The organism is Kitasatospora sp. NPDC001261, assembly GCF_042896795.1.
GTDB lineage: Bacteria > Actinomycetota > Actinomycetes > Streptomycetales > Streptomycetaceae > Kitasatospora.
The window spans coordinates 1-57,671 of sequence record NZ_JBIAXP010000005.1; the positions used below are offsets into that span (position 1 = coordinate 1).

Genomic DNA, 57,671 nt, shown 5'->3' on the forward strand with positions numbered 1-57,671 from the left:
TCGATGCAGTTGCGCCCAAGAACGCCGCCCCAGCGCAGTAAGGCAGTCACGAGGCGTCACCGCCCTGGCTTGACAACATCATTGGGAATCTCCCTTCCTCGCCGCGCCGCGCGGGGTCCCGCCGGGCGGCCCTTCGTGGTCTGTCACCCGTGCAGGGCCCGGGCGATCTCCCGCAGGTCCTGTGCCGCGAGGACCGAGCGGATCGGCACGCGCACCCCGAGCTCCTCGCGCAGCGCGCCGATCAGCCGCCCCGCCAGCAGTGAATTGCCGCCCAGGTCGAAGAAGTTGGCCTCCGGCTCGACCCGCGGCAGGTCGAGCAGCCGGGCGATCGTGCGGTACAGCCGCTCCTCCCGGGAACCGGGGTCCGCGCCGCCGTCGGATCCGGTCGCACGGTCCAGGGCAGGACGGTCCGAGGCAGGACGGTCCGAGGCAGGACGGTCCGGCGCGGTGCGGTCCAGGGCGGCGCGGTCGATCTTCCCGTTCGGGGTGGTGGGGAAGGCGTCGAGCACCTCGATCCGGGCCGGCACCATGAACTCCGGCAGCACGTCGGCGAGTCGGGCGCGCAGCGCCGCGGGGTCGAGGGCGGCGCCGGGGCTCGGGGTGACGTAGCCGACCAGGCGCGCGTCGGCCTGTCCGCCCCGCACCAGCACCGCGGCCAGGTCCACGTCGGGCTGCCGGGTGAGCCGGTCCTCGATCTCGCCCAACTCGACCCGGAAGCCCCGTAGTTTGACCTGTCCGTCGGCCCGGCCGGCGAAGTGGAACCGGCCGTCGGCGGCGCGCCGGCCGCGGTCGCCCGAGCGGTACATCCGGGCGCCGGGGGGACCGAACGGGTCGGGCAGGAAGCGGGTCGCGGTCAGCCCGGGGCGGCCGACGTAGCCGCGGGCCAGCCCGGAGCCGCCCAGGTAGAGCTCGCCCTCCGCGCCGTCGGCCACCGGCCGCAGCCGCTCGTCCAGCACGTACACCCGCGCCCCGGTCCAGGGGACGCCGATGTCGACCCCGTCCGCCGCGTCGATCGGCCCGGCGAGGGTGCAGCCGACGGTCACCTCGGTGGGGCCGTAGCCGTTGAACATCCGGCGCCCGGGCGCCCAGGCGCCCAGCAGTGCGGGGGTGCAGGCGTCGCCGGTGGAGGTCACCGTGCCGCCCTGGAGCACGTTCTGACTGTCCGTCACGCTCAGCGCGGCGGGCGGCAGGGTGGCGTGGTCGATCGCGTGCCTGGCCAGTGTCCCGTGCAGGGCGTCGCCCGGCAGCAGGTCCTCGTCGTCGGCGACCACCAGGGCGGCGCCGTGCAGCAGGGCCAGCGAGAGGTCCCAGAACCCGGCGTCGAAGCTGACCGAGGCCCAGGAGAGCACCCGCTCGCCGGGGGCCGGGCGTAGGTGCTCCGCCTGGGTGGCGACCAGGTCGGCGACGCCCTCCTGGGGGACGGCGACGCCCTTCGGCGTGCCGGTGGAGCCGGAGGTGTAGATCACGTACAGCAGGTGGTGCGGCGACAGCGGAGCCAGGCGCTCGTCCTGCCGGACGTTCCCGTCGCCGTACCGGGCACAGGCCGCCGCGCACTCCGCGGAGTCGAGCACGACCTCGTCCAGTTCCACGCCCTCGGGCCGGGCGGCCGCGGTGCGCAGCAGCAGCCGCGGTGCCGCGTCCCGCACCATGAAGGCCTTGCGGGACGCGGGGTAGCGGGGATCGAGCGGCAGGTAGGCGCCGCCCGCCTTGAGCACGGCCAGCTGGGCCACCACCAGCTCGGGCGAGCGCGGCACGGCCAGCGCCACCAGGTGGTCCGGGCCGACGCCGCGGTCGATCAGCAGCCGGGCCAGCCGGTTGGCCCGGGCGTTGAGCCGGCCGTAGTCGAGCGCGGTGTCCCGGTACAGCACGGCCGTCGCCCCGGGGCGGAGCGCCGCCTGCTCCTCGAACAGTTCGGCGACCGTACGGGCTCGCGCGGCCGCGGGTGCGGCCACCGTACGGACGGGCGCGGTCACGGCGCCTCGCCCAGCCGCGGGCGGACCTCGGTGGCGAACAGCTTCAGGCTGCGCGACATGCTCTCCAGCGACTGCTGGCCGTAGTCGAGCTGGAACAGCACCACGTCCGTCCCCAACTCGGCCTCGATGCGCCGCAGTTGCTCGACCGCGCTGCGCGGGGAGCCGATCACCGCCAGGCCCGCCGCCTCGCTGGGGCCGGCCTGGTGCTTGTCGACCATGGCCTCGCGGTAGCCCTGGTAGGAGGTCGAGCTGCGCTCGCGCCAGGACTCCGCGGCCGCGCCGAAGGTGTCCCAGTGCCGGCGCAGCGCGGCGTTGCCCTCCGCCACGGCCTCCTCGTCGGAATCGGCCAGGTACAGCGCGACGCTGATCGCGACCTGGGGCCGGCGGCCGGCGTTCTTCGGCGCCGCGGCGAAGCGCTGCCGGTACAGGTCGATCATCTCCCTTACCTGGCCGACCTGTTCGCGGCTGGGGGCGGAGGCGATCAGCAGGTTGTAGCCGGAGTCGCCGATCCACTCGAAGCTGGAGCGGGTGATCAGCGCGGCGGCCCACACCGGGGGGTGGGGGTCCTGGGTGGGCAGCGGGAGGGAGTCGGCGTCCCGGTAGCGGAAGAAGGGGGTGTCCTCGCTCACCCGGGACTCGGTCCACAGCCGCACCACCGCGTCCACCACCGCCCGGAACCGGTCCTTGCTGCTGTCCAGGTCGATGCCGAAGGCGTCGAACTCGTACGGCAGGAAGGCGCGGGCGAAGCCGACGTCCAGCCGGCCGCCGCTGAGCGCGTCGAGCTGCGCGGTGCGGGCCGCGAGCTGGATCGGGTGGTGGAAGGAGGCCTGGATGCCGCCGGTCATCAGCCGCACCCGGCTGGTGCGCGCGGCGACGGCGGAGAGGAAGGCGAGCGGGTCGGGGCAGTAGCCGCCGTAGGCGTGCAGGTAGTGCTCGGTCATCTTGACGTACTCGAGGCCGAGGTCGTCGGCCAGTTCGGACACCGCCAGCAGGTTGCCGTAGTACTCCTCGGCGCTGCGCACCAGCGGCGGGGTGTCGGGCAGCAGGGATATTCCGTAGGTCGTCATCTCTGGGCCTCCGTGGTCGGGTCCGGTGGTGCGTCGGGCAGGGCGCCGCGGCCGCCGAGGGACCAGTACGCGCGCAGTCCGTGGACCAGCGGCCGCGGCCGTCCGTCGTCCGCCGCGGCGGCCCGGTAGACCTCGCCGAAGAGCACCACGTGGTCGGCGACGGTCACCGAGCCGGTGATCCGGCAGTCGGCGACGGAGTGCGCGGCCCGGTCGAGGTGCGGGCCGGCCCAGTCCGGGCGGGCGGTCCACCCGACGTGCTCGAAGCGGTCGGGCCCCCGGGCGGCGAAGAGTTCGGCGACGGCGCGGGCCCGGTCGTCGAGCAGGTTCACCGCGAAGCCGCCGCTCCGTTCGAGGACGGCGAGGGTACGGCTGGAGCGCTGCATGCACACCAGCAGGGTGGGCGGGTCGGCCGACACGCTGGAGATCGCCGTGCAGGTCGTGCCGTACGGCCGGCCGGCCTCGTCTGCGGCGGTGATGACGGCGACGCCGGCGGGGAAGCCCGCCATCAGGGTTCTGAACGCGGTCGCGGAGACCGGTCCGGCCGTCGTGCGGCCGCCGGCCCCCGTCATGGGCGTGGGGGGCATGGGGAGGAACCTCCTGGCGTCCCGTCGGGAACCGACGGTCGCGCTGTCCTCGGTCACGGTGTACGTCCTGGTCACGGCGTACGTCCTGGTGCGCGGCCTGGTCCTCGGCCGCCGCACACCGACTCTGGCACGGGCCCCGGCCGGGCCGTTCGGCGGAAAAAGATTTGCGAAAGAGGCGCTCCGCCCGCGCTGGTCGGGGCGGCCGGGCGGGGGCCGGAGTCGGGGCCGGGGCGGCCCGCACCACGTCGGGCGCCAGGGCGGCGGCGATCAGCCCGGTGTCCCCGGTGGCGGCCGCGAGCCGGAAGGCCGCCACCGCCTCGCGGTGGCGCTCCGGCTCCACCGGGTGCCGCTCCAGCGGGGACCGCACCTTCTGCCGGGCCCGGCTGGCCAGCTTCTTGGCGGTGGTCCGGCTGCGGTCGAGGAGCGCGCCGATCTCGTCGAAGGGCACCCCGAAGACGTCGTGCAGCACGAACGCGACCCGCTCGGCCGGGCTCAGCGCGTGCAGGACCACCCGCAGCGCGAGGCCCACCGACTCGGCCGCCAGCGCCTCCTGTTCCGGGTCCGCCTCCGCGCCGGGGCCGCAGGTGTGCGTCAACTCCTCGCCCCCACAGCGCTGTTGGCCCCCCGACCGGCTGCGCAGCGCGTCCAGGCAGACCCGGGAGGCGACGGTGCGGATCCAGCCGGGCAGGTTGCGCACCGCCGTGGTGTCGGCGCGGTCCAGCCTCAGCCAGGTCTCCTGCACCGCGTCCTCGGCCTCCTCCCGGGAGCCGAGGATGCGGTACGCGAGCCCCAGCAGCGCCGTTCGGCTCTCCTCGAAGAATTCCGCCAGCAGTTGGCGCTGATCCATCGGTCACCTTCCGGGTTCACGGTCCGTCGTACTGATGACCCGCGCACCGCGGGGCTTGTGACTCACGACCGTTCGAAGGAGAGTTTCCGATGACGGAGGCCGTCGCCGAGATCCCCGCCTACACCGCGGGAACCTGGAGCATCGACAAGGCCGACCCGCACATCACCCTGGACGTCCAGGCCTCGCTCGACGCCTGAGCCCGGCCCGGCGGGACGCCCTCTGCCCGTGTGAGGTACGGGCAGAGGGCACCGGCCGCACGCCGGGGTGGCGGCGTGCCGGCTGTACGGCGTACGGGCTTCGCGGTGTGCCGCCCGCGCGGGGTGTCAGCCGCGGTCGGCGCCGCCGGTCACAGGCCGTCCGCCTCCAGGATGTAGCCGCGGCCCCACACCGTCCGGATGCAGAGGCCGACCTCGGAGATCCGCCTCCGCAGCCGCATGATCTGCAGGTCCAGGGCGTTCCTGGAGATCGCTCCGGTGGCCCGGACCACCTGCTGCTCCAGCTCGGCCCGGTACACCACCTCGCCGTAGTGGGCGACGAGTTCCTCCATGATCCCCACCTGGGTGGTGGAGATGGCGACCGAGTTGCCGCCGAAGCAGAGCACCCCGGTGGAATCGACGGTCGGGACCCTGCGCCCGTACACGCGTTGGGACAGCGCCTGGATGCGCGCCTCGACGTCCCCGCGCGGGGCCGGCGACCTGATCCAGTCCTCCCCGGGGTCGACGCACACGGGAGCGTCATTGCCGGCCTCCACGACGAGCAGGCAGGGAATTCCCGCCTTTCGGCAGTGATTCCGTTTGTCCGCCTCGATGGGCCATCGTATTAACGTGACACCTTTACTCAAGGGTGTCTCCCTCGTCAGAGAAAAAGGCAGTCTCGGCTTTCCTTGCTTTCTCGTACGAACCGCCCCGAAGGCAGTGGGAATCGACGCCCGGCGCGGCTCACGGCCGGGCCCGCGGCCTCCCGCCGGGGCGGGGCTCCGCAAGGCCCGGTTGCACACGTTCACCGACTGGTAAGCACACGTTTGCTGCTGGGCACTCGGCCCTCGGCAGCGCCGTGCCCGCCCCCCTGGAATCCGGGAGCGGGCGCGACGTACCGGTGGTTCGGACCACCTCCTACCTTGCCCGAGCTCTATCCGCGCACCCGCGTGACATGGGTCACGGACGGGGGCGCAGACCCTTTCCGGCCACCGTCACCTCGTCGGCGGACGAACCGCCCGCCGGTCGGGGTCCGGCCGGCTCCGGAGTACTCGACTCCGGGGTGGTCGGCTCCGGGGCCGTCGGCAGCTGTCCGGCGCGCTGCCGGAACCCGGCCCAGGCCAGCACCGCCGCCACCGCCGTGGCCGCGGCGGCGATCCCGATCGACAGCTGGTAGCCGTGCAGGAAGGAGTCGACGGCCGGCTGCCGGAACGGCTCGCCGAGCGCCTCCACCACCGTGTGCAGCCGGCCGCCGCCGACCTCCCGCGACCGCTCCAGCACCTCGGCCCGCTGGGCCCCGTCCAGCCCGGCCGTCTTCTCCTGCCAGGCGGAGACCGCCGAGTTGACGCCGACGGCGCCCAGCACCGCGAGGCACACCGAACTGCCGATCTGCCGCGAGGCGTTCAGCACGCCCGAGGCGGCGCCGGAGGCCCCCGGGGGCACGTCCCGCATGGCCACGTGGGTCACGGCGGGCACGAAGGTGCCGAACCCGCCGCCGTACAGCACGTACCCGAGCGCGCTGACCGCGAAGGGCGTGGTCCCGGCCCGGCTGAGCAGGAACACCCCGACCGCGGCCAGCAGGATCCCCGAGACGGCCACCGTCACCGAGCGGAACCGCGAGTCCAGGCGGCCGCCGAACTGCGCCATGGTGAGGAACGGGATGTTCATGAACAGCCACGACAGCCCGGTGCGCAGCACCGACCAGCCCGCCACGTCCTGGAAGTACAGCGTCACCCAGAACAGCGCGCCGCTCATGCCGCCGTAGCACAGCAGGTAGATCCCCGAGGCGCTCGCGAAGCTGCGCGCGCGCAGCAGGGCGGGCGGCATCATCGGGTGCGGGGCACGGCGCTCCCACCCGAGGAAGGCCAGCAGCAGGACCACCCCGGCCGCCAGCGGGAACGCCACCACGGCCGAGCCCCACGGGTGGTCGGCGGACTCGACGAAGCCGAGCGTGAGGCAGACCAGCCCGAGCGCGCTGAGCACGATCCCCGGCACGTCGAGCCGGCGGGCCTGCGGGTTGCGCGACTCCCGCACCGCCAGGAAGGTGCAGGCGATGCCCAGGGCGGCGAACGGCAGGTTGATCCAGAAGACCGACTGCCAGCCGAAGAAGGTCAGCAGGATGCCCCCGCCGACCGGGCCCGCGCCGAAGCCGGTGCCGCCGATCGCCGCCCAGGCGCCGATCGCGGAGGCCCGCTGCTCCTTCGGGTAGGTCTCCGTGATGATGGACAGCCCCAGCGCGAGCATCGCGGCCCCGCCCAGGCCCTGCACCGCCCGGAAGGCGATCAGCGAGAGCGCGTTCCAGGCCACGGCGCAGGCGACGACGCCGATCGAGAAGACGACCATCCCGGTCAGGAAGATCCGCTTGCGGCCGTACCGGTCGCCGAGCGCCCCGCTGGCCGGGATGACCGCGGCCAGGCTCAGCGAGTACGCGCTGATCACCCACTCCAGCTCGGCGGCGCCCATGTGCAGTTCGCTCTGCATCGACGGGAGGGCCACGTTCACGATGGTCAGGTCGAGCGAGGTCATGAACGTGGCCATGCACATCGCGAACAGGGTCAGCCGCCGGCGTCGCGACTCCGTGAGGGAGAGGGTCATGGCCTCTCGCCCCTCCGGAGTCGTGTGATATGTGTGATACCCAGTGTGATCATCCCGCGCTCCAAGTAAGGTCCACGAACGACGGGGGCGGCTCGCCGCCCCCGTAGTGATGACCCCTCCCGACCGAGGAATGTGACCGTGCCCGACCACGATCGGCTGGCAGAGCAGTTCGAGCGGCACCGGCCGCACATGCGGGCCGTGGCGTACCGCATGCTCGGCTCGCACGCGGAGTCCGAGGACGCCGTCCAGGAGACCTGGATCAGACTCAGCCGCAGCGACGCCGACGAGGTGGCGAACCTCGCCGGCTGGCTCACCACGGTGATCGGCCGGATCTGTCTGAACATCCTCCGCTCCCGCGCCGCCCGGCCCGAGGACCCGGTCGGGGTGCACCTGCCGGACGTCGTCGTCGGGCAGGAGCCGTCCAACGGCCCGGAGGACGAGGCGCTGCTGAGCGACTCGGTCAGCCTCGCCCTGCTGATCGTGCTGGACACCCTCGCCCCGGCCGAGCGGGTCTCCTTCGTCCTGCACGACATGTTCCACCTGCCCTTCGACGAGATCGCGGCCGTCGTCGGGAAGACCCCGGCGGCGGCCCGCAAGCTCGCCAGCCGGGGGCGCCGCCGGGTGCAGGAGGAGCGCGAGGCGGACTCCGGCGGCGACTTCGCGACCCGCCGCACGCTGGTGAACGCCTTCTTCGCGGCGGCCCGGGACGGCGACCTGGACGGGCTGGTGGCCGTCCTCGACCCGGACGTCGAGCTGCGCGCGGACGGCGGGCCCGCCCTCGCCGCCGCCACCGCCTCGATCCGCGGCGCCCGGCCGGTGGCGGGGCGCGCCTCGCTGTTCCGCCAGGGCGGGGTCGCGGTCATCCCGGTGCTGGTCAACGGCGTCCCCGGCGCCCTGGTCACCCGGGACGGCGCGCCGACCTCGGTCATGGGCTTCTCGGTGCGCGGCGGGCGGATCACCCGGATCCAGATCCTGCTGGACCCGGAGCGGGTCGGCGCGGTCGACTTCGCCGCCTTCACCGCGTAGCGGGGGCGGTCCGGGAAGGGTCCGGGAACGCCGGTGGGGCGCCTCCCTCGGGGGGCGCCCCGGCTCGCTGCGCGCGCTACCGCTCCACCTCCGGCCCGACGCCGACGGTGATCGCCCGCGAGGGGCAGAGGTGGGCGGCCTGCCGTACCCGGTCCCCGAGTTCGTCCGCCACCTCCGCCCCGAGCAGCCGGACGGTGCCGTCCTCGTCCCGCTGGGCGAAGACCTCGTCCGCGGTGATCACGCACATCCCCGAGCCGATACAGCGCTGTCGGTCGACCGTCACCCGCATGGTTGTCCCTCTTCTCCGTTCGTTTCCGGTTCCCGGGCCCCGCCCGGGATGCTCAGCGCGGGAGCAGCCGCACCGGCAGGGAGCTGTAGCCGTTGAGGAAGGCGGACCGGATCCGGGTGGCCGGCCCGGTCACCTCCACGCCGCGCACCGTCCCGGCCAACACGCCCAGCAGCGCCCGCAGTTCGACCCGGCCGAGGAAGGCGCCCAGGCAGAAGTGGGCGCCGTGGCCCAGCGCGACGTGCTTGTTCGGGGAGCGGGAGAGGTCGAAGGAGCGCGGCTCGGCGAACGCCCGCTCGTCGTTGTTGGCCGAGATGTTCCACAGCGACACGATGTCCCCCGCCCGCACCTCCTGACCACCGATCAGCTGGTCGCGGGTGGCGGTGCGGGCGAAGTGGAACGCGGGGGTGGCCCAGCGCAGGGCCTCCTCCACGGCGGAGTCGAGGTCCACCCGGCCGTCCCGGAGCGCCCGCCACTGCGCGGGGTTCTCGGCCAGCGCCTTGACCGTGCTGACGGCGGAGACCCGGGAGGACTCGTCGCCGCCGATGATCAGGCTGTAGCAGTTGAGCGCGATGTCGTCCAGGCTCAGCGGCTCGCCGTCGACCAGGCCGGTGGCGAGCGTGCTGATCACGTCCTCGCCCGGGGACTCGCGCCGCTGCTGCGCCAAGTCCATGAAGTACAGCACCAGTTCGTTGCGGGACTCGAGCGAGTCGAGCTCGTCCGCCCCGGTCAGCGCGCCCTTGCTCCAGTGCAGCAGGTCCGGCCGGTCCGCCTCCGGGACGGACAGCAGGTCGCAGATGGTGTTCATCGGCACGTGCTCGGCGACGTCGGTCGCGAAGTCCACGGTGCCGGCGTCGAGCGCGGCGCCGACCAGTCCGGCGGTGCGCCGCTCGACCTTGCGGGCCACGGTGTCGAGGACCTTCGGCGACAGCGCCCGCCACAGCAGCGCGCGCAGCCCGCGGTGGCGGGGGCGGTCGGTGACGGCGAGCATCCGGCCGCCGGCCGAGTCGTCGCCGCGCAGGAGCACGTCGAGCACGGTGCCGCGGCCCGAGGCGAGCGCGCCGGCGGCGCCGTAGCAGGCGACCACGTCGGCGTACCCGGCCACCACCCAGAAGCCCGGCCGGTCGGCCGCGGCGGCGTGCCAGTACACCGGCTCGTTCGCCCGGACCCCGGCGAAGAACTCGAAGGGATCGTGCGCCAGGAAGGTGCGTGAGTCGGTCAGGTCGAGCGAGGCGGTCACGGTTCGGCTCATCGTCCACAAACCCCACGGAAGACGGGAAACGCACTGCGTGCAGTGCTCGGCACGGGCCCGGTGACCGGATCCTCACAGAGGCCCGAACCGGCCCGCGCCAGTTGTGTCGGATCTCTTTCAGTTGTGTCAGAACTCTTTCGTGGCCGGTCCGGTCAGGGAGGAAGAGCCGAAAGATTGCGGACACCTGCCGAAGCACCCGTACTCCGAAGCGGAGGAGTTCCGTCATGCTTCGTACCCGCCGCGACCACTGCCTACGGACACTGGTCCGAGCGCCCGCGGCCACGGCACGGCTGGTCTGCCTCCCGCACTCCGGCGGCAGCGCGGCCGGCTACGGCCCGTGGTCCACCGCCCTCCCCCCGACCGTCGAGCTGCTGGCGGTGCAGTACCCGGGGCACGGCGACCGCTTCGGCGAACCGCCGTCCACCGACGTGCGCGCGCTGAGCGCGGAGCTGGCCTCCGAACTCCTGCGCCTGCCGCCGCTGCCCACCGTGCTGTTCGGGCACAGCCTCGGGGCCCTCGTCGGCTACGAGACCGCCGTCACCCTCGGCACCCTGGGGCGCCCGCCGGCCGGCCTGCTGGCCTCCAGCTGCCCGCCGCCCGGCCGGGGCGGACGGATCCGGGCCGGCGGACTGTCCGACGAGGTCCTGTGGTCCCTGATCCGCTCCCTGGGCGGCATCGACCCGGACCTCCCCGAGGAGCCGGAGGTCGCGGAGGCCGTCCTGCCCGTCCTGCGCGCGGACCTCACCGCGCACGAGCAGTACCGGGTGGAGCCGCGGACCGCGCCGCTGGCCTGTCCGGTCCGCTGCCACCACGGCACCCTGGACCCGCTGGTCGACCGCGCCCTGGTCGCCGAGTGGGCGGCCGTCACCACCGGGCCGTTCAGCCTCCTCGAACGCGAGGGCCACCACTTCCACCTGTTCCAGCACCCCGAGGGCGTCCTCGCCGACCTCACCGCCTTCCTCGACGCGGTGACCGTCGACGCGGTGACCGTCGACGCGGTGACCGTCGACGCGGCGGCCACCGGCGCGACGGCCGCCCCGGCACCGCGCCTCCCCGCCCCGAGCACCGCCGTCCCGAGCACCGACGTCCCGAGCACCGCCGACCCGGGCGACTCCACCCCGGGCGACTCCACCCCGCGCCCGGCGCGGGCCCTCTGATGCGGAGCTGACCATGACCGAAGCCGTCACCGAGACGATCACCGACCTGACCTACTCCACCTACCTCCAGATGGACACCCTGCTCTCGCTCCAGCAGACCCGCTTCCCCGAGTCCACCGACCGGAGCGTCGCCCTGGCCGAGCACTTCTTCATCGTCGCCCACCAGTCCTGCGAGCTGTGGCTCAAACAGATCGTGGCCGACCTGCGACTGGCCCGGGACCTCCTGAACGCCCCCGGCGACCCGGCCGGCGGAGCCGAGGACGGGGTCGAACTCCTCCAGCGGGCCGCCGAGTTGCTCCGCGTCCTGCACGAGCAGGTGATCGTCCTGGAACGCCTCCCGCTGCGGCACTTCGTCCGGTTCCGGCCCTACCTCGGCACCGCCAGCGGCGCCCAGTCGCAGCAGTTCCGGGTGCTCGGCCGGCTGCTGGAGGACGGCACCGAGACGAGCGAGCTGTACCGGGCCTTCCTGGCCGACGCCGACCGGCAGGGCCTGAGCGCCGCCGACGTCTGCCGCCTCGGCGTCGCCTGCGGCGGCCCGCACCGGGTCGCCGAGGCGCTGCTCGACGTGGGCAACGGCTACTGGCGCTGGAAGGTGGCCCACCTGGGCCTGGTGACCAAGATGGTCGGCGGGCAGCAGGGCACCGGCGGCACCTCCGGGGAGGACTACCTGCTGCGCCGGATCACCCTCCCGTTCCGCGACCTGCGGCAGCTGCGCGGCAACCCGCACACCGAGGTGCTCGCCACCAGCCCGGTGTAGGGCCCCTGCCTCCCCGTCGTCCGAAGCCCGAAGCCCGAAGTCCGTAGGAGCGACCGAGCCATGCTGCACGTCGACGTGGCATCCATGACCGCCCGCCAGCGCCAGCGCCTGCTGCTGTGGAGCGTGGTCCCCCGGCCGATCGCCATGGTGAGCACGGTCTCCCCCGGCGGGGCCGTCAACCTGGCGCCCTTCTCGTACTACACGGCCGTGGGCTACTCCCCGATGGCGCTGCTCTTCTGCGCCAGCCGGCGGGCCGACGGCACCGAGAAGGACTCCTGCCGCAACGCCCGCCTCCCCGCCGAGGGCGGCACCGGGGAGTTCACCGTCAACGTCCTGATCGAGAAGCACGCCGAGGCCGCCACCACCACGGCGAAGCCGCTCCCGTACGGCGAGTCGGAGTACGAGCTGGCCGGGCTGCGCGCCCTGCCCGGGCACGCCGTCCGCTCGCCGCGCATCGACGGCTCGCCGCTCGCCTTCGAGTGCCGCACCTCCTCGGTGGTGCCGGTCGGCGACCACTCCGTGGTCATCGGCGAGGTCGTCCACGTCGTCGCGGAGGAGGGACTGGTCGACGAGGCCGGCTTCCACCTCGACCTGGACCGGCTGGGGTCGGTCGGCCGGATGGGCGCCGCCGAGTACGTCCGCACCCTGGACCGCTACGCCGTCGGCGGCTGACACCCGTCCGGCGGGACCTCGGCCCCCGGCCGTCACCTCCTCCGCGCCCGAACCGTTGCAGCAACGGGACGCCCGGCAGTGCCGGACGCGGCCCCGGAACGGTCGGGCGAGGTGTGAGGACACGGCTGGTGGACGTCTACGAGGCTGTCGAGACCCGTCGGGCGGTGCGGGGGTTCACCGACCAACCGGTGCCGAGGGAGGTGCTCGAACGGGTGCTCGCGGCCGCGTCCCGCGCCCCCTCCGGCGCCAACCTCCAGCCCTGGCACACCTACCTGGTCACCGGGGAGCGGCTGGAACGGCTCAAGCGGCTCGCCGTCGCCCGCGCCTCCTCCGGCGACCAGGGCGACGACCCCGAGTTCGAGATGTACCCGCCCGAACTCAAGTCCCCCTACCAGGAACGGCGCCGGGAGGCCGCCGAACAGCGCTACCGCGCCTTCGGCATCCCCCGCGAGGACCGGGACGCCCGGCAGCGGGCCGTCGTCCGGAACTGGGACTGCTTCGGCGCGCCCACCGCGCTGTTCAGCTACATCGACCGGTCGATGGGCCCGGCCCAGTGGGCCGACCTCGGGATGTACCTGCAGACCGTCATGCTGCTGCTGCGCGCCGAAGGGCTGCACAGCTGCCCGCAGATGGCCTGGTCCGTCTACCACCGCACCGTCGCGGACGTCCTGTCGCCGCCCGCCTCCCTCGTGCTCTTCTGCGGCCTCTCCGTGGGCCACCCCGACCCGGCCGCCCCCCGCTACCGGGTGGGCCGGGCTCCGCTCGACCAGACGGTCACCATCCTCGACTGACCGCTCCCGACACCGCCTTGCCCCTTCACCGTCCGACGGCTCCACGTCCGACGGCTCCACCGACGTACCGCGGAGGCGACCTCCCGTGCCCGAGAGCCCGGCCCCGACGCTCATACCCGGCCGCGCCCCCGTCCCCGTCTACCGGGGCATGGACCGCGCGGCCCTCGACCGCCAGTACACCCCCAGCCACCGCGTCCCCGACCTCCGGGCCTACCTGGACCGCTACGCACGGGACAGCGCGAACGCCCGCCGCCGCCACCCCGTCCTCACCGGCCTCCCGTACGGCCCGCACCCGGCCGAGACCCTCGACTACTTCCCCGCCCCCGACGGCCTCGACGGCCCCGCCGGCCCTGACGGCCCGCCCCCGCTCCTGGTCTTCGTCCACGGCGGCAACTGGCAGGAACTGTCCAAGGACGACTCCGCCTTCCCCGCCCCGCCACTGCTCCGGGCCGGCGCCGCCGTCGCGGTCGTCGGCTACGGCCTGGCCCCCGCCACCCGGCTGGACGACATGGTCGCCATGGTCCGGCGCGCCGTCCACTGGCTCCACCGCCACGCCGACGCCCTCGGCTTCGCCCCCGACCGCCTCCACCTGGCCGGCCACTCCGCCGGCGCCCACCTCGCCGCCATGGCCCTCCTCCCCCGCGTCCCCGGCACCCCCCACCACGGGCCCGACGTCTCCGCCGCGATCGCCGGCGCCACCCTGCTGAGCGGCATGTACGACCTGGAACCGGTCCGCCTCTGCTACGTCAACGACGCGCTCGCCCTCGACCCGGCCGCCGCCCACCGCAACAGCCCGCTGCACCACCTCCCGCCGCGCCTGCCCCCGGTCGTCCTCGCCCGCGGCGCCGACGAGACCGCCGAGTACGCCCGCCAACACGCCCTGATGGCCGCCGCCCTACGCCCCCGCACCGCCCTCACCGACCTCGTCGCCCCCGCCCACAACCACTTCTCCCTCCCCTACGCACTCGCCGCCCCCGGCTCCCCCCTCGGCACCGCCGTCCTGACCGCACTCGCCCGCGGCGGGCCCCGGAGCGTTCCGGCCGGCCGTTCCAGTCGGGAGTGAAACCGCAGGCCGGAGGGGGTGGAACCGGTGTCCTTCGCGGTGGACCTCGACGACGACCGGCCGTTCCGCACCGTGGGCGTGCACGACGCGCCGAACTACTTCCCCAACGGCACCTCCTGGGCCCCGGCCCACGCCGGGCAGTAGCCGGGGAGGGCCGGGCGGAGGGACCGGGGCGACTCCGGGTACGGGCGGCGGAGCGGACCGCCCGGCCCCGCCCGCCTCGTGCACCCCGGTGCCCGATGCCGCACCTTCAGGCCAGTCGGCCCGCCGAACGCAGGGCGGCCAGCGCGGTGTTGACCGCCTTCGCGGAGTGGTCCTCGCCGGTCAACCGCTGGTGGTAGCCCAGCCCGCCCGGGTTCTCCAGGTTGACCTCGATCACATACGGGTAGGCGAGGTCCAGCCCGGCCCAGAAGATGCCGTGGTCCATCAGCCGCTTGCCCAGCTTCCGGACGAACTCGTCCTCCTCCGGCGTCAGCCGCAGCGGTTCGTAGCGGGCGCCGACCGTGGCGTTGGCCCGGTTGTCGTTCTCCCGGGGGAAGCGCAGGAAGCCGGACACCGGGGTGTCGCCGGCCACGATGACCCGCTTCTCGTTGCTGCGCACGTTCGGGATGTAGGACTGGAGCACCGCGTGCCGCTTCGTCATTCCGATCACGTCACGGCCGTAACTGACCTGACGGGACTGGGCGTTGCCGGTGGCCGAGGAGAGCAGCGCGGTGCGGTTGCGGTCTCGTTCGTTGACCACGAAGACATCCGCCCCGCACCCCTGGTTGGTCGGCTTGACCACCCAGGAGCGCTCCGGGTCCGCCTCGACCAGCCCGTTGAACACCTCCAGGTCGTTGGAGACGTAGGTGACGGGCAGGTGCTCGCGCGGCACCAGCACGCCCAGGTTGCTCTTCGCGTTGAGGTAGAACAGCGCGGTGGCGTCGTTGACGAACGGCACCCGCTGGTTGAGCTGCCAGAGCAGTTGGACGCAGTCGGTGAGCGCCTCCGGGTGCGTTCCGGCCAGCACCCAGACCAGATCGTACTCCTCGGCCGAGGAGTACGACCGGCGGTGCGCCGGGAAGTCGCCGTCGGCGGCGAACTCCTCACTCAGCCGCACCTGGTCGCACACCACCACCGAATCGTGCACGCCGAGCGAGTCGATGTCCCCCACGTGGACCTCGTGGCCCTCCCGGTACAGCGCGGTCGGGATGATCGACTGGTTGTCGAACATCTTGAACCGGTGCACTTCGGAGATCAGGACCAGGATCTTGTACGGCATCAGCACTCCTCCAGGTTCGCCATCAGCCAGGCCTCGGCCCGCAACAACCGTTCCTCGACCTGCTCCGCGTCGGCACCGGCGACGATCACGAAGCACAGGTGCGAGGCGCTGTAGAGGGTGACCGCCCCGGGCTCCAGTTCCTCGTTCACCTGGTAGTGCCGCACCCACGGGAACGGCGGCCGCCCCGGCGCACGTACCGGCCGCCCCTGCGGCAGGACGGACACCGAGCCGTGCACCTCGGTCGGCGGCGCGGCCGGCGGCGGCTGGACGGGCAGCCCGGCGGACTGGCGCAGCACCGAGGTGTGCAGGTCCACCCCGTAGGTGGCCCGGGTGAGCCACGGAATGCGGTCGCCGCCGACCCGCGAGGCGATCTCGCACATCACCAGCTCGTCGTCCGGTGTGTGGAACACCTCCAGGTGGTAGGCGCTGACCGGCGGGACGTCGAAGGCGGACAGCGTCCGGTCGAGGAACTCCTCCAGCCGCCGGGCCATCCCGCTCTCCGGGTGCAGCTGGACCGAGCCGTTGTTCTGCCCGGTGAAGACCCCGAGGCAGCTGCGCAGGTAGCGGGAGGAGGCGACGAAGCGGTAGCCGTCGCCGAGCACCGCGTCGACGTGGTACATCGGGCCGTCGACGAACTCCTCGGCCATCAGGTCCTCGCGCCAGCGCCGCCGGGCGAAGGCGAGCAGTTCCTCGTCCCCGTGCAGCACCGCGATGTCCCGCGAGCCGCCCTGGCTGACCGGTTTGACGACCACGGGGTAGCCGACCGCCTCGATGAAGCCGGTGAGGTCGACGACCGTGTCGAGCCGGGCCCAGCGGGCGGTCGGCACGGCCCGGCCGGCGACCTCCTTCATCACCGCCTTGTCGCGGAACGACCGGGCGCTGTCCGGGGTCTGGCCGCCCAGGCCGAAGTCCGCGCGCATCCGGGCGGCCCGTTCCAGGTCGTACTCGTTGTCGGTGATGATGTGGGTGAACGGCCGTTGCCGGTGCAGCCGGCGGATCGCCAGCTCCGCGTAGGGGACGGCGTCGGAGTCCGGGACGTACTCGTAACGGGCCAGCCGCTCGGTGTTCTTGAGCTCGTTCTGGCTGAACACCTGCAGCTTGTCGGCGAGTTCGGGGAACATCCCGGGGTAGTCGTGGCCCTGGCCGTAGTTGAGCACGGCGACGTTGGTCATGATGGTCGGCCTCACAGTGGACGTACGGTGCGGGAGGGGTGTCGGTCGGTGCGCCGGTGGGGGGCGGCGCGGGCGGCGCGCGGGGCCACCGGAGCGAACACCGGTGCGGCGACTGCGCCGACGACATCGAGGACCTGATCGCCGACCAGAGGGAGACGGCCCACCGGGCGGCGGCCGGAGCCTGAGGAGGGCGCGGACCGGCCGGGTCGAGCGCCCGGCCCTCCCGCCGTTCAGCGGTGGACACGGTTCGCCAGGAGGGTGCCGGCCGAGGCGAGGACCAGCCCGGCCAGGGTCAGCACGCCGAGCGGCTGGTCGAGCAGCACCGCGGCGAAGGCGGCGGTACACATCGGGACCAGGTAGAACAGGCTGCTGACCTGGCTCGTGCCGTGCCGCCGCAGCAGGTGGTAGAGCAGGCCCACGCCGACGATCGAGTTGATCAGCGCCGTCCACAGCAGAACCGGCCAGTACGAGGCGGTGAACTCCACGGACCAGCCCTCGACCAGCAGCGCGGGAACCAGCGCCGCCGCCGCGGCGGCCAGCAGCTGCACCGCGTTGCCGCCCACCGGCTCCATCCGCGCGCAGTGGCGCTTCTGGTGGACGGTGCCGTACGAGATGCCGAGCAGGCCCAGCAGCAGGAAGCCGAGGCCCAGCAGGTAGCCGCCGGACAGGTCGATCCGGTCGGCGACGGCCAGCGCGACGCCGCCCAGCCCGAGCACCAGGCCCAGGCACTGGCCGCGGGTGACCCGCTCACCGAGCAGCGGCACCGCCAGCAGCGATGTGGTCAGCGGGTAGAGCGCGATGACCAGCGCGGCGAGCCCGGAGGACACCCCGAGCTTCATGCCCATGTAGATGCTGGAGAACTGCACGCCCTGGACGAGCACACCCGCCACCGCCAGGTGCAGCAGCAGGCGCCCGCGGGGCAGGCGCTCCCGGCGGATTCCGGCGATCGCCAGCAGTACCAGCCCGGCGATCGCGAACCGCAAGGTCGCGAAGGTGTACGGCGCGGCGTGCCGCAGGCCGAGCTTGCCGGAGATGAATCCGGAGCTCCAGACCACCACGAGCGCCACACGCGGGGCCGCGCCGATTCCCCGGCCCCGCCACTCGTCGGTCCCCACGGGCGGGCCTGCGTCCGGGACGGCTTCGCGCGCGGCGCCCTCGAGCGGCGGGGTCGGCATCGTCATCTCCGAGCTCCTCTGGATCTCCTCGATTGTTCGATATAGAGCACCGTAGAGCAGAATATCGCTCACGTCGAGACGGGCAGACCCCGCGGCGACATCCCGGGACCGAAACGCCGACTGCCCCACGGACCGCTGTCCGTGGGGCAGTTGGCGAGCAGGCGGCGACGCCCGGAAGTCAGTAGAGGCTGGAGAAGAGGACTCCCACCAGCTGGGCCGGCTCGTCCGTCTCGTTGCGGAAGCTGTGCGGATGGCCGGCCGAGAACTGGATGCTGTCGCCGGCTCCCAGCACGTGGTCCACCCCGTTGTAACGGACCACCAGCTCACCCCGGGTGACGGTGATCAGATCGGACCCCTCGTGCTGGAGCTCCTCGCCGAGACCGCTGTGCGGCGCGAAGTCACCGGTGACCACCTGGTAGCCGAGCTCCGGGGAGCGCACCACCCGGTAGACCACCCCCGGGGCCCGCTGGAGCTCCTCCTGCCCCTCCCGGGGGAACAGCGCGGGGGTCGCCCGCCCCCGGGAGAAGCCCAGGAACGAACCGACGTCGTGGCCGAACACCCGGGCGAGCCGGCCGAGCCGCTCCAGCGCGATGTCGGTCTCCCCGCGCTCCAGCGAAGCCAGGAAGGAGACCGACAGCCCGCACCCGGCGGCCACCTGCCGCAGCGACATACCGCGCTGGGTGCGCAGCCGCTGCAGCACATCGCCGGGGCGCGGGAAGCCCAGCTCCGGATCGCGGGGTCCGGGAGCGCCGGTGGAGGGTGCCGAATCAGCCATGATCGCATCCTAGGCGCTGCGGACCCGCCCACCAATGCCCGTGCGCGCCGCTCCCGGCCCTCGTCCGACGCGGCCCCGGAACCCGCCTCCCACGCCTCCCGCGCCTCCCCCGCCGTCCGCGGCTTCGGCGCCCGGGCGGCCGCGTGCCGCACCGTCTCCTGCTGAGGCCGGGCTTCCGCTCCCGACCCCTGGTTTGTGTCAGCATCCTTGACATAACCTCGGGCGCATGACCGACCGCGTAGTCCCCGAGCCGCAACGGCGGCGGCGGCGACCCACCAAGCAGGGTGTGGTGCTGTCCGCTGAGCTGATCGTCGACACCGCGATCCGGCTGATCGGCCGGCACGGCGCCGAGGCGCTCACGGTGCGGCGGCTGGGCGCCGCGCTCGGGGCCGATCCGAGCGCGGTCTACCGCTACTTCCACAGCACCGACGACCTGCTGCTCGCCGTCGCCGACGAGCTGATCGGCCGCGCCCAGCACGACTGGCGGCCCACCGGCGACTGGCGCGCCGACCTGCGTGCCATCGGCCTGCGCATCCACGCCAGCTACCTGGCCCACCCGCAGGCCGCCATCCTCGCCGCCCACCGCACCACCGGCCGCGCCCACGAGATCGCCGCCGTCGAGGCGATCCTCGGCGTCCTGCGCACGGCGGGCTTCCCGGACCCGGAGGCCGTCCGGATCTACCACGCCTTCGTCGACCAGAGCCTCGGCTTCGCCGCCCTGGACGCCGCCACACTCGCCCTGCCGTCCGCCGCCCAGAACGCCGACCTCGAGGTCTGGCAGGCCTCCTACGCCCGGCTCGACGCCGCCGAGCACCCCCACATCGCGGCCACCGCCCACCTGCTCACCGCCGACATGCGCCGCAGCGGCTACCCGTACGCCCTGGACCTGCTGCTGGACGCCGCCGAGGCCCGGCTGCGGGCGACCGGGGGCTGAACCCCCGTCCGCCGAACCCCTGCCGGGGAACGCGAGGGCCGCCGGTGGTGGGCCCCGTGCGCCCACCACCGGCGGCCTTCGTCCGGCCCCCTGCCGCGGTCAGTCCGCCGCGTGCACCAGCTCCCCGCCGACGTAGGTGCGCTCCACCCGGGCCTGCGCGATCTCCTCCGGCGGCCCGGTGAGGATGTCCCGGTCGAGCACCACCAGGTCCGCGAGCCGCCCAACGGCCAGCACCCCGACGTCGTCGTGCCCGTTGAGGTACGCGCTGCCGGCCGTGTACGCGGCGATGGCCGAGCCCAGGTCGAGCCGCTGCTCGGGCAGGAAGACCCGCCCGTCGGTGGCCTCCGGCTCCATCCGGTTGACCGCCACGTGCAGCCCCGCCAGTGGGTCCGGGCTGCTCACCGGCCAGTCGCTGCCCGCCGCGAGGGTGGCGCCGGCCCGCTGGAGGGAGCCGAACGGGTACTGCCAGGCGGCCCGCTCCGGCCCGAGGAACGGGATGGTCAGCTCGTCCATCTGCGGCTCGTGCGCGGCCCAGAGCGGCTGGATGTTGGCGACGGCGCCGAGCCGGGCGAAGCGCGGGAGGTCGTCCGGGTGGACCACCTGGAGGTGGGCGAGGTGGTGCCGGGCGCCGCGCCGCCCGTTGGCGGTGCGGGCGGCTTCGATCGCGTCCAGCGCCTCGCGCACGGCCCGGTCGCCGAGCGCGTGGAAGTGCACCTGGAAGTCGAGCGCGTCCAGTGCGGTGACGTACCCGCGCAGGGCCTCCGGGTCGACGAAGCTGAGGCCGGAGTTGGCGGTGGCGCAGCCGCAGCCGTCCAGGTACGGGCTGGTCATCGCGGCGGTGAAGTTCTCCGCGATGCCGTCCTGCATGATCTTCACCGAGCCGGCCCGGAACCGTCCGTGGGCCAGTTCCGCGCGCCGCCGCACGAGGTCGGGGATCTGGTCGGCGCCGCGGTCCCGGTCCCACCAGAGCGCGCCGGTCACCCGGGCGGTCAGCGCGCCGGAGCGGGCGGCGGCCAGGTAGGCGTCGGACGGGTCCGGCTGGCCGTTGAACTCGCCGAGCAGCGCGTCCTGCCAGCCGGTGATGCCGAGCGAGTGCAGCAGCCGCTGGGCGCGGAGCAGTCCGGCCAGCCGGTCGGCGGCGGTGGCGGGCGGCAGCAGCCGGGCGACCAGGGCGGTGGCGCCCTCCTGGAGGGTGCCGCCGGGGGTGCCGTCGGCCTCGCGCTCGATCCGCCCGTCGGCCGGGTCGGGGGTGTCGGCGGTGAGCCCGGCGAGTTCCAGCGCCCGGGTGTTGGCCCAGGCGCCGTGGTGGTCCCGGTTGGTGAGGTACACCGGCCGGTCGGGGACGACGGAGTCGAGCAGCTGCCGGGTGGGCAGGCCGCCTTCGAAGCTCTCCATCGACCACCCGCTGCCGGTGATCCACTCCTGGTCCGGGTGGGCCTCGGCGTACGCCCGGATCCGCTCCAGGTAGTCGGCGACGCCGACCGTCCCGGTGAGGTCGCAGGAGGCCAGCTCGGCGCCGCCGAACACGGCGTGGATGTGCGCGTCCTGGAAGCCGGGCAGCAGCAGCTTGCCGGTGAGGTCGACGACCTCGGTCCTCGGCCCGATCAGCTCCCGGACCTCGTCGTGCCCGACGGCGGCGATCCGCTCGCCGACGACCGCCAGCCCGCTCGCCCGGGTGCGGGCCGCGTCGCCGGTGTGGACGGGGCCGTGGGTGAAGACCAGATCGGCCTGGGTCATGGGTGGTGCTCCGTTCTCGCGTGGTCGTGCCTGGTCGTGCGTCGTACGGGCGGCTACCCGGCCGCCGCGTCCTCCCGCAGGAAGTACGGCGAGCGCCGCCGCCAGCGGGCCCAGGCCGCCGCCGGCAGCCCGCTGACGATCATCATGATCACCACGGACAGCTCGAACCAACCGTTGTCGGCGGCGAGTTCGAAGTGGTCCGTGGAGTCGTAGAAGGTCCAGGCGAGGTAGCCGCCGACGGCGAGCAGCGCCGCCGCGCCCAGCAACGGCCCGACCACCGCGCGCAGCCCCTCCAGCGGGGCGGTGCGCAGCAGGTGGCGGAACCGGACGGCGGCCGCGACGGCGGTCAGCGCGTAGTAGAGGGCGACGACGATGCCGATCGCGTTGACCGCGGCCGAGATCAGGTCGTTGACGGTCGGGATGGCGATGGAGGCCAGCGCCAGGGCGACGGCGACGCCGGTGATCAGCAGGGTGCCGACGGCGGGCGTGGCGTGCCGGGGGTGCAGGCGGGTCCAGACCGGGCCGAGCACCCGGTCGCGCCCCATCGCGTACATCCCGCGCGCGGTCGGGATCACCGAGGACTGCAGCGAGGCCACCGCGGAGAACATCAGCGCGATCAACGGCAGTGCGGCCAGCGGCTGTTCGGCCAGCTTCGTGCCGAAGTAGGTCAGCCCGTGGGCGCCGTTGTCGGCCAGCTCGTCGATCGGCAGGACCCGCTGGAAGGCGGTGCCGGCGAGCAGGAACAGCGCCAGCATCACCACCAGGGCCAGCAGGCCGCCCCGGGAGGCGTCCCGCGGGTCGCGCACCTCCTCGCCGACGCTGAACACTGACTCGAAGCCCCAGTAGCAGAACACCGCCAGCACCATGCCCTGGGCGACGGCGTCGAAGGAGGGGATGTCGAAGGGGTTGAACCACTGGAGCGAGAACGGCTGGTCGCCGGCGAACAGCCCGTAGCCGCAGAAGCCGAGCAGGACGGCGTACTCGAAGACCAGCAGCGCCTTCTGCAGCCGGGCCGCCAGGTCCAGTCCGCGCACCGCGACCAGCGCGGCGCCCACCAGCACCACCAGGCCGATCAGGGTGCACTGGACGGTGGAGTCGGCGTCGAGCCGCAGCCCGGCCACGCTGCGGACGTGGGCCTGGTCGAGCAGCTGGACGATCGAGGAGCCGGTGACGGTCGTGGTGTACGCCATGAAGACGACGGTCCCCACGGTGTTCACCCACCCGGTGAGGAAGCCCAGCCACGGGCTGAGGGTGCGCCCGACCCACCGGTAGCTGCTGCCCGCGTCCGGCTCGACGGCGTTCAGCCGCCCGTACCCGCCGGCGATGGCGAGCACCGGCAGGAAGGCCAGCAGCATGATCGCCGGAAGGTGCAGGCCGACCACCCCGGCCATCAGGCCCAGGCCGATCCCGATGCTGCTGGTGGCGGCCGTGCTGGAGGCGGCGATCGCCGCCCCGTCCAGCAGACCGAGCGACTTGTGCATCGCGACGTGCGTTCCTGCCGCGTCCGCTCTCGGACCGCCGCCCGTGTCCTTCACCGTCGATGCCAACGGATCACCGCCTTGGTCGTGGGGTGCGCGTGTGGGGGAAGCTCCCGTACCGGTCGTGGGGGGTGACGCGGGCCGGAAGTGCGAGCCATGAAACCGGCGGCGCCGCCACACGTCAATGCCGTTGTCATAAGGCCGCGCGCACCGCCGAAAGCGCCACCGGGCGGGTCCGGCGGTGGTCATGCTCCGCTCGACGCGTTGTCGGTGTCCGGAGCCAGAATGGGATCATGCCCTCCCTGGAGACCACTCCGAAGATCCGCGCCCGGATGAGCAAGCAGCGCAGTCACGACACCGGTATCGAGGTCACCCTCCGCAGGACCCTGCACGCCGCGGGGCTCCGCTACCGCGTCCACCGCAAACCGCTCAAGGGCGTACGCCGTGAGGCCGATGTCCTCTTCGGCCCCGCGCGCGTCGCGGTCTTCGTCGACGGCTGCTTCTGGCATGGTTGCCCCGAGCACGCGACATGGCCGAAGAACAACGCCGACTTCTGGCGCGAGAAGATCGAGAAGAACCGCGCTCGGGATGTCGACACGGACGCCCGCCTCGCCGACGCCGGCTGGCTGTCCGTCCGCGTCTGGGAACACGAGAACGCCGCCGAGGCCGCCGAGCGGATCGTCGCCTTGGTGCGCGAGCGGCGGGCGAGCCATGGACCGCAGCCCGCATCCGAACCGACCGAGTACGTCAGACCCTCCATCGCCGGCTAGACTCTGGCCACATGACCAGCTCGGACGCAGCCCGTTCCATCCCCGCGAAGCCGCACATTCTCGACCTTTTCGCCGGTCCGGGCGGTCTTGACGTGGCCGCAAAGATGCTCGGCGTCGAATCGCTCGGGATCGAGTGGGACAAAGATGCCTGTGACACGCGTTACGCGGCCGGGCTCAGGACGTGGCACGCGGACGTCAGCACGGTCCGACGCAAGCGGTTCGAGGAACTCGACGCAGACCTGAATGTGCTGGCGGGCGGTCCGCCCTGCCAAACGTACTCCGTGGCCGGGAACGGCGCGGGGCGCAAGGCCCTGGAGAAGGTCGAGAAACTCATCCACCAACTGGTGGACGGGGCCGGCGAGGACGAGATCGACGAGCAGTTGGAGAGGATGGGTGGCGATCCCCGAACCGCCCTGGTCTTGGAGCCGCTCCGATACGCGATCAAGGCCCTCGACAGCGAGAAGCGGGACCGGCGACCGTTCGACGTGATCGTTCTGGAGCAGGTTCCCGCGGTCAAGGCGCTCTGGGAGGTCTACAAGGTCGCTCTGGACAAAGGCCTGCCTCGGGAGAACGGGACGCGAGTCCGGTACAATGTCGCCGAGGTCAAGACCTTGCACACCGAGGCATACGGCGTTCCCCAGACCCGTCGCCGCACGATCCTGATCGCCCGGCTCGCCGAGTACGACGCTCCACGGCTCCCGGCGCCCACCCACCACATCTTCAACCTACGCAAGCCCGAACAGGGCAGCCCCCAGGACATCCGAACCGCACTGCCGGTGGACGGGGTCGCGGCGCCGCTACTGCCCTGGGTCCCGATGGAGGACGTCCTCACCGACCGACAGCCTCCCTTCGAGATCGTGTCGAACTACGGCAGCGGCGGCGACCCCAAGAAGCGTGGCATCCGTACGTACCGGCAGCCGTCGTTCACCGTCACCGGGAAGGTGTCCCGTAACGCCGTCCGACGACACCCGAACGGCGAACCGCTCACCCCGGATCGCCTGACCATCGACGAGGCCGGTGTCCTCCAGTCCTTCCCGCCCAACTACCCCTGGGACGGTGGCGACCGGTCCCAGCAGGTGGGCAACGCGGTGCCTCCACTGTTCGGCATGCACGTGCTGGCAGCGGCGCTGAACATCCCACTTCCCTCGGAGAAGGTCCTACGGAAGCGCTGGGCCCGGCTCGACACGGAGTCGCCAAAGTACAAGAAGCTCCGCCTGGAAGGCTGCGATACCGAGAAGGGCTGCGGCACCAACTGCCCGAGGCCCGAAGATCAGGCATCCGCATCGACCTCCGCCGCTGCCACGTCCCGCCCCCGGACCGGTGCGTCCGCGAAGAGGTCGGCGAAGTAGTCCACCAACACGCTCACGGACAGCTCCGGCGCGGGTTCCTCAGCGGGGCCCGCCGGGAGCGCGTTCCGTGACACCTGGCGGGCGGTCTCGGCCTCGTCGATCCAGTCCAGCAACGGGCGAGGGTCGCGATCGGGGTGGTCGGGTGCGATCACGTCGTACATCAGGGTCGCCGCGGAGGCGTTGACGGCCCCGGCCAGGGCGTTCGCCTCGCGCCCACCGGTGACCGTTCCCTTCGCGACCAGCCGCGCGATCGCCTGCGCGGTCGGCCGGTGATTGATCACGGACATCCGTAGCGCCGTGTTCAGGATGTCCTGGTTGCCGCAGGCCGCGACCACGGGGGCGTAGTCCGCCCCGTCGCGGAAGAGTTCGGCCGCCCACCACAGCCGGGAGAAGGCCTGCTTGTGGTACGTCCCGCGAAAGCGGTCGGACGCCACCTTGGCCGGCTTGCCGTCCTTGGGTTCCGCCAGGTGCCGCCAGACCACGTAGTCCGGGGCGACGCCGAGGGCGAGGTAGTTCCAGAAGCCGGGGTCGGCCGCCTCGCGGCGGGTGAGTCGGAGCACGGCGTGGAGGCGGGGAGCCAGCCAGGCGTCGGCCTGGGTGACCTTGAGCCCGCCGGCCCGGCAGTAGGCCATGGCGTCATCGACCAGGTCGCGGACGGGTTGCAGTTCGCCGCGTCGGTCGGCGTGCGGGAGCGGTTCGGTGACCTGGTTGAGCTTGATGCTCGGCACGCTCTCACGACCGGTGAGCAGGCCCTCGGTGACGAACTCCGTCGCCTCGGCGCCGGGCAGCAGGGCGAGCCGCCCCGGGAGGTGGTCGGGCCGGTCGGTCATGCGTCGTCCCCCTGCGTGAGGCGTTCCAGGTCGTGGATGGTGGCGGAGAGCGTCCGGGGGACGCCTGCCCGCCGGGAGGCGGCGTAGTGGATCCGGGATTGGAGTTCCCCCCAACCGGCGGCGGTCGCCCCGGTGCGAGCCCTGTGGACCGCCCGCAGGGCGGCCTCCGGCTCACGGTCGGCGTACACGTCCGGGAGCATCTCCCGGAGCACCTCGCCCTGCCAGCCGTGCGGGAAGACCGGGGTGCCGTCCTCCTCGACCTCCAGGTCGCCGACGGCGGAGTGGAAGACCGCCGTCCAGACCTCGGAGCACATCTGGGCGAGCAGGAGCTCCCGGACGGTCTTCTCCGGGCCGCTTCCGCCGTCGGCGCCGATCAGGTCGCCGAGCCCGTCGAAGTCGGAGTTGACGCGCACGAGCGGGATGCGGCCGGTGGTGTCGACCAGCCACGGCGAGTCCTTGAACTGCTGGAGCCGACTCGCTCCGGACCCGAACTTGAGCATCTTGACGTCGAGTTCACGGGCGAGCGACGGAACGGCCTCGATCACGTCGACGAACCACTCCACGTCGGAGGTGGCGATCACCCGGCCGGGCACGCCGTCCACGGTGGCCACCACGTGCACAGTGAGCGAGGAACGATCGAGGAGGTCGCACCGGTACAGGTAGAGCTCGGCCGTCCGCGCGCGACCGTCCTCGGAGACCGGGGAGAACTCCGTCGTCGTACGGGTGTTGGTGGCACGCTCGGCGAGAACCGCGACGACCTTGACGTTCTGCCAGGGCCCGGACGGGTCCACGGCCTTCGCCGGGAGTTCGACGGACAGGCGGAGCCGGGCCTGGGTCCAGTCGGGGCGGTCCTCGTCCGGCCCGAGGGCGACGACGCGTTCGATGGTGGAGAGGTACTTGCTCTCCAGATCCTCCCAGGGCTCGCCCTCGGCCTTGAGCTGGGCGCTGTCGACGCGCCAGGACACGGTTCCGGTGAATCGTCGGTAGGGGTAGACCTTCACGCCTGCTCCTCCTTTCCGCTGCGGAGTTCGACGACGAGTCCGGTGAGTTGGGCCCGGACCGGGTGGCGGGAGACGTCGGTGACGCCTCGGAAAACGGCCTTGCGGCTGCCCGGTGACAGGTGCAGGGATCCGTCGACCACCTCGCAGCCGGTGACGGCGACGAGCTCCTTCCACGGCGCGGCCGGCCGCGGGCCGGAGCGCACGTCGAACTTGGCGACCGGCGTGACCGGACGGCCCGAATCCGCTCCGGACGGGATCCGGAGGTCCACGGTGACCGACCAGGCCCCCGTCTCGTCGATCACCGCATCCACGTTGTCCAGTTCGGGCAGGGCCGCGGCGGCCGCCTGACGCGGCCGCTTCTTCGTCGCGCCGCCGACCTTGAGCCGACCGGCGATCTTGGCTTCTCCCCCGTTGCGGCGCTTGGCCTTGGGAATGGCGACGAGGTCACGCACGGCGGCGTTCACCTCGGTGGTCAGGTTGTTGATGCGCCGGTAGGCGGAGGGGGAGTAGGAGAGCCGCAGCTCCTCCGTCTGCCCCCACTTGTTGTGCTCCGGCGGCTCGGAGGCCCGGAGGAACTCCTCGGCAGCCTCGGCGCCGAGCGCGTCCGGGCCCGCCGCGCGGCCGGTGAGGAGGACGGCCTGAAAAGGGTTGGTGCCGATCGGCATATTGGGAACGGCACTGTCCTTGACCGTCATACGGTTGCCCCGCATGGAGACCACGCGGTTGGAGCGACCGTCGGCGTCCTCGGCGTCGGTGACCAGGACCACGGCCTCGTGCGGCACGAAACCATGTGCCGGGCCGCCGCCGTGGAGCGGAACCTTGAGCGTCACGGTGGCCCGGGCGACCTGACCGCGTCCGGTGAGACGGTCGACGGTGGCGCCCTCCAGGAAGGCCCGCAGCGCACGGGTCCGGGCGGGCTGGGCCGCGGCCGGGTCCACGTGCTCCTCTCGAATGAGTTCTTCGCCGTTGCGATAGGTACGGACGGACGCCTCCAGGTGCGGCCTGTGCTCACCGCCGCCGGTCATCGCGGCCCAGAAGTTGCGACCGAGCGCGTCGACCAGTCGGGCGTGCATGCGGTGGATGGAGTCGTCGTCCTCGGTGGTCTCCTCCTCGTCCACGGCACCGTTGACGGCCGAAAGGCTGGCCACGTCGTGGGCGCCGACGATGAGGAACGACGTGCCGGGGGCCCCGCTCTCACGGGTGAGATGGAGATTCTCCACGGTCTCTTCGTCCGCCCACCAGGAACGGACCACTTCCGCGGCCCCGTTGACCGGGTCGGCACGTCCGAACCAGGCCGGGCCGGCGCACGCCCGACCGTCGACCTCGCGCCAGGGCAGGTCGAGTCGGCCGATGAGCCGTCGCTCGGTGCGCCCCTCGTGTGGTTCGGAGAGGGTCGAGTTGATCAGCACCAGGCCGAGTCGGCTGGTCGCCCACAGTGTGGCCTTGCCCAGACCGTAGGAACCACCTGCGCCGAGATCCCGTTTGTGGCTGTCGAGTTGACGACGGACCACGGCGGCGAAGAGCCCGTCCGCGTAGTCATCACCGGTCAGGCCGGTGGCGTTGTAGTCGTCGACCCGGAGCAGCACCAGGCGGTCGTTCTGGTACATGTCGCGCAGCCCGGCCGCGATCGTGCGCGACACCTTGCTCTGCTTCCCGCCGTCGGCGGTGAGCGCCTCGTAGTGCGGAGACAGGCGATCCCATCGGATGGCCTCGCGGAACCGGGCGAGAGTCTCCCCGGTGAGCTCGTGCAGGGTGTAGCGTACGCGGACCGGCTCGGCCGGATCGAGGCGGGCGTCGAGACTGTTCTGGGTGGCTTCGCGGGCGAGTACCGATACATCCGCCTCGAAGGCGAAGGCGGCGGCGTTGCCGTACTCCCGGCCGCCGTCGGGGTGGGCCGGCCGGTGGTACCAGTCGACGGGCAGGCCGAGTTGGGCGTCGGCGCTGCGGGTGTGGATGGTCTCCAGGTCGGTGTTGAGCACTTCGGCGATGCGCCGGACGGTGTCGTCCCGGGGCACGGAGCGTCCCACGATCCAAGCCGAGACGGCGGCCCGGGTCACTTCCAGGTCGATCGCCAGATCGGTCTGGCTCTTCCCTGCATTCCTGAGCTGGCGCGCCAGCCAGGGGCCGAACTCCTCAGCCGCCTTCACGTCCCACCTGCTTCCGCATGGCCTGTTTCACGAGGTGAGAGCCACGATAGCACGCACGGTTGACAGGGTCACCATCTTGTCAACAAACCCTTGACAGGCGCCGGCTTCAATGCGGGAAGGCATTGGACGCAATCGAGAAAAAGGAATCGAGAGCCCTCGCCCTCTTGTCCGAATTAACCCGATGGCCCCTTATGACCACAGTTGCAGGACGCCGGAGCCGCGGGTAAGGTCGTTGCCAATTCCACGGCAGGAGCCGCGGAAGGAAGCCCTGGCACGGGGTGTGGTACATCTTTTTCCTGGGGGGGAATACTCTACGGCTGCCTCCGGAATTCCTTCGCGGATTCCGTGGATCCTCGCGCGGCCCGTTCTCCTCCTGCACCAGTTCGCACCATCCCGTCGTGCAATCCCACGAATGCGAAAGCGCAGGTACCGCGGTGTCCCCGAAGCACTCCCCGAACCACCACATGCGTTCCATCGTCTCCACCTGCGACGCGCTCGCCGACGACCCGCAGGCCCTGGGCGTGTACCTCTACCTGCACGACCTGACCCCCGACATGGTCGCCATCTACCGGAACGCCATCCGTGACACCGAGGCCCAGGCTCGCCGCCCGCGCCGGAACCCCGGCCAGTGTCAGCGCATCACCGGCCGCACTCGCAGCTACATCGTCACGGTCACCGTTCACCGCACCCACTGACGGAACGTCCGACAGTCCTCGCGCCCACCTTTCCTCCGCACCCGAAGTGGAACCATTCGTGGCCGACCCGCAGTCCCCCGTGATCCGCACCGTCGTCGAGCAGTCCCTCCGTGTCCTGGAGACCTATGCCGTCGACCCGGGCCTGATCCCCGAACACGCCAACGGCGAACGCCGCATCACCCAGGGCGGGTACGGCGACCGGCAGCTCTTCGAACTCGTCCAGAACGCGGCCGACGAGCTGCGCGACGAGCCCGGCGGCCGGATCCACGTCGTCCTCACCGGCACCCATCTGTACTGCGCCAACCAGGGCGACCCGGTGACGCCCGACGGCGCGGAGACCATCCTGCGCATGAGCACGTCCCGCAAGCGCGGCGGGCAGATCGGCCGGTTCGGTGTGGGGGTGAAGTCGGTCCTGGTGGTGACCGACGCGCCCGAATTCTTCAGCCGCGAGGGCAGCTTCGGCTTCGACCGGGCCTGGTCGTTCGAGCTGATCCGCAACGTGCCCGGGGTGCGCGAGCGGTTCGGCGCGGAGTTCGAGGCACCCGTACTGCGCATGGCCCGCGAGCTGGACATGGCGGCCGAGCGCCTCAAGGACCAGGTGCTGGACGAACTGCTGGCGTGGGCCACCACGGTGGTCCGTCTCCCGCTGCTGCCCGGCGCCGCCGATCGGCTGGGCAAGGACATGCACGGCCACCAGGGCACCGCCGGTCACGACACCCGCGAGGAATTCCCGTCCGGCTTCCACCTGTTCTCCCCGCACGTGGGCCAGGTGGTCCTGGAGGACCGCCGGCCCCGCCCGATCGCGCGCCGGGCCCTCCAGGCCGAGCGGGTCGGCAACCTGCACACGATCCAGGAGGAACGGGTCGGCAAGCCGCCGGCGACCTCGCAGTGGCGGGTCTTCACCCGCACCCACGAACCGACCGAGGTCGCCCGACGCGACGCGGGCGAGCTGCACGACCGGCTGACCGTCGACCTGGCCTGGGCGGTCCCGGCCTACAACACGGACGAGCGGACCGGCCTGCTCGGCTACGCCGACGCCAAGGGGCGGGGCCGGTTCTGGTCGTTCTTCCCGACCAAGTACGAGATGACCCTCAGCGGCATCCTGAACGGGGCGTGGAAGACCAACGAGGACCGGCAGAACCTGCTGGACTCCTCGCCGTTCAACGTCGAGATGATCCGGACCGCCGCCGGCCTGGTGGTCGACTCGCTGCCCGAACTCGCGCCGGCGGAGGACCCCGGCGCGTACCTCCCGCTGCTGCCGGGCCGTTCCAAGGGCGTGGAGACGATCAGTTGGGCCGACCGGCTGCTCACCGAGCAGATCTGGGCCACCACCGCGGTGCGGCCGTCGCTGCCCGACCAGGACGGTGTCCTGCGCGTCCCCGGCAGCCTGAACATCCACCCGGACCTGGGGAAGGACGGCACCGCGGTCAACCGCTGGCTTCGGTCCTGGCACGCGTACCCCGGGCGCCCTCGCGACTGGGTGCACCCCTCGGCCGAGGCCACCGACCTGCGCACGGGCAAGGTCCAGCACATCCTGGCCGCCGCCCGCCGGCAGCGGGCCTCGATCGTCGAGTGGCTCGAGGCGCTGGTCTCCGACGGCACGGCCGAGGCTTCGGCGACGGCCGTCCGGATCGTCGCCGACATGATCGCTTCGAACGCCGGCTGCGCCGCGGAGGCCCGCACGGCCAGGATCGTGCTCACCGAGGAGAACGGCCTGGTCGCCCCTCGGGGAAGCGTGGTGTACCGCCGCACCGAGGAGGACGGCCTGCGGGAGTCGCTGGTCTACGTGGACCGCGCCCTGTCCGACGACCCGTCGCTGCACTCCGCCCTCACCGCCCTCGGCATCCAGGAAGCCGACGTCCGGGGGCGCTTCGTGAGCGTCCTCGACCAGGGCTTCGGCTCGTACGGCCCGCAGGAGTGGAACCGGTTCTGGGAGCTCTTCCACCGGGCGGGTGCCTCCGTGGTGGGCCATGAGGTGACCACTCGGGTGGACGCGCCCCTGGAGACGCTGATGGTGCGGACGGCGGACGGCCGCTTCCACACCATGCGCGACTGCATGCTGCCCGGTGTCGTCGTCACCGCGGAGAGCGACCCCGAGATCGCGGTGGACATGCGCTTCCACTCCGACGACGCGGGATTCTTCCGCGAGTTGGGCCTGCGGGACCGCCCGACCGGCAAGCACAGGCCCGAGGAGGAGCCCTGGTTCGAGGAGTACCGGGCCGCCGCGCACGCGGCGTACTGCCGCACGCTCGACGACCGGGCGAGTCGGCCGACCCTGGCCAGGATCAGGATCGACGGTTCGCCCGTCGGTGGGCCCCTGCACCTGCTGCCCCGGCTCTCGGAGCCGGCCCGCGCGGCCTTCGTCCGGGCGCTGCCGGAGGACGCGCTGGTCGAGCACTGGACCCTGCAGATCGGGGCCCAGGTCGACTCCCGTCGATCGGTGCAGTCCCCCATCCGGTGGATGATCTCCCGGCACGGTCTGATCGAGACGTCCCAGGGCCTCAGGCCCCTCAAGGAAGCCGTGGGACCGCAGCTCGGCGGCTACCGTGATGTGCTCCCGGTGGCGTCGATCAGCGAGGAGAAGTCCCGGAAGCTCGGGCTCGCGGACAGCGTCGAGAAGGTCCGTACGAAGCAGTGGGAGCAGCTCCTGGAGAAGCTCCAGGAGAGCGAGGACGACACCTTCGTCGGTTCCACCTACGCCCTGCTGACCCGGTTGGAGATCCCCTTCCCCGAGGACTCGCTGACCCGCTGCCGGATCGGCGACGCCTGGGACACCCGGGCGGACGGCGAGATCGCCGTCGCCGCGGACCCGGAGGAGTACCGCTCCTTGCAGGCCGAGCGGGTGCCCGCGCTGCTGATGCCGGACCAGGAGTCCGCCGACCTCATGGTCGAGCAGTGGGGCATGCTGCGCCACGACGACGTCGTCAGCCGGGAGACCCGGCACGAGTCGAGCGTGGAGCCGGTTCCGCTGGACGAGGAGTTCCCGACGCTGCGGCAGAAGATGGGCGGCTCGGTCGGCACCTACTCGCTGCTGCGCTGCTCCACGCTGGAGGAGGTCGTCCGTACCCCGCACGGTGCCCGGGCGAAGTCCCTGGCGAGCGCCCGCCAGGGCAACGTGATCAAGGTCGTGGACTCGCTGGACCGGCTGGGCACGCTCCGGGCCGTGGACCGCGAGTTGGGTCTGCGGATGGGAGAGGCCGGCTGCCGGGCGCTCCTGGAGGCGCAGGTCCGTCAGGAGCAGGACGAGAAGGTGCGTTCCTCGCTCAAGGCGATCCGCGAGGCCGAGGACGTGACGGCCAAGCTGGAACTGCTGATCGGTGCAGAGGCCCTGCGCGACCGGCTCCCCTCAGGACTCATGGACGCCGAGCGCCAGGATCCGGACGGGCCGGAGCCCACCGGTCGCCGGATCGCGCAGATGGCGTTCAACGCGCACGGCGACAGCGTGCTCAAGACCCATGCGCGCGACATCCAGGAACGCTTCCCGAGCGCCCCGTCCTCCTACACCGGGGGCCCGGCGGCGGTCTCCTTCGTCGCCGATCTCGGCCTGCCCGCGCCCTTTGCCGGATACCGGGCCCCGGCCCTCGAACAGAGCCTGACCGTGGACGGCCCCCGGGACTTCCCCCGCCTGCACGAGTACCAGGAACGTCTCGCCCTCAACATCTTCGAGATGCTGGACCGACTCGCCCCGCAGCGCGCCATGCTCTCCCTGCCCACCGGCGCCGGCAAGACGCGGGTCACCGCCGAAGCCGTCATCCGTTGGGTCAAGCAGGCCGGTGAGCTGAACGGTCCGATCCTGTGGATCGCCCAGACCGAGGAACTGTGCGAACAGGCCGTACAGAGCTGGCAGTTCGTCTGGAGCAAGGCCGGCGCGCAGGAGCGGCTGACGATCAACCGGCTGTGGACCTCGAACGAGGCCGCCCCGGTCACCGACGGGCCGCAGCTCGTGGTGGCCACCGACGCCAAGCTGCGGGTGTGCCTCGACACCGACCGCTACGCCTGGCTGCGGGCCGCCGCCCTGGTGGTGGTGGACGAGGCGCACGTGGCCACCAGCCCGAGCTACACCGAGATCCTGAGCCTGCTCGGCCTGACCCAGCACCGGACGGATCGGCACCTCCTCGGTCTCACCGCCACCCCGTTCCGCGGCCACAACGAGGAGGAGACCCGCCGGCTGGTCAACAGGTTCGGCACCCGTCGGCTGGACGAGGGCGTCTTCCCCTCCGACGACGCCTACGGCCACCTCCAGGAGATCGGTGTACTGGCACACGTCGAGCACAAGGAGCTGACCGGCGGCACCATCGAGCTGTCGCGCCAGGAGCGGGAGAGCGCCGAGCAGTTCAGTCTGCTGTCCAAGGCCGCCGAGCAGCGTCTGGCCGACGACCACGACCGCAGCCGCCGCATCGTCGACGAGGTCGCGGACATGGACGCGAACTGGCCGGTGCTGGTCTTCGCCACCTCCGTGGAGCACGCCAAGTACCTGGCGGCCATGCTGATGGACCGCGGGATCTCGGCTTCCTCGGTGGACGCCACCACCTCCGACAGCGACCGTCGTTCCAGGATCCGGGACTTCCGTGACGGCCGAGTACGCGTGCTCACCAACTACGGGGTGCTCACCCAGGGCTTCGACGCCCCCGCCACCCGCGCGGTCGTCGTCGCCCGGCCCGTCTACAGCCCCAACGTGTACCAGCAGATGATCGGCCGCGGTCTGCGCGGCCCCCGCAACGGCGGCAAGGACACCTGCCTCATCCTCAACGTCCGCGACAACATCCGGAACTTCGACACCGCCCTCGCCTTCACGCAGTTCGAGCACCTGTGGAGCAACCGATGACCACCCACCCCGAGGACGGCCCCGTCCTCACCGCCGAACAGCAGGCCGTCGTGGACCGGCCGTGGGACACCCGGCTGCTGGTCACCGCGGGAGCGGGGACGGGCAAGACCCACACCCTGGTGCGCCGCATGGACGCGCTCGTCGGACACACCGACCCGGACGAGGCGCTGGAGGCGTCCGAGCTGCTGGTCCTCAGCTTCTCCCGCGCCGCCGTCCGGGAACTGCGGGACCGGATCGCCCGACACGGGGAACACGCGCGACGGGTACGGGTACAGACCTTCGACTCCTGGGCCTACTCCCTGCTGCTCCAGGCGCACCCGGACGGGGAGTGGTCGGCGCTCTCGTTCGACGAACGGATCCGGGCGGCCACCGACGCGATCGAGAAGGGCGCGCTGGAGTCCCTGGAGGCAGGCCCGCCCACGCACGTGATCATCGACGAGGTGCAGGACCTGGTGGGCGCCCGCCGGGAGATGGTGGAGTCGTTGCTCGACCGGCTCCAGGACTCCTGCGGGTTCACCCTGGTCGGCGACTCCGCCCAGGCGATCTACGACTTCCAGATCGAGGACCCGGAGGAGTACGCCGATCGCGCCGACCTCTTCCTCCGCTGGGTGCGGATCTCCTATGCCGACGACCTGGAGGAGCTGCGACTGACCCGCAACTTCCGGGCCGTCACCCCCGAGGCGCGCACCGCGCTCCCGCTCGGCCCCGCCGTCCAGGCCGTCGGCAGCGCCCCCGAAGGCGCGGACGCGGCCGCCGAACGCCTCCACGAGGAGCTGCGCGAGCTGCTGCTCGATCTGCCCGACCTGGGCTCGTTCACCGACTCGTTCACGCTGGACACGCTGCGGTCGTTCCCCGGCACCTGCGCGATCCTGTGCCGCGACAACCGGCAGGCTCTGGTCGTCTCGGAGCTGCTGCACACCCAGGGCGTCCCGCACGCCCTGCGCCGCCCGCTCCGGGACCGGCCGGTGCCGTACTGGGTCGCCGAGGTGCTGCGTCGGACCGCGGCCGCCACCCTGGCCGAGGAGCGACTGCGCGACCTGCTCGCCGCGATCCCCCTGCCCGAGGAGACCGACCTCGACCGGGTGTGGCGCTCCCTGCGCCCGGCGGCACGCGGCGCCGGGCGGGGCACCCTCGACGTGGTGCGGTTGCGCCGTCTGGTGGCGGAGCGCCGGTTCCCGGACGAGTTGGCCGATCCGGAACCGGCCCGGCTCGTGGTGTCCACGGTGCACCGCTCCAAGGGCCTGGAGTTCGACCGGGTGATCGTGCTCAACCCGCCGACCGTCGCCGAACTGCGTCGCCGCACCGAGGCACCGGACGTTCCCGCCGAGGCCCGCGCGCTCTACGTGGCGATGACCCGGGCGCGGGAGGACCTGTACCGGGTCGCCCCGCCTGACACGGTGACGGTGCTCAGGCACAAGCCGACCGGCCGGCTGTACCGGGGAGTCCCGAACCAGCGTCTGCAGTGGCGGCGCGACGGCATCGAAGTGCGGGCCGGAGACGTGGACGCCCTGGAACCGGCCGACGCCGTCGGTGACGCCCCCGGCGCCCAGGCTTACCTGCTGGAGCGGGTACGGCCGGGGGACGCGGTGTCGTTCCGGCTGCGTGACGCCCTCCCCATGGGCGCCGAGCAGAGCCCTCGGTACGCCCTGCTGCACGAAGGGCGGGAGATCGGCGACGCCTCCGAGGTCTTCCGGAGTCAGTTGCACTCCGTCCTCAAGGTCGGCTCCACGTGGGAGATCCGCTGGCCCGAGGAGATCTCCGGTCTGCGCATCGACTGCCTGGAGTCGGTCGCGGGCAGTCCGGCCGCCGGGGCCAACGCGGGCCTCGGCGACCACGGGGTGTGGATCGCCCCTCGCATCAGCGGAATCGGACGGTTCCGGCACACCACCGGAACCCAGGAGGAGCAGGAATGACCATCCACGCAGGGCGGCACGCCGAGCACTACCGGGTCCGTGAGGACCTGGTGTCCCGGCTCCGCCGGGAGCTGCTGGGCCCCGACATCGGGGACTCCGCCGAGGACCGGGCCGAGGTCCTGGACCAGGACGCCCCGATCACCCGCTATCCCATCGGCGTGCTCTACCCGCGCCCGGCGGACGCCGCGGCGAGCCGTCGTCTCGAGGAGGACGACGAGGAACAGAGCGGCCTCGACGAGGAGCCCCTGCCCAGGTCGGCCGGCCTCGACGAGTCCGGCCCGTCCGTCGACCACCACGACTCCGGCGGTCGACGGCCGTCCAGTGTCGGTCTGACCTTCGCGGTCGACCCCACCGTGTGCCGGGAGATCGTGGTCTCGGCCCGTGCCGCCGTGTACGAGCCGGAGGACGCCGAAGGGCGCAAGGTCTCGGCGCGTCGCAGCGAGGCCCGCACCACCTCCGACCAGCGGGAGCACTGGCGTCGGGTGGAACTCGACCTGGCGGACGTCACGATCGACCTCGCCCTCCCGGACCGTCGTGGCGACTACTACCCGATCGACCGACCGGTCCGGCTGGACGTGCACGTCCGCCGCCCGTCGAAGGAGACCGGCACGGTCACCGTCACGGTCACCCTGGTGAACGAGCAGAGGGTCGGCGAGCGGGAGCTCCAGGACGCCTTCGCCCTGTTCCAGGCCGGGCTGACGGTCCGTGCCGCCGACGGGTCCAGTGCGTTCGTGGAACGTCCGACCGCGCTGTCCGCCGTGGACCCCGAGCTGGAGAGCAGCAGGCTGCTGCACCGGCACGCCCCCACCTTCGCCACCGGCCACGGCTGCGCGGCGGTATGGGACTGGACCCCGCCCCCGATCGGCCTCACCGACGTGGTGCAGGCGGGAGTGAGCGAGGTGCGCACCGAGTTCGTGCCCACGCACGAGGTGCTGCTCACCGACTCCAACCCGACGATCGACGCGAGTGCCCTCACCATGCTCGGCCTGGCCGAGGCCGGGGACGCCGAGGTGATCGCCGCGCTGGACGGGCTGGCCGACGGCTACGAACGGTGGATCGAGCGGAAGCGGGACGAAGCCGCCGAACTCGCCGGTACCTCGTACGAGACGGCCGCCGCCGAGCAGGTCCGCGCCTGCCGCGAGGCCCTGGAACGGATCCGGGGGGGCATCGCGCTGCTGCGCGACAAACCCGACCTGATGTGGGCGTTCCGCCTGGCCAACCGGGCGATGGCGACCCAGCGGGCCCGGGCCGCCTGGGTCAAGAGCGGCCGGATCGGCGAACCCGACCCGACGACGGCACGCTGGCGTCCGTTCCAGATCGCCTTCGTACTGCTGTGCCTGGCCGGGGTGGACGACCCGGAGCACCCCGACCGGGGCGTGTCCGACCTGCTGTGGTTCCCCACCGGTGGTGGCAAGACCGAGGCGTACCTGGGCCTGATCGCCCTGACCACCTTCCTGCGCCGCAAGCGGCTCGGACCGGCCGGCGGCGGGGTCACCGTCCTGATGCGCTACACGCTGCGCCTGCTGACCCTCCAGCAGTTCGAGCGCGCCGCCATCCTGATCTGCGCCATGGAGCGGATGCGGCTGGAGAACCCCGGGGAACTGGGCCACGAGGAGATCTCCATCGGCATGTGGGTGGGGCGCTCCGCCACGCCGAACACCCTGGAGGTGGCCTCCCGGCAGCTCGCCGCCGCCCGCTCCGGCCGGGTGCTCCAGACGGAGAATCCCGTCCAGTTGCACGCCTGTCCGTGGTGCGGGACCGCCCTGGACGCCCACCGCTACGCAGTGGACGAGGAGGCCAAGCGGATGGACGTGCGCTGCCCCGGCACGGACTGCGCGTTCTCCGACGGGCTGCCCGTGCACCTGATCGACCAGGCGGTGTACGCGGCCCGGCCCACCCTGGTGATCGCCACCGTCGACAAGTTCGCCTCGATGCCCTGGCGGGAACAGACCGCCGCCCTCTTCAACCGGGACCGTCAGGACTCCACCCCTCCGCCGGAGTTGATCGTGCAGGACGAGCTGCACCTGATCTCCGGACCGCTGGGCACCCTGACCGGCCTGTACGAGACCGCCGTCGACGTGCTCGCCGAGCGGCCCAAGGTGATCGCCTCCACCGCGACCATCCGCCGGGCCGCCGACCAGGGCAGGGCCCTGTTCTCCCGCGAGGTACGGCAGTTCCCGCCCGCTGGACTGGACGCCCGCGATTCGTGGTTCGCCGTGGAGACCCCGGCGAACGAGAAGGCGTCGCGCCGCTACGTGGGCCTGCTCACCCCCGGCACGAGCCAGTCCACCCTGCTGATCCGCACCTACGCCACGCTGCTCCACCAGGCACTGCGGACCGACGCGCGCCAGGAGGTGCGCGACGCCTACTGGACACTGGTCGGCTACTTCAACAGCCTCCGCCTGCTGTCCGCCGCCGAACTCCAGGTCCACGACGACGTCGTGGCCTATCTGGAGCACCTGGCCGAACGCGACGGGAGCGAGCCGCGGTCCGTCGGGAACTACTCCGAGCTGACCAGCCGGGTGGACGCCAGCGAGATCCCGGCCCGGCTGAAGCAGATCGAGCGCAGGCTGACGGACGGTGACACGGCGGACGTGGTGGACGTGCTGCTGGCCACCAACATGATCGCCGTCGGCGTGGACGTGGACCGACTCGGTCTGATGGCCGTCATGGGCCAGCCGCAGACCACCGCCGAGTACATCCAGGCCACCAGCCGGGTCGGCCGCGCCCACCCGGGCCTGGTCGCGGTGATGCTCAACTCGAGCCGTTCCCGGGACCGTTCGCACTACGAGAACTTCCAGCACTTCCACTCCGCGCTCTACCGCGAGGTCGAGTCCACCTCGGTGACGCCGTTCTCGGCCCGGGCCCGTGACCGTGGCCTGCACGCGGTGATCGTCGCACTGGCCCGCATCCTGATCCCGGCGGCCCGCAGGGACGAGGACGCGGGGCGGATCGACCTCTTCCACGAGGAACTGCGGGAGCGGATCCGCCCGCTGATCCTCGACCGGGTCGCGAACGTCTCCCCGGAGGAGGTCGACCACGTCGACGCGGCCTTCGAGGAGTTCGTCGGATGGTGGTACGAGGAGGCCGAAGCGAACGGCAACCTGTGCTACGAACCGAAGCGCGGGCGTTCCAACCCCTCGCTGCTCAAGCCCTACGACGACGCCCTGGAGGACGTCGAGGCGTGGGAGACCCTGTGGTCCCTGCGCGACGTCGACGCCGAGTCCGCCCTGTTCATGGAGGCATCCCGATGACCCCGCCCCCGTCCCGTCGACGGCGCACCGCCGGCTCCACGACTCCGGCCCACAACCTGCCCCGGCGCGGCGCGGTCCGTCGGGCCCAGGCCATCACCACCTACGGCGTGGGTTCGTTGGTCGCCGTGGAACAGGAGTCCTTCATCGTCTCGGGCATCGACGGCGCGGCGGACCAGTGGCCGCGCGACGAGGCCCCGGTGATCCGCGAACCCCGTCTCGCCCGGGTGCTGGGAGTGACGCACTTCCGTCTGCCGCCCGCTTCCGGTGACGGCAGTCGCGACGGCATCCGGGTGCGCCGCTTCCCCCTCTGGCACCACTGCCCCGAGTGCCACGCGCTGGACCACGTACGGAAGTTCAACTCTCCGCCCGGACGGAACGAGTGCGGCGAGTGCGGCGAGCCGCTGGTGCCCTCCCGGTTCGTGGTCGCCTGCGAGGACGGGCACATCTCCGACTTCCCGTACTGGCGGTGGCTGCATCGGGGCCGGCGCGCCGAGAGCGGCTTCTGCGGCGGTCGGATGAGCCTGACGTCCTCCGGACGCACCGCCTCGCTCCGTTCCGTCGTGATCTCCTGTTCCTGCGGCGTGCCCGAGGTGTCCATGGAGGGCTCCTTCCGGGCCAGCGCCCTCAAGGAGCTGGGGTTCGACTGTCCGGGCGATCGCCCCTGGCTGAAGGGGGCCGACAGGATCCCCTGCTCCCGGAGGCCCCGGACGCTCCAACGCGGCTCCTCCTCCGTCTGGCAGCCGGTGCTGCGCTCGGCCCTGTCCATCCCCCCGTGGAGCGACACCCGGGTGCACGCCCTGGACGAGCACTGGGACGATCTCCGCGCGTGTTCCGACCTCGCCCAGATCGAGATCCACCTGAAGTACATCTTCAAGGGGTCCACGTCCCCGGTGAGTTCCCAGCAGGTCCTGGACCTGATCTCCGCGATGGAGGCCGAGGACCCCTCCGCCGAGGACACCCCCGATCGGGACCAGGAGCAGCGCTACCGGGCCCTGCGCGACCTGGAGTACCGGCGTCTGTGTGCCGGCAACCCGGAGGAATCCGGGCACCACACCGAGCAGTTCGTCTGCGAGCCGCCGATCGGCGACGAGAAGCCCCTGACCGAGCTGGGCCTGGTCACCCCGATGCTGGTGAAGAAACTGCGCGAGGTCCGCGCCCTGAAGTCCTTCACCCGGGTCATCGATCCCGAGACCTCCGCCGAGGGCCACGAGGCGCAGTTGTCGCTCGCTCCCACCGACTGGTTGCCCGCCATGGAGGTCCACGGCGAGGGGGTGTTCCTCCGGTTCGACGAGGAGCAGGTGGACGCCTGGGCCGAACAGCCCGCCGTCGTCGACCGGGTGGCCCGTATGCGGCACCACCACCAGCGGGTCCTCACCGAACGGGCCTCCGATCCGGCCCGGGTCCCGGTCTCCCCCACCACGCCGCGCATGGCCCTGCTGCACACCTTCGCGCACGTGATGATCAACGAATGGAGTCTGGACTCGGGCTACCCGGCCGCGTCGCTGCGCGAACGGATCTACTCGGGCGACGAGATGGCCGGGGTGCTGATCTACACGGCCACCAGTGACTCGGCCGGCAGCCTCGGCGGCCTGGTCGCCCAAGGCGAGATCGACCGCCTGGCCCAGGCCGTGAGCTCGGCCGTCCACCGTGCCGAGTGGTGCTCCGCCGACCCGCTGTGCATCGAGACCGAGGTCTCCGGCGCGGGTGGCACCAATCTGGCCGCCTGTCACGCCTGCGTGATGCTCCCGGAGACCAGTTGCGAGCACAACAACGGCCTGCTCGACCGGGCCCTGCTCGTCGGCACCCCGGAGGACCCGTCGATCGGGTTCCTCGCGCACCTGCTCACCCACTGAGCACCGGGCGCCGAGGGCGGGACGGCACGGCCGGTGTCGTCCCGCCCCGGTGTCGTCCCGCCCCGGTGTCACGAGCGCCGCACGGCTCCCTTCACCGTCCGTCGCACGGTACCGGCGCCGGGTTGCCCAGCGCGGCCCGGATCGCGAGACCGAAGGCCCGGGCCACCGGGGGCGGTGACGCGTGGCCCACCTGCCGGTAGCGGTCCGTCTTGCCGCCGGCGAAGGTCCAGTCCTCGGGGAAGCCCTGCAGCCGCGCCGCCTGCTCGACCGTCAGCTTCACCATGTCCGTGCCGTCCGGTGACGGGTCCCAGAGGTCCTCGGGCCCGGGGACCTCATTGGCGACGGTGCCGCCGTTGACCCGCATGCGGGCCCAGGACCGCTTCGATCCGGTCGGCCCCAGATCCGGCCCACCGCGATTCCAGGAACCCCCGACCAGGGTCGGGGCGACCTCGTCGGCCTGTGCGGCCCAGGCCGCGGCGTGCGGCCATCCGCGGGCGGCCATCGAGACGCCCAACGCCTCCCCCACCGTCAGCGGTGGCTCGGTGTCCCGCGCCGGGGGCACGAAGTCACGCATGGAGCCCTCCTTCAGCGCCACCAGGATCCCCTGCTTGCGGTCCTGAGGCACGCCGTGCCACTTCGCGTTGACGACGAACCACTCGTACTCGTACCCGAGGTGTCGGAGTTCGGTCTCGACCTCCGAACGGATGGACTCGTACGCGGGCTTGGAGGCCAACTCGGAGAGGTTCTCGATGAGCAGGGCACGGGGCTGCACGCCGTGCAGGAGCATGACGGTCGCATCGAGCAGCCGGAGCTCCTCCGCGCTGTCCTCACGCCTCACCGCGGCGCTCGCCTTCACCCGGGGCAGACCGGCGGCCAGGAGGTCCACGTCGTAGCACTCCTGGTGCTCCTCCGGAACGAAGTCGAGGAGGTCCGTCCGGAGGACGTGCCAGTCCGGGCGGTTCGACCGCAGCGTCTCGCAGGCCACCGGACGGTTGTCGAGCAGCAACACCGGATCGAACCCGGCTTGTTCGAGACCGAGCGCGAGGCCCCCCGCACCGGCACACACGGCGAGGCAGGTCAAACGGTCGGGACGGGACGCTTCCATGATCACCATTCGTACTCGTCGGAGAACTCGGCAGCGGCCGGGGCCCTGGGTACCGACGGCCGCGTCTCTCCCTGGCGGGAGACGACGGTCAGGATACGCACGGCACGTTGTCCGAGCCCACTGCCCTACCGTGCTCACGCGCCGGGCGCGCGGGCCCGTCAGAGTTCGTCGAGGGGTTCGTCCAGGACGCCCTGGCGGGCGATGATGTAGCCGAGGTGGCCGCGGCTGCGGCTGCCGAGGAGTTCGCTGGCCTTCTGGATGTGGCTGGACACGGTGCGGGTGCTCATGCCGAGGCGGGAGGCGATGGCCTCGTCGGTGTAGCCGTTGACCATCAGGCGCAGCACGTTCTGCCGGGTGCGGGCGGTCAGCAGCCGGGGGCGGTGGTGGCCCTGCTGGTAGGTGACGGGCTCGGCGCGCTCCCACATCAGCTCGAAGATCTTGAGCAGGTACTCGACCAGCGGCGGGAGTTCGATGAGCATCGCGGCGGCCTGGCGGTCGGCGCCGGCCGGGATGAAGGCGGTGGAGCGGTCGCAGATGATCACCCGGTCGAAGACCTCGTTCAGGGTGCGCACCTGGGCGCCCTGGGCGGTGACCTGCTCGATGTAGGCCAGCGTCGGGCCGTGCGAGCGCACGGTGTGCTGGTAGAGGGTGCGTTGGCGCACGCCGCGGCCGGCCAGGGCGAGGTCGCGCGGGAGCGCGTCGCCCAGTTGCTCGGGGCCGCGGCCGCCGCCCGGCTGGGCGGTGAGCAGTTCCTCGCTGCAGGCGGCGACGGCCTTCTCCAGCGCGGGGTTGATCTCCTCGCCCGCCAGCAGCCGGATCGGCAACTTGGCGCGCCGCATGACGTCGCGGTAGGTGTGCTCGGCGGCGTGGAAGGAGGTGTGCAGCGCGGCGAGCCGCTCCTGGTGGGCCAGTACGGCGAGTTCGAGCGGCCGCGCCAGTCCGGTGGCGGCGATGTCGGGCGGGACGGGGACGAGCCGGTCACCGGAGCCGGGCAGCGGGCGCAGCAGACCCATCGCGAGCAGGCATTCGGGGGCTTCGCCGACCGCCTCCCCCTCGGCCAGCGCCGTGCGGTAGAACTCGATGCCCCGGTCGCAGAGCTGGGGTGTTCCCCTTTCCGCGCAGTTGTCCTGACTTGGGCACATCTGGGCATCCTTCCGGCTTCGGCATTGCGGTTTCACGAATGCCCGTACCGGCTACCGCCAGGCATCCGAACCGGCAAGATGGAAGTGACTGCCGTTCGGAAGCCGCCCCCCGGGCTCCGACAGCCGTGAGTGTACGCCCAAAGGGCGCGGAAATCATCGGCTGACGGTAGTCGGGCGTGCACGCAAACGGGGAGCCGGGGTCACGGTCGTGACCGTACCCGGCAGCGGTGACCGGGGGATTGCCGGCGCATCGCACCTGGCGTTCCGACGGGACGTCCGGAGCGGGCGGTCGGTGCACGGAACGGCCTACAGACGGAAGGCACCCCCAGTTGCGAGCTGATTCCGACCCGGCGGCACCGCCCGCCGCCCTCGCCGGCCTGGTGGACCAGCGCCTGGTGCGGCAGTTGGCGGAGGCCGCCGCCGCGCAGGTCGGCTCCGGCGCGGTCCGGCTGCTGGGCGACGGCGGGATTCTCCAGGCCTTCGCCAAGCAGCTGATCGAGGGCGCCCTGGAGCTCGAACTCCAGGAGCACCTGCGCGGCTCCGGCAGCGGCAACGGCAGCGGCACCGGCACCGGCAACGGCTCCGGTCCCGGCGGCAACGGCCGCAACGGCGCCCGGGCCAGACGGCTGCTCACCGAGATCGGCCCGGTCGAGGTGCGGGTGCCCCGGGACCGCGAGGGCAGCTTCACCCCCAAGGCCGTCCTCCCCCGCGCCCGGCGGCTGCCCGGGCTCGACCGGCTGGTGATCTCGCTGACCGCGCGCGGCCTCAGTTCGGGCGAGCTGGTGGCGCACCTGGCCGAGGTGTACGGCGTGGAGCTGAGCCGGGAGACCGTCTCGGCCATCACCGACCAGGTGCTGGACGAGCTCGCCGAGCGGCGCGGGCGGCGGCTCGACCCGGTCTACCCGGTGGTCTTCGTCGACTCGGTGCGCAGCGGCCGCTCGGGCGGGCCGCTGGTGCACCTGGCGCTCGGGGTCTCCACCGAGGGCCGGCGCGAGGTGCTGGGCCTGTGGCCGGCCGCGGACGGTGAGCAGTGGCCGCAGGTGCTGGCGGGGCTCGCCGAGCGCGGGGTGCGGGAGGTCTGGGTGCTGGTGGGCGGCACCGGCGCGGTGCTGGCGGAGGCGGCGGCCGAGCAGTGGCCGCGCACGGTGGTGCACGGTTCGGTGGCGCACCTGCTGCACGCGGCGCTGCGGCACGCGCCCGGCGAGGACTGGGGCGCGCTCTCACGGGCGCTGCGCGAGACCTGTACGGCGCCGACCGAGGCGGCGGCGCTGGAGCGGCTGGCCCAGGCCGAGCGGGAGTGGGGGCCGAGCCACCGCGAGGTGTTCCGGGTGTGGCGGTCGGCCTGGCCGCTGCTGGCCCCCGGTTTCCGCTTCGGCCCGGAGGCGCGGCGGCTGCTGACCGGCGGGGGCGCGCTGGAGCGGCTGCACGCCCGGCTGCGCCGGATCGAGCAGTCCGCGGGGCGGGTGCAGGACGAACGGGCGGCGCTCAAGCGCGCCTACCTGGCGACGCTCGCCCTGGAGTCGCCCACCGGGACGGGCCGGCCGTGGGTCGAGGACTGGCCCGCCGTCCGGGAGGAGTTGCGCCGGGGCTCGCTGCGGCGGGCCGGAGTACCCGCTTCCGCCCCGCGATGTCCTCCGCGATGTCCCACGCGCCCACGGAGTTCCCACCACTGATCTGACAGACCCAGGTACGACTTGGATCATGTCTGTCTGTTTTTGGCACGATCTGACCGGGCTTCCGGTTCCCGCATTGCGTGTTCACGATCACAGTGAGAGCTTCCAAGCACGTTTGGGGCTTCGGCAGGATGCATTTCAGAGCGAAGAGGGCAGACCGCCCTCCTCAGGAAGAGGAATTCGCGATGCCAAGCCTTGCCGTCCGCGTCCACAAGATGCTCGGGATGCTCGCCGTCCTGCTGGCCGCCGTGGTCGGCCTCCAGCTCCACGCCCAGCCGCACCTGTCCACGGTCTCCGTCACCGCCCACGACGCCCCCAGCGAGGACTCCGGCTGGGGTCCGTGAGCCGCGGCTCCGTTTGATCACATCCGGTCACGTCCGACCACCCTGCTCCTCCCCTTCTCGCACTGCTCTGCACGGCTACGAACCAGATCTGCACAGCTACGAAACAGAGAGGAACCGACGATGGCGAACCCGTTCGAGGATGCCGAGGCCAGCTACCTCGTCCTGACGAACGACGAGGGCCAGCACTCGCTGTGGCCGGCCTTCAGCCCGGTGCCCGCCGGTTGGCAGCAGGTGTTCGGTGCCGCCGGACGACAGGACTGCCTCGACTACGTCGAGCAGAACTGGCAGGACCTGCGGCCGAAGAGCCTCATCGCGCACCTGTCCGAGCACTGACCCCGGCCACCGCCCACCGACCGTCGGACCGCTGAGCACCGCGCGGCCGCCGGACGGGGATCCGCGCCGAACGGCCGCTCACCCGGTCGCACCACCTCGGCGGCGCAGCACCCGGCACAGCACCATCCGGCAGGGCACCACCCGGCAAAGCACCGCCTGACAGCGCACCACCTCGGCAACGCACCCGGGGCAGACCGCCGCTCACCCGGCACCGCCCCGCACCCGAGCCGCCCCTCACCAGGCCGCTCGCCCGGTCGTCGGCGCACCGCACCGCCGGAACCCGCCGACACCGCCTCACCACACCACCGCAGCACCCCGTCACCGCCGCGCGGCCGCACCGTCACGCCGCCGGCGCGGTCCCGTGTCCGACGTCTACGCGCGTGCATCGAACAGCACCGGCGCGCCACCACCCTCCGCACCGCCGCACCGCACCCGTGTGCCGCACGGACGTCACACGAAGCACACCGCAGCACCGCAAGACGACCGCAACATCGCTCCGCCGACCCCCGGGCCGACCGCCCCGGGGTCAACCCAGCTCGCCGCTCCCGCCACCGCGGGAGCCAGCCGCACGAGGGAGAGAGTCACATGTCCGGGGTCCAGCAGACGCACAGATCCGAGCAGCGGCCGGAAGCGGCCGAGGTCCTGTGCCGACTGTTCGCGGAGGTGCTCGGCCGGGAGTCGGTCGACCCCGCGGCGGGCTTCTACGACCTGGGCGGCGACCGGCCCGCCGCCGAGCGGCTGCTGGCCCGCGTGCACGAGGAGTTCGGCGTCCGCCTGGAACCGTCCGTCCTGGCGGACGCCCCCACCCCCGCCGCGCTGGCCGCCCGGCTGGCCCGCCCCGACACCCGCCCGACCCTCACCGAGCTGGTCGACGCCCAGGTCGCCCGCACCCCGGACGCCCCCGCCCTGTACGCCGAGGGCACCACCCTCACGTACGCCGAGCTGGACGCCCGCGCCAACCGGCTGGCCCGGGTGCTGGCCGCCCGCGGCCTGGGCACCGAGGACGTCGTCGCGCTGGCCCTGCCGAAGTCCCCCGAGGCGATCGCCGCGATCCTCGCCGTCGCCAAGACCGGCGCCGCCTGGCTGCCCGCCGACCCGGCCTACCCGGCCGAGCGGCTGCGCCACATGCTGACCGACTCCCGCGCCGCCCTGGTGCTCACCACCGCCGGGGCCGCCGGCCAGCTGCCGGAGACCGGCGCCCCCCGGCTGCTGATCGACTCCGCCGAGCACCTCGCCGACCTGGCCGCGCGCTCCGGGGACCGGTTCACCGCCGCCGAGCGGGTGCGGCCGGTGAGCGCGCCGAACACCGCGTACGTCATCTACACCTCCGGCTCCACCGGCGTGCCCAAGGGCGTGGCCGTCACCCACACCGGGCTGCCCAGCATGGTCGGCACCCAGGTCGCCGCCACCGGGGTCGGCCCCGGCAGCCGGGTGCTCCAGGCCTCCTCGCTCAGCTTCGACGTCTCGGTCTCGGACCTGTCCGTGGCCCTCACCACCGGCGCCGCCCTGGTACTGCCGCGCGAGCAGAGCCAGCTGGTCGGCGAGCCGCTGGCCGCCCTGATCGACCGGTTCGGCGTCACCCACGCCGACGTCGCCACCGCGATGATCTCCACCCTGCCCGACCTGCCGATGCCCTCGCTGCGCACCCTGATCGGCGGCGGCGAGGCGGTCTCCCGCGAGCTGGCCGCCCGCTGCGGCCGCGGCCGGCTGATGCTCAACAGCTACGGGCCGACCGAGGCCACCGTCATCGTCAGCATGAGCGAGCCGCTCACCGGCGAGGAGCTGCCCCCGATCGGCCGCCCCTGCCAGGACGTGCGCATCCACGTGCTGGACGAGCAGCTGCGCCAGGTCGAGCCGGGCACCGTCGGCGAGCTGTACCTGGCCGGCCCGCACCTGGCCCGCGGCTACCTGAACCGCCCGGGCCTGACCGCCGAGCGCTTCGTGGCCGACCCGTACGGCGAGCCCGGCGACCGGATGTACCGCACCGGGGACCTCGGCAGCTACCGCCCGGACGGCCAGCTGGACTTCCTCGGCCGGGCCGACGACCAGGTGAAGATCCGCGGCTTCCGGGTGGAGCTCGGCGAGATCGAGCAGACCCTCTCCGCCCACCCCGAGGTGCGCCAGGCCGTGGTGCTGGTCCGCGAGGACCGCCCGGGCGAGCGCCGGCTGGTCGGCTACACCGTCGGCGCCGCCGACCCGGCCGAGCTGCGGGCGTACTGCGCCGAGCGGCTGCCCGACCACATGGTGCCCGTCGTCGTGGTGCTCGACCGGCTGCCGCTCACGCCCAACGGCAAGGTGGACAAGCGCGCCCTGCCCGCGCCGGTGTTCGGCGCCGGCGAGGAGGACGGCCGCGCCCCCGCCGGCGAGCTGGAGCACACCCTGGTCCGGCTGTTCGGCGAGGTGCTGGGCCTGCCCCGGGTGGGCGTCACGGACTCCTTCTTCGAGCTCGGCGGCGACTCCATCGTGGCCATCCAGCTGGTCTCCCGGGCCCGGCACGCGGGCCTCCAGCTCACCCCGCGCGAGGTGTTCCTCGCCCCGACCGTCGAGAAGCTGGCGCTGATCGCCCGTCCGCTGGAGGGGCCGGTCGTCGTCGAGCCCGCCGGGTCCGGCCTCGGCGAGGTGCCGCCGACGCCCATCGTGCACTGGCTGGCCGCCCAGCACGGCGCGGTGGAGAGCTTCTACCAGTCCACCCTGCTCACCCTGCCCGCCGGCACCACGCGGGAGCACCTGACCACCGCCGTCCAGGCCCTGCTCGACCACCACGACCTGTTCCGCGCCCGCACCTCCCCGCTCGCCGAGCGCCCCTGGACGCTGCACGTGCCCGAGCCCGGCGCCGTCCCCGCCGACGCCGTGCTGCGCCGGGTCGAGGGCCGGGCCGACGCGGACGCGCTGCGCGCCGAGACCGAGGCCGCCCGCGGGCGCCTGTCGCCCGAGGACGGCCGGATGGTCCAGGCCGTGCGCTTCGACGCCGGCCCGGAGCAGCCCTCGCAGCTGCTGCTGGTGATCCACCACCTGGTGGTGGACGGCGTCACCTGGCGCATCGTCGAGGAGGACCTGCTCGGCGCGCTCGCCGCGCTCCGCGAGGACCGCGCCGTCGAGCTCGCCCCGGTGCCCACCTCCTTCCGCCGCTGGGCCCAGCGCCTCACCGCCGAGGCCAACACCGACCGCCGGGCCGCCGAACTCCCGCTCTGGCAGGCCGCGTTGGCCACCCCGGACCCGCTGCTCGGCGACCGCCCGCTGGACCCGGCCCAGGACACCTACGCCACCGAGGGCCTGCTGCGGCTCGTGCTGCCCGCCGCGACCACCCGGGCGCTGCTCACCAAGGTCACCGCCGCCTACCACGCCCAGGTCAACGACGTGCTGCTGACCGGGCTGGCCCTGGCCCTCGGCCACTGGCGCGGCCAGGAGACCACCGGGCCCGACGGCGCCGTGCTGGTCACCGTGGAGGGCCACGGCCGCGAGGAGGTCGTCGACGGCGTCGACCTGCACCGCACCGCCGGCTGGTTCACCTCCGTCTACCCCGTCCGGCTCGCCCCCGGGGCGCTGCCCTGGTCCGAGGTCACCGCGGCCGGCCCCGCACTCGGCCGGGCCCTCGGCCGGGTGAAGGAGCAGCTGCGCGCCGTCCCCGACAACGGCATCGGCTTCGGCCTGCTGCGCCACCTCAACCCGGACACCGCCGCCGCGCTGGCCGGGCACGCCGACCCGCAGATCGAGTTCAACTACCTGGGCCGCTTCGCGCCCGAGGGCGTCACCTCCGAGGACGTGCTCGCCGGCACCGAGGCGATGTCCGAGGGCGCCGCGACCGGCCTCGCCCTCGGCCGGGTGCTCGGCCTGGACGCCACCACCGTGGACACCCCGCAGGGCCCGCTGCTGGTCGCCCAGTGGTCCTACGCCACCGGGCTGCTCTCCGAGGAGCGGGTGCAGGCCTTCGCCGAGGCCTGGTTCGCCGCGCTGGGCGCGCTCGCCGAGCACGCCGAGCGGCCGGACGCCGGCGGGCACACCCCCTCCGACTTCCCGCTGGTCGCCGTCACCCAGGACGAGCTGGACGGGCTCGCCGCCCACCACGCCCCCGCCCGCCTGGTCGACGTCTGGCCGACCTCGCCGCTCCAGCAGGGCATGGCCTTCCACTCGGCGTACGACGCCGACGGCGCGGACGTCTACACCTCGGTCGTCACCTTCGACCTCGACGGCCCGGTGGACGCCGACCGGCTGCGCGCCGCCGCCGAGGCGCTGCTGGTGCGCCAGCCCAACCTCCGGGCCGCCTTCCACCAGCGGCACGACGGCCCGCCGGTGCAGGTCGTCCCGGACGGCGTCGAACTGCCCTTCACCGTCGTGGACCTGAGCGGCCACGCTGACCCGGAGGCGGAGGCCGGGCGGATCGCCGCCGCCGAGTACGGCCGCCGCTTCGACCTCGACCGCCCGCCGCTGCTGCGCTACACCCTGCTCCGGCTCGCCCCCGGGCGCCACCAGCTGATCGCCTCCGCGCACCACATCCTGCTGGACGGCTGGTCGACCCCGCTGTTCGCCGAGGAGCTGTGGGCGCTGTACTTCGAGCAGCCGATGGCCCCGGCCGCCCCGTACCGCGAGTACCTGCGCTGGATCACCCGGCGCGACGGCGACACCGCCCGCGCCGCCTGGGCCCACGCCCTGGCCGGCGCCGACGAGCCCACCCTGCTCGCCCCCGGCCGCTCGGCGGCCGTCCCGCAGCTGCCGCTGCGCCTGCACACCGGGCTCTCCCCGGAGAGCACCGAGGCCCTCGCCCGCACCGCCCGCCGCTACGGCGTCACCCTCAACACCCTGGTCCAGGCGGCCTGGGGCGTGCTGCTGGCCCGGCTCACCGGGCGCGAGGACGTGCTGTTCGGCACCACCGTCTCCGGCCGGCCGCACGACCTGCCGGGCGTGGAGCGGATGATGGGCCTGCTCATCAACACCGTGCCGGTGCGGGTGCGCCTGGACCAGGCGGAGAGCTGGGGCCAGCTGCTGCTGCGCCTCCAGCACGAGCAGTCCGCGCTGCTGGACCACCAGCACCTCAGCCTCACCGAGATCCAGCAACTCGCCGGCATGGGAAGCCTGTTCGACACCGTCACGGTGTACGGCAACTACCCGGACCCGTCCGCGCTGGACGACGCCGACCCGAGCGGCGCCACCCGCGTCACCCTGGTCGAGGACGTCGACAGCGCCCACTACCCGCTGGTGCTGGCCCTCACCCCCGGCGACGGCCTCCAGCTGCGGCTGGACCACCAGCCGGACGCCTTCACCACCGGGGAGGCCCGCGCCCTGCTGGACCGCTTCCTCGCCCTGCTCGACCGGATCGTCGCCGACCCGGCCGAACTCGTCGGCACCGTCGAGGTGTTGACCGCGGCCGAGCGCGCCGAGCTGGTCACCGAGTGGAGCGGCACCAGCACCCCGCTGCCGGAGGGCTCGCTGCCCGAGCTGTTCGAGGCGCGGGCCGCCGCGACCCCGGACGCGCTCGCGCTCACCGCGGACGACGCCGAGCTGACCTACGCCCAGCTCAACGCCCGGGCCAACGGCCTGGCGCTGCGGCTGGTCGAGGCCGGGGTGGTCCGGGAGACGCCGGTCGCGCTGATGATCGACCGCTCGGCCGCCCAGGTGGTGGCGATCCTGGCCGTGCTCAAGGCCGGCGGCCTGTACGTCCCGCTGGACGACGCCCAGCCCGCCGACCGGCTGCGGACCGTGCTCGACGACGCCGGGGCCGCCCTGGTGCTGGCCGACGCCGCCCACCGCGAGCACCCCGCGCTGGCCGGACTGACGGTGCTCGACCCGCACGCCGAGGAGCACCCCGAGAACCTCGGACTGCCGCAGCGCGCCGACCAGTTGGTGTACGTGATGCACACCTCCGGCTCGACCGGCGTGCCCAAGGGCATCGCCATCACCCACCGCGGTGTGGTGGACCTCGCGCTCGGCGGCCAGTTCACCGGCGGCGGCCACGAGCGGCTTCCGGTGCACGCGCCCTCCGCCTTCGACGCCTCCACCTACGAGATCTGGACCCCGCTGCTCTCCGGCGGCCAGCTCGTGATCGCCCCGGCCGGCCGGCTCGGCATCGCCGAGCTGGCGGCGGTGATCGGCCACGAGCGGACCACCTCCGCCTGGATCAGCGTCGGCCTCTTCAACGTGCTGGCCGCCGAGGCCCCGGAGACCTTCACCGGGCTGCACGAGGTGTGGACGGGCGGCGACATCGCCTCGCCGGTCGCCATGCGGCGGGTGCTGGACAGCTGCCCCGGGCTGCGGCTGATCAACGTCTACGGGCCGACCGAGACGACCACCTTCGCCACGCACTTCCCGATGACCTCGGCCGCCGAGGTGCCGGCCGTCGTGCCGATCGGCCGGCCGCTGCCCAACAACCGGCTGTACGTGCTGGACGCCGGGCTGCGCCCGGTGCCGGTCGGCGTGCCCGGCGAGCTGTACATCGGCGGCTCCGGCCTGGCCCGCGGCTACGTCCGCCGCCCCGGCCTGACCTCCGAGCGCTTCGTCGCCTGCCCGTTCGGCGAGCCCGGCGGCCGGATGTACCGCACCGGCGACGTGGTGCGCTGGACGCCCACTGGCGAACTGGAGTTCGTCGGTCGAGCGGACGACCAGGTCAAGCTGCGCGGCTTCCGGATCGAACTCGGCGAGGTGGAGGCGGCGTTCACCGCCCACCCGGAGGTCGGCCAGGTCTGCGTGGCGGTCCGCCAGGACCAGCCGGGCGACAAGCGCCTGGTCGCGTACGTCACCGGCGAGGTGCGGGCCGACGCGCTGCGCGACTTCGTCACCGAGCGGCTGCCCGGCTACATGCTGCCCGCCGCGATCGTCGTCCTCGACGAACTGCCGGTGAACCCCAACGGCAAGGTCGACCGCAAGGCCCTGCCCGCGCCCGACTACAACGGCGCCGACGGCGGGCGCGAGCCGCGCAACGCCACCGAGCAGGCCCTGTGCGCGCTGTTCGCCGAGGTCCTCGGGCTGGCCCGGATCAGCATCGACGACAACTTCTTCGACCGCGGCGGCCACTCGCTGCTCGCCACCAAGCTGGTCAGCCGCATCCGCGCCGGCCTCGGCGCCGAGCTGCCGATCCGCACGCTCTTCGACAACCCGACGGTGGCCCTGCTGGCCGCCGCCCTGCCCGACTCCGCGGCGGCCCGCCCGGCCCTGCGGCCGGCCGAGCGGCCGGAGCGCGTGCCGCTCTCCTCCGCCCAGCAACGCCTGTGGTTCATCGAGCAGTTCGAGGGCCCCAGCGCGCTCTACAACACCCCCGTCGCGGTCCGGCTCACCGGCGCCGTCGACCTGCCCGCCCTGGAGCAGGCCGTCCGGGACGTGGTGGAGCGGCACGAGGTGCTGCGCACCGTCTTCCCGACCGTCGACGGCCAGCCGCACCAACAGGTCGTCGAGGCTGGCGGGTTGTCGCTGCGCCAGGTGCCGGTGGCCGACGAGAAGCAGCTGCGGGCGGCCCTGGTCGCGGCCGGCGAGGAGGTCTTCGACCTCGCCCACGACCTGCCGGTGCGCGCCACCCTGCTGTCGCTGCCGCACGACGAGCACGTCCTGCTGGTGCTGATGCACCACATCGCCAGCGACGGCTGGTCGGTCGGGCCGCTCTTCCGCGACCTCGCCGAGGCCTACCAGGCTCGCAGCACCGGCGCCGCGCCCACCCGCGCGCCGCTGCCGGTGCAGTACGCCGACTACACCCTCTGGCAGCACGAGCTGCTCGGCACCGACGAGCGGCCCAGCGCCCTGCTGACCGACCAACTCGCCTACTGGCAGCAGGCCCTGGCCGACGCCCCGGAGGAGCTGGCGCTCCCCTACGACCGGCCGCGCCCGGCCGTGCCGGGGCACCGGGGCGGCCTGGTGGAGGTCACCGTCGACGCCGAACTGCACGGCGCGCTCGGCGAGTTGGCGGCGGCGCAGAACGCCAGCCTGTTCATGGCGCTGCAGGCCGCGGTCGCCACCCTCTACACCCGCCTCGGCGCCGGCACCGACCTCCCGCTCGGCACCCCCGTGGCCGGCCGCACCGACGAGGCCCTGGACGACCTGGTCGGCTTCTTCGTCAACACCCTGCTGCTGCGCACCGACACCAGCGGCGACCCGACCTTCCGCGAGCTGCTCGACCGCGTCCGGCGCGCCGACCTGGACGCCTACGACCACCAGGACATCCCCTTCGAGCGCCTGGTCGAGCACCTCAACCCCACCCGCACCCCCGCCCGCCACCCGCTCTTCCAGACCCTGGTGGCGCTGGAGAGCCGGGTCACGGTGCCGGCCGAGTTCGGCGGCCTGGGCTGCGCGGAGCACCCCTTCGAGCTGGACGTCGCCAAGTTCGACCTGTCCTTCCGCTTCACCGAGCAGGGCCCGCAGGCGGGCCTGACGGTGGCGGTCGAGTACGCGGTCGACCTCTTCGACCACGCCACCGCCACCGCCCTCGGCGAGCGGCTGCTGCGCGTCCTGCGCGCCGCCGCGGCCGCCCCGGACGCGCCGATCGGCGGCATCGGGATCCTCGCCCCGGCCGAGCGCGAGCAGCTGCTCACCGGCTGGAACGACACCGCCGCGCCCGTCCCGGACGCGACCCTGCCGGAGCTGTTCGAGGCGCGGGCCGCCGCCACCCCCGACGCGCCGGCCGTGGTCTTCGGCACCGAGCGGCTGAGCTACGCCGAACTGGACTCCCGGGCCGAGCACCTGGCGGCCCACCTGGCCGGCGCCGGGGTCGGCGCCGAGACGCCGGTGGTCCTGCTGATGGACCGCTCCGCCGACCTGCTGACCGCGATCCTCGCGGTGGCCAAGGCCGGCGGCACCTACGTCCCGCTGGACGACCGGCACCCGGCCGAGCGGCTGCGGCGGATCACCGCCGAGACGGCCGCCGCGCTCGTCCTGGTCGACCCGGCGCACCGCGACCACCCGCTGGCCGCCGACGCCCCCTGCCCCGTCCTGCCGCTCACCGAGGGCTGGTTCGACGGTCCGCGCGAGCGGCGCGCCCACCGGGCCGCGCCCCACCCGGAGCAGCTCGCGTACGTGATGTTCACCTCCGGCTCCACCGGGGAGCCCAAGGGCATCGCGATCAGCCACCGGGACGTGGTGCAGCTCGCCACCGACCCGTGCTGGCGGCACGACGAGGGCCTGCGGGTGCTGTTCCACGCGCCGCACGCCTTCGACGCCTCGACCTACGAGATCTGGGTGCCGCTGCTCTCCGGCGGCCAGGTGGTCGTCGCGCCGCGGGGCGACCTGGACGCGGCCGCCATCCGCGGGCTGGTCCGCGAGCACGCGCTCACCCACGTCCACGTCACCGCCGGTCTGTTCCGGGTCATCGCGGAGGAGGACCCGGGCATCTTCGCCGGTGTGCGCGAGGTGCTGACCGGCGGCGACGTGGTCTCCGCCCCGGCCGTGCGCCGGGTGCTGGAGGCCGTCCCCGGCATCGCGGTGCGGGCCCTGTACGGGCCGACCGAGACCACCCTGTGCGCCACCCAGTACCCGATGCCGGACGCCGCGGCGGTGCCGAACGTGGTGCCGATCGGGCGCCCGCTGGCCAACACCCGGCTGTACGTGCTGGACGCCGCGCTCCAGCCCGTCCCGGCCGGGGTGGCGGGCGAGCTGTACATCGCCGGGGCCGGCCTGGCCCGCGGCTACGTCGGCCGCCCGGCGCTCAGTGCCGAGCGCTTCGTCGCCTGTCCCTTCGACGGGCCCGGCGGCCGGATGTACCGCACCGGGGACCTCGCCCGCTGGACGGCGGACGGCGTCCTGGAGTTCCTCGGCCGGGCCGACGACCAGGTCAAGATCCGCGGCTTCCGGATCGAACTCGGCGAGGTGGAGGCGGCGTTCACCGCCCACGAGGGCGTCGGCCAGGCGCTCGCGGTGGTCCGCGAGGACCAGCCGGGCGACAAGCGCCTGGTGGTGTACGCCACCGGCAAGGCCACCGACGGCGAGCTGCGCGCCTTCGTCGCGGACCGCCTCGCCGCCTACATGCTCCCGGCCGCCGTGGTCGTCCTGGACAGCCTGCCGGTCACGGCCAACGGCAAGGTCGACCGCAGGGCCCTGCCCGCGCCCGAGTACGCCGGGGCGGCCGAGGGCCGCGCCCCGCGCACCGAGCGCGAGCGGGAGCTGTGCGCCCTGTTCGCCGAGGTGCTGGGCGTGGAGACGGTCAGCATCGACGACCGGTTCTTCGACCTCGGCGGCCACTCCCTGCTCGCCACCCGGCTGGTCAGCCGGATCCGCGCCACCCTCGGCGCGGAACTGCCGATCCGCACGCTGTTCGACGCGCCAACGGTCGCCGCCCTCGCCGCCGTCCTGCCCGGGGGCGAGGCGGCGCCCGCGCCGAAGAAGGCCCGCCCGGCCCTGCGGCCGATGCGCCGCCCGAGCGGCCAGGCCTGACCCGCGGCAGGACGCGGGCCGCGCCACCGGCACGGCCCGCCCCCGCCGCACGACCGCTCCGCACCACCGGGCACCGCAGCCCCACCAGCCACAGCAGCCGTACGTCGCCAGTCGGAGGCAGACCTTGATCCCGTTGTCGTTCGCCCAGCAGCGGCTCTGGTTCATCGAACAGTTCGAGGGCCCGAGCGCCCTCTACAACACTCCGTTCGCCCTCCGGCTGACCGGCCGGCTCGACGCCGCCGCCCTCGAAGGCGCGCTCGGGGATGTGGTGGACCGGCACGAGGTGCTGCGCACCGTCTTCCCCACCACCGACGGCCAGCCCCACCAGCACATCCTCACCGAGGGGCGCCCGACCCTGCACCGGGTGCCGGTGGCCGACGAGGCCGAGCTGCCCGCGCTGCTGCACGAGGCGGCCGGGCAGGTCTTCGACCTCGCCGCCGACCTGCCCGTGCGGGCCTGGCTGTACGCGCTGCCCGCGCCGGACGAGCACGTCCTGCTGCTGCTCACCCACCACATCGCCAGCGACGGCTGGTCGGTCGCCCCGCTCTTCCGCGACCTCGCCGAGGCGTACCGGGCCCGGACCACCGGCACCGAGCCGCGGTGGGAGCCGCTGCCGGTGCAGTACGCCGACTACACCCTCTGGCAGCGCGAGCTGCTCGGCGAGGAGGACGACCCGGAGAGCGTCGTCTCCCTGCAACTCGCCCACTGGCGGCAGGAGTTGTCCGACCTTCCGGAGGAGCTGGCGCTCCCCTACGACCGGCCGCGCCCGGCCCGGCCGAGCCGCCGCGGCGGCGCCGCCGACTTCGAGCTGGACGCCGAACTGCACGCCGCGCTCACCGAGTTGGCCTCCGGCCGGCACGCCAGCCTGTTCATGGCGCTGCAGGCCGCGGTCGCCACCCTCTACACCCGCCTCGGCGCCGGCACCGACCTGCCGCTCGGCACCCCCGTCGCCGGCCGCACCGACGAGGCCCTGGACGACCTGGTCGGCTTCTTCGTCAACACCCTGCTGCTGCGCACCGACACCAGCGGCGACCCGACCTTCCGCGAGCTGCTCGACCGCGTCCGGCGCGCGAACCTGGACGCCTACGACCACCAGGACATCCCCTTCGAGCGCCTGGTCGAGCACCTCAACCCCACCCGCACCCCCGCCCGCCACCCGCTCTTCCAGACCGTCGTCACGCTCAACGCGGAGCAGGCCGGCGACCTCGCCTTCGGCACCGCGACGGGCACCCCGGTCGAGGTCGGCGAGGCGCAGGCCCAGTTCGACCTCAACTTCAACTTCGTCGAGCGGCTCGCG

The 57,671-nt window shown here is 73.1% G+C and carries 35 protein-coding genes and 3 pseudogenes (1 of these 38 running past the window's edge); 19 read left to right on the top strand and 19 right to left on the bottom strand.

The features are described from left to right. Positions 1 to 143 precede the first annotated feature (143 nt). From ACFY4B_RS08660 to ACFY4B_RS08685, 6 genes and pseudogenes are all read right to left on the bottom strand, one after another. The gene (locus ACFY4B_RS08660) at positions 144 to 1,973 is read right to left on the bottom strand and encodes a non-ribosomal peptide synthetase (protein ID WP_387966951.1); all 1,830 of its coding nucleotides are present in this window, start codon (positions 1,971 to 1,973) and stop codon (positions 144 to 146) included. Next, positions 1,970 to 3,040 (bottom strand): LLM class flavin-dependent oxidoreductase, encoded by a 1,071-nt coding sequence (locus tag ACFY4B_RS08665; RefSeq protein WP_049649200.1) that lies wholly within the window; start codon positions 3,038 to 3,040, stop codon positions 1,970 to 1,972. The genes ACFY4B_RS08660 and ACFY4B_RS08665 overlap by 4 nt, the downstream gene beginning before the upstream one ends. After that, positions 3,037 to 3,624: a flavin reductase family protein gene (locus ACFY4B_RS08670; RefSeq protein ID WP_241853013.1), complete on the bottom strand. Its 588-nt coding sequence runs from the start codon at positions 3,622 to 3,624 to the stop codon at positions 3,037 to 3,039. Before ACFY4B_RS08670 ends, ACFY4B_RS08665 begins: the two co-directional genes overlap by 4 nt. Before the next feature lie 415 nt (positions 3,625 to 4,039). After that, a pseudogene (locus tag ACFY4B_RS08675) lies at positions 4,040 to 4,471 on the bottom strand (sigma-70 family RNA polymerase sigma factor); the annotation flags it as partial. A 346-nt stretch (positions 4,472 to 4,817) separates the two neighbouring features. Then, a complete protein-coding gene (locus ACFY4B_RS08680; RefSeq protein WP_198959425.1) occupies positions 4,818 to 5,198 on the bottom strand; it encodes a winged helix-turn-helix domain-containing protein in 381 nt (126 codons plus the stop codon). A gap of 427 nt (positions 5,199 to 5,625) precedes the next feature. After that, positions 5,626 to 7,260 carry an MFS transporter gene (locus ACFY4B_RS08685; RefSeq protein WP_387966952.1) on the bottom strand — a complete coding sequence of 545 codons (1,635 nt, stop codon included), beginning with the start codon at positions 7,258 to 7,260 and terminating at the stop codon, positions 5,626 to 5,628. A gap of 138 nt (positions 7,261 to 7,398) precedes the next feature. Here ACFY4B_RS08685 and ACFY4B_RS08690 point away from each other — a divergent pair, with 138 nt between their 5' ends. Continuing rightward, positions 7,399 to 8,286 (top strand): sigma-70 family RNA polymerase sigma factor, encoded by an 888-nt coding sequence (locus ACFY4B_RS08690; RefSeq protein ID WP_387966953.1) that lies wholly within the window; start codon positions 7,399 to 7,401, stop codon positions 8,284 to 8,286. A gap of 76 nt (positions 8,287 to 8,362) precedes the next feature. Here the strand turns inward: ACFY4B_RS08690 and ACFY4B_RS08695 are convergent, their stop codons facing one another. Next, complete coding sequence (locus tag ACFY4B_RS08695) at positions 8,363 to 8,575, bottom strand: ferredoxin (protein WP_049649205.1); 213 nt, start codon at positions 8,573 to 8,575, stop codon at positions 8,363 to 8,365. Between the two features lie 52 nt (positions 8,576 to 8,627). Further along, complete coding sequence (locus ACFY4B_RS08700) at positions 8,628 to 9,824, bottom strand: cytochrome P450 (protein ID WP_387966954.1); 1,197 nt, start codon at positions 9,822 to 9,824, stop codon at positions 8,628 to 8,630. A 224-nt stretch (positions 9,825 to 10,048) separates the two neighbouring features. Between ACFY4B_RS08700 and ACFY4B_RS08705 the strand changes: the two genes are divergently transcribed. The 5 genes from ACFY4B_RS08705 to ACFY4B_RS08725 all read left to right on the top strand — a co-directional run bounded on the left by ACFY4B_RS08705 (position 10,049) and on the right by ACFY4B_RS08725 (position 14,264). Then, positions 10,049 to 10,981 carry a thioesterase II family protein gene (locus ACFY4B_RS08705; protein WP_387966955.1) on the top strand — a complete coding sequence of 311 codons (933 nt, stop codon included), beginning with the start codon at positions 10,049 to 10,051 and terminating at the stop codon, positions 10,979 to 10,981. Positions 10,982 to 10,994: 13 nt separating this feature from the next. After that, entirely contained in the window at positions 10,995 to 11,738 is a 744-nt protein-coding gene (locus ACFY4B_RS08710; protein ID WP_049649214.1) for a tryptophan 2,3-dioxygenase family protein, read from the top strand. A 60-nt stretch (positions 11,739 to 11,798) separates the two neighbouring features. Continuing rightward, positions 11,799 to 12,410: a flavin reductase family protein gene (locus ACFY4B_RS08715; protein WP_387966956.1), complete on the top strand. Its 612-nt coding sequence runs from the start codon at positions 11,799 to 11,801 to the stop codon at positions 12,408 to 12,410. Positions 12,411 to 12,538: 128 nt separating this feature from the next. Next, a complete protein-coding gene (locus ACFY4B_RS08720) occupies positions 12,539 to 13,201 on the top strand; it encodes a nitroreductase (protein ID WP_049649215.1) in 663 nt (220 codons plus the stop codon). A gap of 85 nt (positions 13,202 to 13,286) precedes the next feature. Continuing rightward, positions 13,287 to 14,264, top strand: coding sequence for an alpha/beta hydrolase (locus ACFY4B_RS08725; RefSeq protein WP_387966957.1), 978 nt, complete (start codon positions 13,287 to 13,289; stop codon positions 14,262 to 14,264). Between the two features lie 250 nt (positions 14,265 to 14,514). Here ACFY4B_RS08725 and ACFY4B_RS08730 read toward each other — a convergent pair whose 3' ends face one another. The 4 genes from ACFY4B_RS08730 to ACFY4B_RS08745 form a co-directional block, all read right to left on the bottom strand. After that, positions 14,515 to 15,525, bottom strand: a complete 1,011-nt coding sequence (locus tag ACFY4B_RS08730; protein ID WP_387966958.1) for a RimK family alpha-L-glutamate ligase — start codon at positions 15,523 to 15,525, stop codon at positions 14,515 to 14,517. Continuing rightward, on the bottom strand, positions 15,525 to 16,697 hold the full coding sequence (locus ACFY4B_RS08735) for an acetyl-CoA carboxylase biotin carboxylase subunit family protein (protein ID WP_375874556.1): 1,173 nt from the start codon (positions 16,695 to 16,697) through the stop codon (positions 15,525 to 15,527). The genes ACFY4B_RS08730 and ACFY4B_RS08735 overlap by 1 nt, the downstream gene beginning before the upstream one ends. Before the next feature lie 230 nt (positions 16,698 to 16,927). Next, positions 16,928 to 17,878 (bottom strand): DMT family transporter, encoded by a 951-nt coding sequence (locus ACFY4B_RS08740; RefSeq protein ID WP_387966959.1) that lies wholly within the window; start codon positions 17,876 to 17,878, stop codon positions 16,928 to 16,930. Positions 17,879 to 18,050: 172 nt separating this feature from the next. Then, positions 18,051 to 18,647, bottom strand: coding sequence for a cupin domain-containing protein (locus tag ACFY4B_RS08745; RefSeq protein WP_387966960.1), 597 nt, complete (start codon positions 18,645 to 18,647; stop codon positions 18,051 to 18,053). A gap of 226 nt (positions 18,648 to 18,873) precedes the next feature. Between ACFY4B_RS08745 and ACFY4B_RS08750 the strand changes: the two genes are divergently transcribed. Continuing rightward, positions 18,874 to 19,581, top strand: coding sequence for a TetR/AcrR family transcriptional regulator (locus ACFY4B_RS08750; protein WP_387966961.1), 708 nt, complete (start codon positions 18,874 to 18,876; stop codon positions 19,579 to 19,581). Positions 19,582 to 19,680: 99 nt separating this feature from the next. Here ACFY4B_RS08750 and ACFY4B_RS08755 read toward each other — a convergent pair whose 3' ends face one another. Both ACFY4B_RS08755 and ACFY4B_RS08760 read right to left on the bottom strand, forming a co-directional pair. Beyond that, positions 19,681 to 21,318: an amidohydrolase gene (locus tag ACFY4B_RS08755; RefSeq protein ID WP_387966962.1), complete on the bottom strand. Its 1,638-nt coding sequence runs from the start codon at positions 21,316 to 21,318 to the stop codon at positions 19,681 to 19,683. A gap of 53 nt (positions 21,319 to 21,371) precedes the next feature. Beyond that, positions 21,372 to 22,799, bottom strand: a complete 1,428-nt coding sequence (locus ACFY4B_RS08760; RefSeq protein WP_049649220.1) for an APC family permease — start codon at positions 22,797 to 22,799, stop codon at positions 21,372 to 21,374. A 290-nt stretch (positions 22,800 to 23,089) separates the two neighbouring features. Here ACFY4B_RS08760 and ACFY4B_RS08765 point away from each other — a divergent pair, with 290 nt between their 5' ends. Together ACFY4B_RS08765 and ACFY4B_RS08770 are read left to right on the top strand one after the other, a co-directional pair. Further along, positions 23,090 to 23,566: a very short patch repair endonuclease gene (locus tag ACFY4B_RS08765; protein ID WP_387966963.1), complete on the top strand. Its 477-nt coding sequence runs from the start codon at positions 23,090 to 23,092 to the stop codon at positions 23,564 to 23,566. An 11-nt stretch (positions 23,567 to 23,577) separates the two neighbouring features. Next, positions 23,578 to 24,915 carry a DNA cytosine methyltransferase gene (locus ACFY4B_RS08770; RefSeq protein WP_387966964.1) on the top strand — a complete coding sequence of 446 codons (1,338 nt, stop codon included), beginning with the start codon at positions 23,578 to 23,580 and terminating at the stop codon, positions 24,913 to 24,915. On the opposite strand, the gene ACFY4B_RS08775 is transcribed toward ACFY4B_RS08770, so the two are convergent. The 3 genes from ACFY4B_RS08775 to ACFY4B_RS08785 are packed head-to-tail and all read right to left on the bottom strand — an operon-like array spanning position 24,837 to position 28,893. Next, on the bottom strand, positions 24,837 to 25,745 hold the full coding sequence (locus ACFY4B_RS08775) for a DUF6339 family protein (RefSeq protein WP_387966965.1): 909 nt from the start codon (positions 25,743 to 25,745) through the stop codon (positions 24,837 to 24,839). The genes ACFY4B_RS08770 and ACFY4B_RS08775 overlap by 79 nt on opposite strands. Next, a complete protein-coding gene (locus ACFY4B_RS08780) occupies positions 25,742 to 26,746 on the bottom strand; it encodes a hypothetical protein (RefSeq protein ID WP_049649224.1) in 1,005 nt (334 codons plus the stop codon). The genes ACFY4B_RS08775 and ACFY4B_RS08780 overlap by 4 nt, the downstream gene beginning before the upstream one ends. Beyond that, a complete protein-coding gene (locus ACFY4B_RS08785; protein WP_049649225.1) occupies positions 26,743 to 28,893 on the bottom strand; it encodes a helix-turn-helix transcriptional regulator in 2,151 nt (716 codons plus the stop codon). Before ACFY4B_RS08785 ends, ACFY4B_RS08780 begins: the two co-directional genes overlap by 4 nt. 434 nt (positions 28,894 to 29,327) lie before the next feature. Between ACFY4B_RS08785 and ACFY4B_RS08790 the strand changes: the two genes are divergently transcribed. The 5 genes from ACFY4B_RS08790 to drmB are packed head-to-tail and all read left to right on the top strand — an operon-like array spanning position 29,328 to position 41,433. Further along, complete coding sequence (locus tag ACFY4B_RS08790; RefSeq protein WP_387966966.1) at positions 29,328 to 29,588, top strand: hypothetical protein; 261 nt, start codon at positions 29,328 to 29,330, stop codon at positions 29,586 to 29,588. A gap of 58 nt (positions 29,589 to 29,646) precedes the next feature. Beyond that, a complete protein-coding gene (locus ACFY4B_RS08795) occupies positions 29,647 to 34,413 on the top strand; it encodes a DEAD/DEAH box helicase (RefSeq protein WP_387966967.1) in 4,767 nt (1,588 codons plus the stop codon). Then, positions 34,410 to 36,326, top strand: coding sequence for a UvrD-helicase domain-containing protein (locus ACFY4B_RS08800; protein ID WP_049649228.1), 1,917 nt, complete (start codon positions 34,410 to 34,412; stop codon positions 36,324 to 36,326). Before ACFY4B_RS08795 ends, ACFY4B_RS08800 begins: the two co-directional genes overlap by 4 nt. Further along, positions 36,323 to 39,580: a helicase-related protein gene (locus ACFY4B_RS08805; protein WP_387966968.1), complete on the top strand. Its 3,258-nt coding sequence runs from the start codon at positions 36,323 to 36,325 to the stop codon at positions 39,578 to 39,580. Before ACFY4B_RS08800 ends, ACFY4B_RS08805 begins: the two co-directional genes overlap by 4 nt. Then, positions 39,577 to 41,433 carry a DrmB family protein gene (gene drmB / locus ACFY4B_RS08810; RefSeq protein ID WP_387966969.1) on the top strand — a complete coding sequence of 619 codons (1,857 nt, stop codon included), beginning with the start codon at positions 39,577 to 39,579 and terminating at the stop codon, positions 41,431 to 41,433. Before ACFY4B_RS08805 ends, drmB begins: the two co-directional genes overlap by 4 nt. Before the next feature lie 91 nt (positions 41,434 to 41,524). Here the strand turns inward: drmB and ACFY4B_RS08815 are convergent, their stop codons facing one another. Together ACFY4B_RS08815 and ACFY4B_RS08820 are read right to left on the bottom strand one after the other, a co-directional pair. Next, positions 41,525 to 42,547 carry a DNA cytosine methyltransferase gene (locus tag ACFY4B_RS08815; protein ID WP_199823021.1) on the bottom strand — a complete coding sequence of 341 codons (1,023 nt, stop codon included), beginning with the start codon at positions 42,545 to 42,547 and terminating at the stop codon, positions 41,525 to 41,527. A gap of 149 nt (positions 42,548 to 42,696) precedes the next feature. Beyond that, the gene (locus ACFY4B_RS08820; RefSeq protein WP_049649231.1) at positions 42,697 to 43,680 is read right to left on the bottom strand and encodes a LuxR C-terminal-related transcriptional regulator; all 984 of its coding nucleotides are present in this window, start codon (positions 43,678 to 43,680) and stop codon (positions 42,697 to 42,699) included. Positions 43,681 to 44,009: 329 nt separating this feature from the next. On the opposite strand from ACFY4B_RS08820, the gene ACFY4B_RS08825 reads away from it, so the two are divergent. The 5 genes and pseudogenes from ACFY4B_RS08825 to ACFY4B_RS08845 form a co-directional block, all read left to right on the top strand. Further along, positions 44,010 to 45,353: an IS256 family transposase gene (locus tag ACFY4B_RS08825; RefSeq protein ID WP_387966970.1), complete on the top strand. Its 1,344-nt coding sequence runs from the start codon at positions 44,010 to 44,012 to the stop codon at positions 45,351 to 45,353. Positions 45,354 to 45,538: 185 nt separating this feature from the next. Then, a complete protein-coding gene (locus tag ACFY4B_RS08830) occupies positions 45,539 to 45,697 on the top strand; it encodes a hypothetical protein (RefSeq protein WP_158077742.1) in 159 nt (52 codons plus the stop codon). 120 nt (positions 45,698 to 45,817) lie between these two features. Continuing rightward, positions 45,818 to 46,030, top strand: coding sequence for an MbtH family protein (locus tag ACFY4B_RS08835; RefSeq protein WP_049649760.1), 213 nt, complete (start codon positions 45,818 to 45,820; stop codon positions 46,028 to 46,030). Between the two features lie 585 nt (positions 46,031 to 46,615). Then, a pseudogene (locus ACFY4B_RS08840) lies at positions 46,616 to 54,478 on the top strand (amino acid adenylation domain-containing protein); the annotation flags it as partial. A gap of 153 nt (positions 54,479 to 54,631) precedes the next feature. Further along, positions 54,632 to 57,671: pseudogene (locus ACFY4B_RS08845) on the top strand (amino acid adenylation domain-containing protein); its annotated part runs 5,148 nt beyond the window's last position; the annotation flags it as partial.

What these genes read in the sequence shown, in the direction of transcription:
- ACFY4B_RS08665 (WP_049649200.1), bottom strand. Translation starts at nt 3,040, where the DNA reads ATGACGACCTACGGAATATCCCTGCTGCCCGACACCCCGCCGCTGGTG.
- ACFY4B_RS08670 (WP_241853013.1), bottom strand. Translation starts at nt 3,624, where the DNA reads ATGCCCCCCACGCCCATGACGGGGGCCGGCGGCCGCACGACGGCCGGA.
- ACFY4B_RS08685 (WP_387966952.1), bottom strand. Translation starts at nt 7,260, where the DNA reads ATGACCCTCTCCCTCACGGAGTCGCGACGCCGGCGGCTGACCCTGTTC.
- ACFY4B_RS08695 (WP_049649205.1), bottom strand. Translation starts at nt 8,575, where the DNA reads ATGCGGGTGACGGTCGACCGACAGCGCTGTATCGGCTCGGGGATGTGC.
- ACFY4B_RS08700 (WP_387966954.1), bottom strand. Translation starts at nt 9,824, where the DNA reads ATGAGCCGAACCGTGACCGCCTCGCTCGACCTGACCGACTCACGCACC.
- ACFY4B_RS08705 (WP_387966955.1), top strand. Translation starts at nt 10,049, where the DNA reads ATGCTTCGTACCCGCCGCGACCACTGCCTACGGACACTGGTCCGAGCG.
- ACFY4B_RS08710 (WP_049649214.1), top strand. Translation starts at nt 10,995, where the DNA reads ATGACCGAAGCCGTCACCGAGACGATCACCGACCTGACCTACTCCACC.
- ACFY4B_RS08715 (WP_387966956.1), top strand. Translation starts at nt 11,799, where the DNA reads ATGCTGCACGTCGACGTGGCATCCATGACCGCCCGCCAGCGCCAGCGC.
- ACFY4B_RS08730 (WP_387966958.1), bottom strand. Translation starts at nt 15,525, where the DNA reads ATGCCGTACAAGATCCTGGTCCTGATCTCCGAAGTGCACCGGTTCAAG.
- ACFY4B_RS08735 (WP_375874556.1), bottom strand. Translation starts at nt 16,697, where the DNA reads ATGACCAACGTCGCCGTGCTCAACTACGGCCAGGGCCACGACTACCCC.
- ACFY4B_RS08740 (WP_387966959.1), bottom strand. Translation starts at nt 17,878, where the DNA reads ATGACGATGCCGACCCCGCCGCTCGAGGGCGCCGCGCGCGAAGCCGTC.
- ACFY4B_RS08745 (WP_387966960.1), bottom strand. Translation starts at nt 18,647, where the DNA reads ATGGCTGATTCGGCACCCTCCACCGGCGCTCCCGGACCCCGCGATCCG.
- ACFY4B_RS08750 (WP_387966961.1), top strand. Translation starts at nt 18,874, where the DNA reads ATGACCGACCGCGTAGTCCCCGAGCCGCAACGGCGGCGGCGGCGACCC.
- ACFY4B_RS08755 (WP_387966962.1), bottom strand. Translation starts at nt 21,318, where the DNA reads ATGACCCAGGCCGATCTGGTCTTCACCCACGGCCCCGTCCACACCGGC.
- ACFY4B_RS08760 (WP_049649220.1), bottom strand. Translation starts at nt 22,799, where the DNA reads ATGCACAAGTCGCTCGGTCTGCTGGACGGGGCGGCGATCGCCGCCTCC.
- ACFY4B_RS08765 (WP_387966963.1), top strand. Translation starts at nt 23,090, where the DNA reads ATGCCCTCCCTGGAGACCACTCCGAAGATCCGCGCCCGGATGAGCAAG.
- ACFY4B_RS08770 (WP_387966964.1), top strand. Translation starts at nt 23,578, where the DNA reads ATGACCAGCTCGGACGCAGCCCGTTCCATCCCCGCGAAGCCGCACATT.
- ACFY4B_RS08775 (WP_387966965.1), bottom strand. Translation starts at nt 25,745, where the DNA reads ATGACCGACCGGCCCGACCACCTCCCGGGGCGGCTCGCCCTGCTGCCC.
- ACFY4B_RS08800 (WP_049649228.1), top strand. Translation starts at nt 34,410, where the DNA reads ATGACCACCCACCCCGAGGACGGCCCCGTCCTCACCGCCGAACAGCAG.
- ACFY4B_RS08805 (WP_387966968.1), top strand. Translation starts at nt 36,323, where the DNA reads ATGACCATCCACGCAGGGCGGCACGCCGAGCACTACCGGGTCCGTGAG.
- drmB (WP_387966969.1), top strand. Translation starts at nt 39,577, where the DNA reads ATGACCCCGCCCCCGTCCCGTCGACGGCGCACCGCCGGCTCCACGACT.
- ACFY4B_RS08815 (WP_199823021.1), bottom strand. Translation starts at nt 42,547, where the DNA reads ATGGTGATCATGGAAGCGTCCCGTCCCGACCGTTTGACCTGCCTCGCC.
- ACFY4B_RS08820 (WP_049649231.1), bottom strand. Translation starts at nt 43,680, where the DNA reads ATGTGCCCAAGTCAGGACAACTGCGCGGAAAGGGGAACACCCCAGCTC.
- ACFY4B_RS08830 (WP_158077742.1), top strand. Translation starts at nt 45,539, where the DNA reads ATGCCAAGCCTTGCCGTCCGCGTCCACAAGATGCTCGGGATGCTCGCC.
- ACFY4B_RS08835 (WP_049649760.1), top strand. Translation starts at nt 45,818, where the DNA reads ATGGCGAACCCGTTCGAGGATGCCGAGGCCAGCTACCTCGTCCTGACG.